Below are 56767 nucleotides of genomic sequence, written 5' to 3' on the forward strand. Positions count from 1 at the left end.
CTGCTGAAACTGGAGATCACCGAAGGCATCGTCATCCAGAACCTGGAAGACACCATCAGCAAAATGCGTCGCCTGAAAAAACTCGGTGTGAGTTTCGCCATGGACGATTTCGGCACCGGCTATTCATCGCTGACCTACCTCAAGCGCCTGCCGGTGGACACCCTGAAAATCGACCAGTCGTTCATCCGCGACGCAACCACCGACCCCAACGACGCCGAGATCATCCGCGCCATCGTCGCCATGGCCCGCAGCCTGGAACTGGAGGTGATTGCCGAAGGCGTGGAGACGCCGGAGCAACTGGCGTTCCTGCAGGGGCTGGGCTGCCATTTGTATCAGGGTTACCTGCACAGTCGGCCGGTGGCACTGGAGGCGTTGAAAAAAATGCTCAAATGACGGGCACAAAAAAAAGGGCGCCAGGGGCGCCCTTTTTTCTTGCTCGGCCTTATTGCAGAACCGGCTTCTGCGCTCCGTTGATCGGGATGCGCTTGGCTTTCGCCTCTTCCGGGATCACCCGCAACAGGTCGATGCTCAGCAGACCGTTGCTCAGATCGGCGGCCTTGATCTCGATGTGATCGGCCAGGCGGAAGGACAGCTTGAAAGCACGCTGGGCAATGCCTTGATGCAGGAAGGTCACGCCTTCGTTGGCATCACGCTTGCCGCCACTGATGGTCAGCACACCCTTCTCGACTTGCAGCTCCAGGTCTTCTTCCTGGAAACCGGCGGCCGCTACGACGATACGGTATTGATCGTCACCGTGTTTTTCCACGTTGTAGGGTGGGTAGGTGCTGCCTGGCTCGTTGCGCAGCGCGGTTTCGAACAGGTCATTGAAACGGTCGAAACCCACCGAGGAACGGAACAGTGGTGCCAGGGAAAATGCAGTACTCATGGTTCAAATCTCCTGAAAACAATCAGCAAGTTTTTGTGTCTCCGCGACCCGAATTCGGCATCGCGTAACCCTTAGATAGGGACCGCCAAAATGATTTCAAGAGAGTATTTGCAGATTTTTTTCAGGCTGCGGCGGCGACCGGCAAACCGAGCAAACGCGAGACCTGGTCCGGTTCTGTCTCGCGACGCAGCACGGTAAACAGCTCGGTGGCCTCGGGATAATTGCGCGTCAGCATCGCCAGCCATTGCTTCAAGCGACCCGGCGATTGGCGAGCGGTCATCTGCGCCTTGGCTTGCAACCAGAAGTCCTGAATCAGCGGCAGCAGCTCGGCCCAGGTCATCTCGACCACATCTCCACCGGCGCGCGCGGCAGCGATCTGTTTGGCCAGATCGGGGCGTGACACCAGACCGCGTCCGAGCATGATGTCCTCGACACCGCTGATCTCGCGGCAGCGGCGCCAGTCTTCGACGCTCCAGATATCACCGTTGGCGAACACCGGCACCTTGACCACGTCCTGCACCCGCGGAATCCACTCCCAATGCGCCGGCGGCTTGTAGCCATCAACCTTGGTCCGGGCATGCACCACGATGTGTTCGGCGCCGCCCTCGGCCAGCGCCGTGGCGCAGACCAGCGAACCGTCCGGGCTGTCGAAACCCAGGCGCATCTTCGCGGTAACCGGGATGTGCGCCGGCACGGCGCGACGCACATGCTCGACGATGGAGTTGAGCAGCTCCGGCTCCTTGAGCAGCACCGCCCCGCCCCGGGACTTGTTGACGGTCTTGGCCGGACAGCCGAAGTTCAGGTCGATGACTTGCGAGCCGAGTTCGCAGGCCAGCGCCGCGTTTTCCGCCAGGCACACCGGATCGGAACCCAACAATTGCACGCGCAGCGGCACGCCGGCACGGGTGCGGGCGCCGTTCAGCAGCTCCGGGCCGAACTTGTGGAAGTAGGCCGGGGTGAGCAACTGATCGTTGATCCGAATGAACTCGGTCACGCACCAGTCGATGCCGCCAACGCGGGTCAGCACGTCGCGCAGGATGTCGTCGACCAACCCCTCCATGGGCGCCAGGGCAATTTGCATGGGGAAAACACTACTCAGGAAGAAAAAACGTGCGGCAGTTTACTGGATTAAGCCGGTTAAACCCACGACCACCTGTAGGAGCTGCCGCAGGCTGCGATCTTTTGATTGTGATCTTTAAAAATCAAAGTCAAAAGATCGCAGCCTTCGGCAGCTCCTACGGGATCGGGTCAGGCCAGGGACAGGATCGCCGGGCCGTAACCCTCGATAAACTCCGCCGGCATGCGCTTGGGCTTGCCCGTGGACAGTTCGATGCAGACGAAGGTGGTCTGGGCGCGCAGCAGGGTGGCGTTGTCGCTCGGGCGGATCAGCTGGAAGTGCCGGGTCATTTTCAGGCGCTGGTCCCAATCGACGATCCAGGTCGCCAGTTGCAGTTCGTCGCCTTCGTAGGCCGCCGCCAGATAATCGATTTCGTGACGCACCACGGCCATCGCCCGATCCAGACGCCGGTACTCGACCAGATCCAGCCCCAGACGCTGCGAGTGGCGCCAGGCGCAGCGTTCGAGCCAGGTCACGTAAACCGCGTTGTTCGCGTGGCCCAGCCCGTCGATGTCCTCGGCGCCTACTTGCAGATCAATGGTGAACGGCGTTGCCCGATCCCAGCCCATGCCCCACTCCCGGTCAGATTATTCAACCGGGGCAGTGTAACGGATGTCAGGCCGATTGCCGCGCTTGAAGGCTGCGCCCTGCCAACAGTGATAACACGCCATCAACCACTCGAGGGTCGGCCAGCACGCGCTGGTGGCCGCCGCTTTCCAGGCGCAGCAGGCGACTGTCGAACCATGACTCGTGGATCAATTGCGATTCCTTGACCGAGACGAAGTTATCGTCCTCGGCATGCACGATCAGGCCCGGCATATCCAGTTGATAGTGCGCGACATCGAGGGTCGCGGCGCGCATGCCGACGTCCTGCTCGACCTGGCGGATGAACGCCGAGCGCGCCCGCGGTGGCATGCCGACGTAGCGGGCAAAACCGCGCAACACGCCGAGGATACGCGCGGGGGCTGCGATGCTGACCAGGGTTTCGGTGCGCAGGCCCAGTTGCACCGCGAGCATGGCACTGGCGCCGCCCATGGAGTGGCCGATGACGGCTTGAAGAGGAGGCAATTCGGCGGCCGCTTCGAGCATGGCGCGGGCGAACAGTACGACGTTGGCTTCACGCCCCGGCGAACGACCATGGGCCGGGCCATCCAGCGCGACAACGGTGTAACCGGCCTCGACCAGCGCCGTGATCAACGCCGCAAACTGGGTGGGCCGCCCTTCCCAACCGTGCATCAACAGCACCGCCGGTCCCTGCCCCCAGCGCAGCGCCGACAGGCCGAAGCGCAGCGTGATACGTTCTGAACTCGCCAGCAGCGGCAGCTCCCAATCACGCAGCGGCAACGTGCGCGGCGTCATGAACGCCTGACGCATTTTGTTCGCCACTCGTTGCGGTGCAATCCAGCCCAAGGTGCCATTAACGCCACGAACCCACTTCAACGTGTTCATCGCTCTCTCCTCAGGCGTGTTGCCTTCAGGTCAACGCACTGCCGATTTGGCAGCGCGCAGCAATCGATCGGATAAATCGCCCGGGCCCAGCGCACGTGCCAGCGCCAGACCACCCACCATCAACGCCACATCAGCCAACGCCTTGTCGGTGTCCTCGGGGCTGGACGCCAACTGCGCAATCATCAGTTCCAGGTGCTCGTTCAGCGCGATGCGGAAGGATTCCGGCAGACGCCCCAATTCGCCAATGGACGCCGGAATCGGACATGCGGCGTCACTGGAATCACGGTGCTTGCGTGACAGATAGAACGCAGCAACCAGGGCGCGACGCTCTTCACCGGTCAGCTCGGAGTCCATGTCGGCAATCAGGTCGCGTCGACGGCTGAGCAGTTGCTTGAACGCCTCTAGCATCATCGCGTCCTTGCTTTCGAAGTGCGCGTAGAAACCACCGACGGTCAGGCCGGCAGCGCCCATCACTTCGCCCACGCTGGGATCCGCCGGACCACGCTGCATCAGTGCGGCGCTGGCCGCCTTGAGGATGCGTTCGCGGGTTTGAGCTTTTTTATCGTTCATCGTTGCCTCCGAATATTACGACTAGAATATTATTCGCATAATAATATTCCGCAAGTCGAGGATATGACCGCTGGTCTGAAGCACAGTGTAAGGAAAAAGGAGAGTTGGCCAAACGCCAGACAAACAAAAGGGCCATTCAATAATTGAATGACCCTTATAAATCCCGCAGAGCGGGTAATCGTGGCGTCCCCTAGGGGACTCGAACCCCTGTTACCGCCGTGAAAGGGCGGTGTCCTAGGCCACTAGACGAAGGGGACACAAACCCTTCTATACAGCTGATCAGTGCTGAGATCTGATCTGATTCAAGGCCGGTGTGGCCAGACCTTGAACTGTAAAATTGGTGGAGCTAAGCGGGATCGAACCGCTGACCTCCTGCATGCCATGCAGGCGCTCTCCCAGCTGAGCTATAGCCCCGGATTTTTCGCCTCGCGGCGGAGTGACATCTTGCAACATCACTTCTGTAAAACTGGCGTCCCCTAGGGGACTCGAACCCCTGTTACCGCCGTGAAAGGGCGGTGTCCTAGGCCACTAGACGAAGGGGACGCAAACCCTTCTATACAACTGATCAACGCTGAGTGTTGATCGCTTCGGAGCCGGTGTGGCCAGGCTTCGAAGTGTAAATTGGTGGAGCTAGACGGGATCGAACCGTCGACCTCTTGCATGCCATGCAAGCGCTCTCCCAGCTGAGCTATAGCCCCTCATCGTTGATGTCATCGCTGAGGACGGGGCGAATCTTAAGGGCGTATCGAAAGCCTGTCAAACTTATTTTTGAAAAATTTCAAAGTTTTTTGTCGGCATAACAATCACTTACCGCCTCCCCCCGAAAATCCGGGAGGTTTACGCACACCGCGACCTGTAGGAGCTGGCGCAGCCTGCGATCTTTTGCTCTTGCTTCTTAAGAACAACGGCAAAAGATCGCAGGCTGCGCCAGCTCCTACAGGGAATCACAAGTGCTTAGGCGATAGCGCCCAGCAGCTTTTCCCACTCTTTGTTTTCTTTCTTCGACACGCCGCCCAACAGGTCAATCGCCTGGCGCAGACGGAAACGCGTCAGGTCCGGGCCGAGGATTTCCATTGCATCGAGCACCGACACCGAACTCGCCTGCCCGGTAATCGCGGCAAACATCAACGGCATCGCGTCACGCAGCTTCAGCTCAAGAGATTCGACCACCGCCTGAATCGTTGCGGTGATGCTGTCCTTCTCCCACTGACGCAGGCTTTCCAGCTTCCACAGGATCAATTGCATCAACTGACGCACCTGATCACCGGAAAGCTTTTTCGATTCGAACAGCTTGGCATCCGGGTTCACGCCACCGGCAAAGAAGAAGCCGCCCAGCGGTGCAACCTGGCTGAAGGTTTCCACGCGCCCCTGCACCAGCGGCGCGATCTTCATCATGTACTCGGAGTTGAACGCCCACTTCTGCACGCGCGCGGCGAACTCTTCCACCGGCAGGTCACGCAGCCACTGGCCGTTGAGCCACGACAGCTTCTCGATGTCGAAGATCGGCCCGCCGAGGGACACACGCTTGAGGTCGAAGTTGTCGACCATTTCCTGCAGCGAGAACTTCTCGCGCTCATCGGGCATCGACCAGCCCATGCGACCGAGGTAGTTGAGCATCGCCTCCGGCATGAAGCCCATGCGCTCGTAGAAGGTCACCGAGGTCGGGTTCTTGCGCTTGGATAGCTTGCTCTTGTCCGGGTTACGCAGCAGCGGCATGTAGCACAGCTCCGGCTGCTCCCAGCCGAAGTATTCGTACAGCAGAATCAGTTTCGGCGCCGATGGCAGCCATTCTTCGCCGCGCAGCACGTGGGTGATGCCCATCAGGTGGTCGTCGACCACGTTGGCGAGGAAGTACGTCGGCAAGCCGTCGGTCTTCATCAGCACTTGCATGTCCATGCGATCCCACGGGATCTCGACATCGCCACGCAGCATGTCCGGCACCACGCAGACGCCTTCGGTCGGCACTTTCATGCGGATCACGTGCGGTTCGCCGGCGGCCAGACGGGCGGCGACTTCTTCCTTCGACAGCAGCAGCGCGCGGCCGTCGTAGCGCGGGGTCTCGCCGCGCGCCATTTGTTCGGCGCGCATCTGGTCCAGTTCTTCTGCGGTGCAGAAGCATGGGAACGCATGGCCCATGTCGACCAGTTGCTGGCAATACTTCTGATAGATATCACCACGCTCGCTCTGCCGGTACGGGCCGTGCGGGCCGCCAACGTCCGGACCTTCGCTCCAGTCGATCCCCAGCCAGCGCAGGGCGTCGAAGATCTGCTGTTCGGACTCGCGGGTCGAGCGCAACTGGTCAGTGTCTTCGATGCGCAGGATGAACTCACCGCCATGCTGCTTGGCAAAGCAGTAGTTGAACAATGCGATGTAAGCGGTACCTACGTGGGGGTCCCCGGTAGGCGATGGCGCGATGCGAGTGCGGACGGTGGTCATGGCATGTCTCGAAAAGAATGAAAAGCAAAACAATCAAGCGGCGAATGGTAACAGGCGACACCCGCCCCGCTCCAGCGGGCAGGGCATTTAAGCCAAGTTTGCGTCTGTAACGCCCATAGACCGTGGTGACGGGCTGAATATCAGCCATCGGCATTTACCGTTTATCGGCGGTATGCCAGATTCAGCCGCAGATGACTTTCCTTACAATTCCTCGACTACAGTTTGCCTCATGCCTGCCCAACTCAAGCGTCGCCTGTTTATTTTCCTGCTCCTGGTGCTGTTGATTGCCGGGGGCTTCTTCGCCCATTGGTTTTTCAAGGGGCGCTTTTATGAAAGCACCGATAACGCCTATGTCCAGGGCGAGATCACCCGCGTCTCCAGCCAGTTGAGTGCGCGCATCGATGAAGTGCTGGTGCAGGACAACCAGCACGTGGAAAAAGGCCAGTTGCTGGTGCGCCTTGAACCCAATGATTTCCGCCTCGCCGTCGACCGCGCCAATGCCTCCCTCGCCACCCGCGAAGCCGAGCGTTTGCAGGCACAGAGCAAATTGACGCAGCAATCGAGCCTGATCGCCGCCAGTGACGCGCAAGTGGCGACCACCCAAGCCACGCTGGGCCGCTCGCAGATGGATTTATCGCGTGCTGAAACCCTGCGCAAACCCGGCTACGTTTCCGAAGAACGAGTGACCACCCTCTCCGCTGACGCGCATATCGCCCGTTCGCAAGTGGCCAAGGCCCAGGCCGATGCGCAGAGCCAGCGCCAGCAGGTCAACGCACTGACTGCCGAGATCAAACGCCTCGACGCGCAGATCGCCAACGCCCGCGCCGATCTAGCGCAAGCCGAGCTCAACCTGACCCGCAGCGAAATCCACGCGCCGATCAGCGGCATGGTCGGCCAGCGCGCCGCACGCAATGGCCAAGTGGTGCAGGCCGGCGCGTATCTGCTGTCGATCGTCCCGGACGAAGACATCTGGGTGCAGGCCAACTTCAAGGAAACCCAGATTGGCCACATGCAGCCCGGACAGAAAGCCGAGCTGACTTTCGATGCCTACAGCGACACGCCGATCGAAGCGCGGGTCGACAGTCTGTTCGCCGCCTCCGGTGCGCAGTTCAGCCTGCTGCCGCCGGACAACGCCACCGGCAACTTCACCAAAGTCGTGCAGCGGATTCCGGTGAAGCTGACCTTCAAGGCCGATAACCCGTTGCACGGCAAGATCCGCCCGGGCATGTCGGTCACCGCCACCGTGAATATCAAAGACGCCCCAGACAATGGCCGGTGATTCGCTGATCCGCCCGGTCGGCGAACCGACCCGGCGCGACTGGATCGCGGTGATGAGCGTGATGCTCGGCGCCTTTATGGCAGTGCTCGACATCCAGATCACCAACTCTTCGCTCAAGGACATTCAGGGCGCGCTCTCGGCGACGCTGGAAGAAGGCTCGTGGATTTCTACCTCGTATCTGGTCGCGGAAATCATCATGATTCCGCTGACCGCGTGGCTGGTGCAGTTGCTCTCGGCACGGCGCCTGGCGGTGTGGGTGTCGCTGGGGTTTCTGGTGTCATCGCTGCTGTGCTCGATGGCCTGGAGCCTTGAAAGCATGATCGTGTTTCGCGCCATGCAGGGCTTCACCGGCGGCGCGCTGATCCCGCTGGCGTTCACCCTGACCCTGATCAAACTTCCCGAACACCACCGCGCCAAAGGCATGGCGATGTTCGCCATGACCGCGACCTTCGCCCCGTCCATCGGCCCTACGCTTGGCGGCTGGCTCACGGAAAACTGGGGCTGGGAATACATCTTCTACATCAACATCCCGCCGGGGCTGATCATGATCGCCGGGCTGATGTACGGGCTGGAGAAGAAGGAAGCGCACTGGGAACTGCTGAAAAGCACTGACTACACCGGAATTCTCACACTGGGTGTCGGCCTCGGCTGCCTGCAGGTGTTTCTTGAAGAGGGCCATCGCAAGGACTGGCTCGAATCGAACCTGATCGTGACCCTCGGCAGCATCGCCCTCCTCAGCCTGATCACCTTCGTCATCGTGCAGATTTCGAAACCCAACCCGCTGATCAACCTCGGCATCCTGCGCAATCGCAACTTCGGCCTGTCGAGCATTTCCAGCCTCGGCATGGGCGTCGGGCTGTATGGCTCAATCTATCTGCTGCCGCTGTACCTGGCGCAGATCCAGAATTACAACGCCCTGCAGATCGGCGAAGTGATCATGTGGATGGGCGTGCCGCAGCTGTTCCTGATTCCGCTGGTGCCGAAGCTGATGAAGTTCGTTTCGCCGAAATGGCTGTGCACCCTGGGCTTCGGGCTGTTCGGTCTAGCGAGTTTTTCGTCGGGGGTGCTCAACCCGGACTTCGCCGGGCCGCAGTTCAATCAGATCCAGATCATCCGCGCGCTGGGTCAGCCGCTGATCATGGTCACAATTTCGTTGATCGCCACGGCGTACATCCTGCCGCAGGACGCGGGCTCGGCGTCGAGCCTGTTCAACATCCTGCGCAACCTCGGCGGCGCGATCGGCATCGCCCTGCTCGCCACGCTATTGGATGCACGGACCAAGACCTACTTCGATTATTTGCGTGAAGCGGTGGTGCCGACCAATCCGCAAGTGGCCGAGCGACTGGCATCGATGACCGACCGCTTTGGCAGTGACACGGCGGCGCTGGGCAAGCTGAGTGAGATAGTCCATCAGCAGGCACTGATCATGGCCTACAACGATGCGTTTCATTTTGTCGGGATTGCACTGGGGGTCAGCATGCTGGCGATCTTGTTGACCAAGAAATTGCCGCAAGGGTTGAAGGCTGGGGAAGCGCATTAAACTGAACACCACCCTACCTGTAGGAGCTGCCGAAGGCTGCGATCTTTTGCTTTTGATTGTAAAAAAACAAGATCAAAAGATCGCAGCCTTCGGCAGCTCCTACAGGTTTAGCATCAGGCTTCAGACAGCCAAAAGCCGCTCGCGCAACTTGGCAATCTCATCGCGCATCTGCGCCGCCGCTTCGAACTCCAGATCCCGCGCCAACTGGTACATCTTCTCTTCCAGTGCGCGAATGCGTTTGGTGATTTCGCTCGGCGAGCGCAGTTCGGCTTCGTACTTGGCGTTTTCTTCGGCAGCCTTGGCCATGCCCTTGCGCTTCTTGCTGCGTGAGCCGGGCACGGTGGCGCCTTCCATGATGTCGGCGACGTCCTTGAACACGCCCTTCGGGGTGATGCCGTTTTCCAGGTTGAAGGCGATCTGCTTGTCGCGACGACGCTCGGTCTCGCCGATCGCCCGCTCCATCGAGCCGGTGATGCGATCGGCGTAGAGAATCGCCCGGCCATTGAGGTTCCGCGCGGCCCGGCCGATGGTCTGGATCAGCGAGCGCTCGGAACGCAGGAAGCCTTCCTTGTCCGCGTCGAGAATTGCCACCAGCGACACTTCCGGCATGTCCAGACCTTCGCGCAGCAGGTTGATCCCCACCAGCACATCGAAGGTGCCCAGACGCAGGTCGCGGATGATTTCGACCCGCTCGACGGTGTCGATGTCCGAGTGCAGATAACGCACGCGCACGCCGTGGTCGGCGAGGTAATCGGTGAGGTCTTCGGCCATGCGTTTGGTCAGCGTGGTGACCAGCACCCGCTCCTCGACCGCCACGCGCTTGGTGATTTCCGAGAGCAAGTCATCGACCTGGGTCAGCGCCGGACGCACCTCGACTTGCGGGTCGACCAGACCGGTCGGACGCACCACTTGTTCGACCACGCGACCGGCATGCTCGGCCTCGTAGTTGCCCGGCGTCGCCGAGACGAAAATGGTCTGCGGGCTGACCCCTTCCCACTCGTCAAAGCGCATCGGCCGGTTGTCCAGCGCCGACGGCAGGCGGAAGCCGTATTCGACCAGGGTTTCTTTACGCGAACGGTCGCCCTTATACATCGCGCCGACTTGCGGCACGCTGACGTGGGACTCGTCGATCACCAGCAAGGCGTCGGCTGGCAGATAGTCGTACAGCGTCGGCGGCGCGGCACCGGCCGGACGTCCGGACAGGTAGCGCGAGTAGTTTTCGATGCCGTTGCAGTAACCCAGTTCGAGGATCATTTCCAGGTCGAAACGGGTGCGCTGTTCGAGTCGCTGGGCTTCGACCAGTTTGTTGTTGCTGCGCAGGTATTCGAGGCGTTCCTGCAATTCGACTTTGATGTGTTCGATGGCGTCGAGCAGGGTCTCGCGCGGCGTCACGTAGTGACTCTTCGGGTAGAAGGTGAAGCGCGGCATCTTGCGGATGACTTCGCCGGTCAGCGGGTCGAACGCGGAAATGCTCTCGACCTCGTCATCGAACAGTTCGATGCGGATCGCTTCCAGATCGGATTCCGCCGGATAGATGTCGATCACGTCGCCGCGTACCCGGAAAGTCGCGCGGGCAAAATCCATGTCGTTGCGGGTGTACTGCAGGTCGGCCAGACGCCGCAGCAAGGCGCGCTGATCGAGTTTGTCGCCGCGATCGACGTGCAGCACCATCTTCAGATAGGTTTCCGGGCTACCGAGACCGTAGATGCAAGACACCGTGGTGACGATGATCGCGTCCTTGCGCTCGAGCAACGCCTTGGTCGCCGACAGGCGCATCTGTTCGATGTGGTCGTTGATCGACGCGTCCTTCTCGATGAAGGTGTCGGACGACGGCACATAGGCTTCGGGCTGGTAGTAGTCGTAGTAGGAAACGAAATACTCGACCGCGTTGTTCGGGAAGAACGCCTTGAACTCGCCATACAGTTGCGCGGCGAGGGTCTTGTTCGGCGCCAGCACCAGCGTCGGGCGTTGTACCTGCGAGATGACGTTGGCGATGCTGAAGGTCTTGCCCGAGCCGGTCACACCGAGCAGCGTCTGGTGCGCCAGCCCGGCTTCGATGCCCTCGACCAATTGGCGGATCGCTTCTGGCTGATCGCCGGCGGGCTCGAAGCGGGTGACTAGCTGGAATTCGGACATACACACCTCTGGGATCGCGGCTCGCGCAGAAAACAGCCGAGCCGCGGGGATGACCGCAAACGACCGTTGTCGCCCAAGGAAAAACGAAGATTGTGCTCAATGTGGAGCCGATTGCCTCGCCTTTCAAGGCAAACGTCCTACATCCGGTAAAGTCTCTGACAGAGTCAATCGACTAACGGTCAAGAAATAATCGGAAAAACTTGCCGGAAAAGCTGAATCGCCTGTCGCCATTGCTCAGTGATGGCCTCTATACTAGCTCCCCGTTTGTGCACCGCTCTAGTGCATTCGGCTGGAGCGCGACACGTCCCTCCACTCTCCATTCAGAGCCGCCGTAATAATGAGCCTGTTCTCCGCTGTCGAAATGGCACCCCGCGATCCAATCCTGGGCCTCAACGAAGCATTCAACGCCGATACCCGGACCACCAAGGTCAACCTGGGTGTAGGTGTTTACTGCAACGAAGAGGGGCGAATTCCCCTGCTGCGCGCGGTGATCGAAGCCGAAACCATTCGCGCTGCTCAGCACGCCTCCCGTGGCTACCTGCCGATCGACGGCATCGCCGCCTACGACCAGGCGGTGCAAAAGCTGCTGTTCGGTAACGACTCGCCGCTGATCGCTGCCGGTCGCATCGTCACCACTCAAGCGGTCGGCGGTACCGGCGCGCTGAAAATCGGTGCCGACTTCCTCAAGCAACTGCTGCCGAACGCCGTCGTGGCGATCAGCGACCCGAGCTGGGAAAACCACCGCGCGCTGTTCGAAACCGCTGGCTTCCCGGTGCAGAACTACCGTTACTACGACGCCGCCACCCACGACGTGAATCGTGCCGGCATGCTCGACGACCTCAACGCCCTGCCGAACGGCTCGATCGTTGTGCTGCACGCCTGCTGCCACAACCCGACCGGCGTCGACCTGACCCCGGCCGACTGGAAAAACGTACTGGACGTGGTCAAGGCCAAAGGTCACGTGCCGTTCCTCGACATGGCTTACCAAGGTTTCGGCGACGGCATCGACGAAGACGCCGCAGCCGTGCGTCTGTTCGCTGAATCGGGCCTGACCTTCTTCGTTTCGAGCTCGTTCTCCAAGTCGTTCTCGCTGTACGGCGAGCGCGTTGGTGCATTGTCGATCGTCAGCGAGTCGAAAGAAGAAAGCGCGCGCGTGCTGTCGCAGGTCAAGCGTGTGATCCGCACCAACTACTCCAACCCGCCGACTCACGGTGCAAGCATCGTCGCCGCCGTGTTGAACAGCCCGGAACTGCGCGCCCAGTGGGAAGCGGAACTGGCAGAAATGCGCCTGCGCATTCGCGGCATGCGCGAGCAGATGGTTGCCCTGCTGGCCGAAAAAGCCCCGCAGCGTGACTTCAGCTTCGTCGGTCGTCAGCGCGGCATGTTCTCCTACTCCGGCCTGACCACCGAACAGGTGCACCGCCTGCGCAACGAGTTCGGCATCTACGCCCTGGACACCGGCCGCATCTGCGTCGCGGCACTGAACCAGAGCAACATCAAAGCGGTAACGGATGCGATCGTTCAGGTCATCTGATTTCGCCTGGCAATGAAAAACGGGAAGCCTTGGGGCTTCCCGTTTTTTATTTGTCCGAAGGAATGCAACATTCCCTCTAAACTGCACACAAATCTGAATTGTGGGAGCGAGCCTGCTCGCGAATGCGGTGGGTCAGTCGCCATTGTTGGTGGCTGACAGCATTCGCGAGCAGGCTCGCTCCCACAGGCTTCGTATACAACCAGGAATTTAATGAGAACCCAAATGAAAAACGACAACCTGCGCGCCGACCGTGACGACCTGGATGACTTCATCCCCCGCGCCACGGCCAAACGCGAAAAAAGTCTGGTGCTGCAAGTCGCCGCCGGGGTGTTTCTCGGCGGTCTCGCCCTGTGGCTGGTGCAACTGGCGGCCACCGCAGCGTACGCCAAATTGCTGCTCGGAACGATTACCTTCGGCAGTTAAGCCAGTTCGCTCGCGCGCTGACTCGCGGCATCGTCATACACGACGTACAGCGATTCGGCGATCTGGCTTTTGATCGCCTTGGTGCTTTCCAGGCCGAGCACGAAACCTTCGGCCTTGCCGCCAGCGCGATTGAGCTCCTCAGATGTGCCGGCCTGAGTGATTGCGTCGAAGAGTTTCTCGGCGTGGGGGCCAACACCCTTGGGCAGACTGATTTGCGCGATGCTCATGCGAGCACCTCGTTGTTGCGAATTGCAGGCTTCATGGCGCGTACCTTTTCGGCGAATGGCCGGCAGCGCGTGTGACCACTTCCGGGGCCCCATGGTAGACCGCCGATGGTTTTCTGGTAACCGCCAATCACTGACAAATCACCGTCCGTCCTGCCGACCGCAGAAAATTTACACTCGACGCTTGACTTCTCTTTTTGAATCAGTAACATACGCACCAATTCCGCAATAGCTCAGTTGGTAGAGCAAATGACTGTTAATCATTGGGTCCCTGGTTCGAGTCCAGGTTGTGGAGCCAAATAGCAAAGCCCCTGAATCGAAAGATTCAGGGGCTTTTTTGTGGGCGCTCGAAAAGTCAAAAGATCGCAGCCTGCGGCAGCTCCTGCATTTCGAATGCGCTCCCTGTAGGAGCTGCCGCAGGCTGCGATCTTTTGCTCTTCAAACCAAAAAGGCCGATCTGTCTCACAACAGATCGGCCTTTTCATCCAGTCAGCGATCAAACGTGTTCGCTGCTCTTCATCTGGGTCTTCGGCGCGCCATGCCCATGATCGTGATCATCAGGCTCGATCACCGGCACTTCCTTGCCATCGCAATCATGCAGCTTGCCGTCACTGAAGTAATCGCCCTCACGCAGCGCCGCCAGGTCGCGATAACGCAGGGTGCGCTCTTCCGCGGCGGCAAACACCGACTGCTGGTCCGAGTTGCCGGCAGTGAAGTGGTTGAAGGTCAGGTTCAGCACAATCGCCATGATCGCCGACGAGCTGATGCCCGAGTGGAAAATGGTCGCGAACCAGCTCGGGAAATGATCGTAGAAGTTCGGCGCGGCAATCGGGATCATGCCGAAGCCGATCGAGGTGGCGACGATGATCAGGTTGACGTTATTGCGGTAATCGACCTTCGACAGCGTGCGAATCCCGCTCGCCGCCACCGTACCGAACAGCACGATACCGGCGCCGCCCAGCACCGACGTCGGCACCGCGGCGATCACCCGGCCCATGAACGGCAGCAGACCGAGAATCACCAGGAAGATACCGCCTGTGGCCACCACAAAACGGCTCTTGATCCCGGTCACCGCCACCAGCCCGACGTTCTGCGCGAAGGCGCTCTGGGTGAACGAACCGAAGATCGGCGCAAACATGCTCGACAGCATGTCCGCGCGCAGACCGTTGCCCAGGCGTTTGGAGTCGACCTTGGTGCCGATGATCTCACCGACCGCCAGAATGTCCGCCGAGGTTTCCACCAGGGTCACCATGACCACGATGCACATCGACAGGATCGCGGCGAAGTGGAAGGTCGGCATGCCAAAGTGGAGCGGCGTCGGGAAGCCGAACATCGGCCCTTGGGTGACACTGGAGAAATCGGCCATGCCGAGGAACACCGCCACAACTGTGCCGATCACCATGGCCAACAGGATCGACAGACGCGAGATGGTCGAGCTGCCGACTTTGCTCAGCAGCAACACCAGCACCAGCGTCACGGCCGCCAGACCGATGTTCTGCATGCTGCCGAAGTCCGGCGCGTGGCTGTTGCCCCCCATGGCCCAACGTGCGGCCACCGGCATCAACGTCAGGCCAATGGTAGTGATCACGATGCCGGTGACCAGTGGAGGGAAAAACTTGGTGATTCGCGAGAACACCGGAGTGATCAGCAAGCCGATCAACGACGCGGCAATCACCGCGCCCAGCACCGACTGGAAGCCGCCCTCCCCGCCACTGCTGACGATCGCGACCATGGTCGCCACACCGGAGAACGACACGCCCTGCACCAGCGGCAACTGACAGCCAAAAAACGGTAGACCCAGGGTTTGCAGCAGTGTCGCCAGCCCCCCCGCAAACAATGAAGCAGCAATCAACAGACCAATGTCCGCCGGCGACAGCCCGGCCGCCTGGCCGATGATCAGTGGCACCGCAACGATACCGCCGTACATGGTCAGAACATGTTGCAGGCCGTAAGCCATATTCGCGCCGACCCCGAGATTTTCGTCCTCGGGCCGTTGGTGTGAAACATGGGGCGTTTTCATGTGGGGGTTCCCTGGTTTTTGTTATGCGCACACTGTATTCAATAGTCGGGACAAATGTCCATAGAGTTGTATACAACTTATCAGTCACATAATGGATAGGTAGCCACCCAAGCTTCTATCTCGCCACCTCCATCTCTCACAAATCCGGCAACACATCCCCTCCTGTCCCCGGTTTTTATCCCACTAGGCTGAAGTATTCATGGCGACCAGCGGTGCACCGGCGCTCTTTTTTATACATATAAAGTATGCATAATGAAGTCATTCGAAATTCAGTACGACAAAAGCAAGAACGCGGCCAACAAACTCAAGCACAGGGGAGTCAGCCTTGCCGAGACCGAGCCGGTCTTTCACGACGAACGCGCGCTGACGATCGAGGACAACGACCATGACGAACAGCGCTGGATCACCCTCGGCCTCGACGGCAGAGGGCGTTTGCTGGTGGTTGCGTACAGCTATCGCGAAGGCAACGTCGTACGAATCATTTCTGCACGTGTCGCCACACCGAGCGAACGTCGCGCTTATTTTCAGGAGGCATGAAGAACGATGAAAGACGAATACGACTTCTCGCAGGGCAAACGTGGTGCCTTGGCGCCCGCCAAGGGCAAGACCCGCATCACCATCATGCTCGATGACGCCGTCATCGAAGCCGCCCGTAGCGTGGCGGAAAACGAAGGCTTCGGTTATCAGACGGTGATCAACAACACCCTGCGCCATGCCCTGCTGGAGGCTGGCAGCAAAACGCAGGACGTCGAGCCGCCCCACTCCGGGCAATTCAAGAAAGGCATCACCGCCACCGACCTCAAGAGTCTGGAAAAAAAGCTGTCGGCGGCGGCCGGGGAAATCCGCCGGGTACTGGAGCCGGAGGCCAAGCCCTGAGATCAGGCCGGTACGAGCATCCGCGCCAGCGACTGGCGCACATGTAGCTGGTCAGGCAGGCGCAGATTGAACTCCTGCTCCAGCAGCGCAACCAGCTCATCGACATCCGCCACCTCGCGGCGCTCGCTGTCGGCGCCCATGTGGTGAATCGCGAAGCTGCCGTTGTTCAGGGTCCGCCGCCAGCCATCGCCAGTGCGCGCAACCATCAGCCGTTTGGCGAACGGTGAATCGGGATGGGTCGAGACGTACCAGTTGCCGAGGGTGTAATCGATGTCTTCCTGGCGCTGCAGATCAAACAGGTACATCGCGCGCCACTCGCCTGCGACATTGGCGCGCAGCATGTAGCCATCGGCCTGTTTCTCGATGCGATAGGACTCGTGCGGCGTCGGCTGTTCAGCCTCGGTATCGAGCAACAGCGGCGCGGTCGGCACCATACCGCCAAAGCCAACGTCGGTGATGTAGCGCTCGCCATCGATGATTACCAGGCTCAAGCGGTGGGTACGCGCCGTCCACGTACCTTCGGGTTGCGCCAGCACCACGCGCCCGGAAATGCCACGGGCCTCAAAGCCCAGTTCCTGCAACAACGCCAGAAACAGATTGTTCAGTTCGTAGCAGTAACCACCCCGGCCACCGTGAAGAACCTTTTGTTCGACCGACGCCAGATCGATCAGCACCGGCGCGCCAGTGATCGTCGACAGATTCTCGAAGGGAAACACGCCGGTATGGCGCAACTGCAACTGCCGCAGGGTTGCCAGCGTGGGGGCCGGTGGGGTGTCGAACCCCAATTGTTGCAGGTACAACGTCGGATTCGCCAGACGTGGCTCGCTCATTGCTCAGTCCTTTTGCATGTGGCCGCGCATTGCTGCGCCGATGGCCGACATGTATACGGGATCGCCCCCGGACTCCGACAATTGATTTCGCCAATCACCACTACCGCCGCTTGCGCGAACCGATGCGAATCCAGGTTGGGGCATGGTCGCTGGCGTGCGGTTCGTTGCGCACCCAGGCGTCGACCCCGGCCTCGTGCAGATACGGACTGAGTGCCGGGTTGAGCAGCAGATGATCGATGCGCAGACCGGAGTTGGTTTGCCAATGCTGGCGAAAATAATCCCAGAAGGTGTAGAGGCGATCGTCGGGATACAGATGGCGCAGCGAATCAGTCCAGCCCTGATCAAGCAAGCGTTGATAACACTCGCGGCTTTCGGGTTGCAACAGCGCATCCTTGAGCCAGGAGCGGGTGTTGTAGATGTCCATGTCAGTGGGCACCACGTTGTAATCACCGGCCAGCACCACCGGATGATCGCTGCTTTGCAGATCCTTTGCATAGCGGATCAAGCGTTCGAACCAGGCCAGTTTGTAGTCGAACTTCGGCCCTGGTTGCGGGTTGCCGTTGGGCAGGTACAGGCAGCCGACCAGCACCCCATGCACCGCCGCCTCCAGATAACGGCTGTGCTTGTCGTCCGGATCACCCGGCAGACCGCGGCGGCTCTCCAGCGGTTGCGCATCGCGGGCGAGGATCGCCACGCCGTTCCACGACGCCTGTCCGTGCCAGATCGCGCCGTAACCGGCGGCTTCCAGTTCCTCTGCGGGGAAGGCGCTATCGACTGATTTGAGTTCCTGCAGGCAAGCGATGTCCGGTTGCTCGCGCTTGAGCCATTCCAGCAGGTTCGGCAAGCGTGCGCGCAGGCCGTTGACGTTGAACGTGGCGATCCGCAGGTTTTTCATCGTTCAGGCTCCGGCGAACAAGGTGTGAAAATTGTGACCCTGTGCTAACGGCGGTGGTTGCATCGGATCAACTGGCTGCGGCGTAATAGGCGCTCGCCACTGCCCCGAACTGCCGAGACTCGACTCCATGCTCACCACGCTGCAAGGCCCGCGCGTCATCCTGCGTCCACTTCAGTACAGCGACGCCGACGCCCTGCTCCGCGCTGCCGCCGACGGCGAACTGTGGAACCTCACCGTCACCGTGGTGCCGTCGGCGAGCACCGTCGACAGCTACCTGAAAAAAGCCCTCGACGGCCGCGACGCCGGCAGCGTCATGCCGTTTGTTATTGTGTTGAAGGATAGCGGCGAAGTGATCGGCTCGACCCGGTTCTGGAAGATCGATCCGCTCAATCGCAAACTGGAAATCGGCAGCAGCTGGATTTCGGCACGCTGGCAGAAATCCTTCGTCAACACCGAAGCCAAATACCTGATGTTGCGCCACGCCTTCGAGGTGCTCGAATGCGTGCGGGTGCAGTTCACCACCGACGAGAACAACCAGAAGTCGCGCAACGCGATTCTGCGCCTCGGTGCGCAACAGGAAGGCATCGTGCGCCACGAGCGGATCATGCCGGACGGGCGCAAGCGCAACTCGGTACGCTTCAGCATCATCGATGACGAGTGGCCGCAGGTGCGTCAGGCGCTGGAGCAGAAACTGGCTGAGGATCGAGGCTGAGGCTCGACAACCGCTCGTCAGTCAATCGGCACCAACGGGTAAAAGAGTCAGACCAAAGTCAGGTAACCGACCCCTTCTGGAGACGTACCATGACTACACGCACACTCACCTCGTTGTTACTCGCCGGCCTGCTCGCCGCCACCTCGGCTGCCAGCTTCGCGGCGAACGACAGCTCTGGCACATCGAGTACCAACCCCGACGTCAACAAAAGTACGCCCAAGCCGCCGGACAACACCCCGGGCGCACCTGCCGGCAGTAACGGCGCGGGTAGCCCTGGTTCTGGCAACGGCACCGGCACTAACGGCGGCGCCATGGGTTCGGGCTCGGGGGCTGGCGGCGGCACGGGCGCGGCCGGTGGCGGAACCGGCGGTGCGGGCGGTGGCTCGGGCAGCTGAACGAACCGGCGTTACGGTTGGTGATAAGCCTGTGTGAGGGAGCCTGCTCCCTCACCCTTGTTCAAGCGTCGAAACTTCAGCGATCCGAACGCATCAACTCGGCAACCCCCGCCTCCAGCGACAACACCGCCGCGCGATTGCGTCCGGCATGTTTCGCCTGATAAAGCGCCGCGTCTGCACGCTGAATAAACACTTCCAGACTGTCATTGCCACTCGGGATGAACGAATAGCAGCCCAGACTCACCGTCAGATAACCGGTAGGCGAGCCACTGTGGGTGATGCGTTTATCCATCACGCTGCGGCGGATCTGCCCGGCGATCGCCAGTACGCCATTTATGTCGGTGTCCGGCAGCAACACCGCAAACTCCTCGCCACCGTAACGCACCGCCAGATCAGCCTTGCGCTGGCAGCAATTCTTCAACACCTGCGCTACCTGCGTCAGGCAATGATCGCCCGCCACATGGCCGTAGGCATCGTTGTAACGCTTGAAGAAATCGATATCGAGCATGATCAGGCCGACCGGACTCGACTGCCGGGCACCGCGGGCAAACTCAATCTCCAGCGAACGCTCGAACAGGCGCCGATTCGCCAGCCCCGTCAGGCTGTCGTGGGTCGCGATCTGCTCCAGTGCGCGCTGTGCCTTGCGCAAGTTTTTCTCGATACGCTCGCCATCACGCACCTGATGAATGAATACCCAACCGAACAGGCCGACGCCAAGAATCACCAGCGCCACAATCACGCTGGACTGAAAGGCCCGCTCGGACCAACCCTTGAGAATCGTGTCGCGCGACGACGCTGCCGCGACCACCAGTGGATACGAACCCAACTGACGGTAGCCATACAAGCGCACCACGCCGTCGACCACCGACTTGATCATCGCGGTACCGGCTGGAGCCTCGGGCAGCAACTTCTGATAAATCCTGCCTTGCGCCAGTGACGAACCGATCAGGCCTTCGTCGAACGGCCGCCGCGCCAGCAACGTGCCGTCCTTGAGCCCGAGAAACATGATGCCGTTGTCATCGAGGCTGAAGCTTTTGAAGAACCGGTCGAAGTACGCCATCTTGATCCCGGCCATCAGCACGCCCTGGAAATTGCCGGCACGGTCGTTGATGCGTTTGGAGATCGGGATGATCCACTCGCCATTTTCGCGGCTGCGAATCGCCGGGCCGATGTGCGCCACGGTGGAAACGTTCTGCTGGTGAAACCTGAAGTATTCGCGGTCGGCCACACCATTGCCACGGGGCAGATCGGTGAACGAGGTGATCACCCACTGGCCCTCGCGATCGAAGAGGAACATGCCGTGCAACTGCTCCAGTTGCTGCACCCGACGTGCAAAAGTTTTTTGCAGACGAGGTCGCTGCGCGGCACCGTAACCATCGTCCTCGACCCAATCGGCGAGACTGGTAAGCACCAGGTCGGCGGCCAGAAACGTGTCTTCGGCCTGCTGCGCCATGGCCCGGGTCAGGTTGGTGGAAGCGATCTGCGCATTGGCCAGATCCTGACGCCGTGTCTGCTCCAGTTGCAGATAGAGCAAGCCAGACAGGCACAGGCACACCGCAACGATGAATAGCGCTGCCGCCTTGCGAAGCGGCAGGCGTTTAAGCGTGCCGGGAGTCTGATGCGGGTCGTGAATGGGGATTGGCAAAAACGTGTCCTGGGCAGGTACGACAGGGGCCGCAGCCCGAAACCCTTGCTTTTCGTGAGCGTAGCCCACCGGGGTGTGCTCGGCAAACCCGCCGCGCCAACACACGCCCGCCCAGTTGTATCGGCGCGCGAGGGATTTGGATGACCTCCGCACGACGATTTATTTTCAGTTGTGGTTTTGCGGGTGATCGCCCTCGCGTATCTGCGCCGGGCACCGATGACGGTTATCGGGGTTTGTTGATTTCGCGCAGCAGATCCGCGACTGGCAGGTTCATGGTGTTTGAGTAGTAGGGTTTATAGCCGTACGCGGTGACGACGACTTTGCAGGGGATTTGTTGTTTGTTGGCGAGGAGGTGATTCAGTTCTGTTACTGAAAGATTTCTCTCAGAACTTCGGTTGCTGGAAGTTTCACTGAGGAATGCGCGGGTGAGATAGGAAAACTTGGCCTTGTAGTTTTCATTTTTTTCCGAGCGTATCAAGCCGGTGGCGGAAAACTGTATGGCTTTGCCTACCGAGAAATCATGATCATCTGCCAATGCGCAATGCAGCATGCCCGAAATCATTCCGACTCGTTCTCCGCGATCAAAAAGATCCAACACATCAACGTCCGACTGATACCGGATGACGTATAGCAACGACTTTTCTCTTTCCACAGACTCGAAGCTCAGGTTTGCGGGAGGCTTTGTGTGATCCTTCGCACAACCAGAGCAAATAGCGAGCAAGCCGCAAAGGAGTAACCTGTACATCATGGAAAATCCTTCGTGATTGAGTCAAAAAGCATATCGGCTGCAGATTTGCTCCCCGCGATACAGGCAGTGAACAACCCCAATGCATTTGCATGATTAGTGTCTACATTGACGTTCAATGAAGGGCCACAGGAGATAAGCCACTTTTCACCAATCCGTCGAAATTCACGTTCGGCGAGCCACTGGCAATCGGATTGGTGCCATGTCCCGGGAGTGGGCAGGCGGTTGGATCGGTGATGCGGGCGGCGGGTTTTCCGCTCATGAACAGCTCCTTGCAGTGTTGCGGGACATCCTTTTGGGGGCGCAAGCATGCGTGAATTTTCCGGGTGCTTCAAACCTTCAGGCAAAAAAAAGCGCCCGATCGGGGCGCCCTTTTCTGTTCGTGGGAACTGCTCACATCAACGCGAAGGCGGCACCCGAATATCCCCCGCCCGGCACTGGGTCTTCACGCCCTTGCCGCACTCGCCGAACTGCAGATCCTTGCCCATGCACACCCGCACTTCCGAGAGTTCCGGGCCGCTGCAGATCACCGCGATGCCATTGGCCGGGATCCCCGGGTTGGCCTTGCGGAACAGGTCGGCGATTTCCTGGGCTTCGAAGTAATACGAGGAGCTGAACGGTTGCAGCTCCTGCGGGATTTTCACCGCGCCAACCGCTTTGTCCGCTTCATCCAGATAACCCATCGCCCCCAGACCGCTGCAGGTGCCGTGTTTGGACCACTCGTGATCGAGCAATTTTTTGGTCGGGAACAGCGTAAGGCCCTTGGTGGTTTCCGCCGCCGACAACGTGGTCAGTGGCGGGCAGGATTCCGGCCAGCCGCCGTTGGCGTATTGCGGCCACAAGCCGTGCAGCACGAAGCCGTAGCCCTTGCCGGAGCATTGCACGTCATCTTTGTGGGTGAGGCAGAACGTTGGCGACCAGGACAGCGTCAGCAGGTAGTAATCGAACTGCCCCGCTACCGCTTCCGTTTGTACCTTGCTGGCGTTCGACTGACGCGCCGAACTCAGGCCGATGCTACCGGCCGTCAGCGCGATCAGCGCCAGAATTGTAAACAGCTTTTTCATGTACCCACTCCTTGGGACGCCTGCGTCCGTGGTTTTTGATGCTGACCAGACTTGGCCAGCGCTGATTTCGCCATGCTTGTGTTGCAAGCGCATGACGCAAGGCAAGGCCGTACGCCGTTGAACGGTCTACGATTAACAGGCAGACATCAAACCAAGGGATCCGAAATGAGTAAAGCAGACGAACTCGCCGCCAAACTCAAGCAAATCCGGCACACCCATGCGGATGCCGCGCTGGAGATCGATTGCTGGCCGGCGCAGGTCTACGATCTGTACCACCGCATCGAGGCCTGGCTGCAGCCAGTCACTGAAGTGGGCCTGAAAATCCGTCGCAACCCGACCCACGTTTGCGAAAGCTCACCCGATGGCGAAAGCCACGATTACGCGATCGACCAACTGGTGATTGAAGCCAACCAGCAAACCCTGACCTTTGATCCCATCGCCCGGTTTACCGAAGACGGCGCCGGCCGCGTGCAGATCACCCTGCCCGAGCGCAACACCTACCTGTTGCGCACCGTCGATGAACATCATGAAAGCCATTGGTGGTTGCAAACGGTAGAAACCGGGCAAGAACTGGATGCGATTGCGCTGACGGAGAACAATCTGTTGCAGGTGGTGCAGGAAGGGCTCGGCCTCTGACAGCGAGCTACCCATAGGGATCAGCGCCGGGAACGTGTTTAACTTCTCACTCCGATCCCTTTGAAGCCCGACAGACATGCCCATCAATAAAAAACTGCTCTTGCTCGGTTCATTGCTGGCGCTGAATTTTAGCGCTCAGGCCGCCGAGCAACCGTCACACCTCGACACCATCCAGCAACAAGGCCAGTTGCGCGTCTGCACCACTGGCGACTATAAGCCCTACACTTTCAAGCGCACCGACGGCGACTTCGAGGGCATCGACATCGCCATGGCGCGCTCGCTGGCCGATAGCCTCGGGGTGAAAGTCGAGTGGGTGCAAACCACTTGGAAAACCCTGATGCCGGACATGCAGGCCGGCAAGTGCGACATCGGCATGGGCGGGATTTCGGTGACGCTGGAGCGACAGAAAAAAGCCTACTTCAGCAACACCCTCGACAGCGACGGCAAGATCCCGCTGGTACGCTGCGCCGACCAGTCCAAATACCAGACCGTCGAGCAGATCAACCAGCCAAACGTGCGTCTGGTCGAACCGGCGGGCGGTACCAACGAAGCCTTCGTCCACGCCTTCCTGCCCAAGGCGCAACTGGCCTTGCACGACAACGTGACGATCTTCCAGCAACTGCTCGACAACAAGGCCGACGTGATGATCACCGACGCCTCCGAAGCGCTGTATCAGCAGAAGCTCAAACCGGGGTTGTGCGCGGTAAATCCGCACCAGTACATGCAGTACGGCGAGAAGGCGTACCTGCTGCCGCGTGATGACATCAGCTGGAAGCTGTACGTTGATCAGTGGCTGCATCTGAGCAAAGTGACTGGCAGTTATCAGAAGGTTATTGGTGAGTGGCTGGCGCTGCCGCAGTAATCTGCCAGGCACAAACATTTGTGGCGAGGGAGCTTGCTCCCGCTGGACTGCGCAGCAGGCCTTCTTTTGAGGGGCCGCTTCGCGCCCAGCGGGACCAAGCTCCCTCGCCACATTGATTTTCAGCCAGGAAATCTATCAGTCGTCATGCAACATCCCGGAACTGTACTGATTCAAGCTGCTGCCGATACTGTTGCCACCAAACTTGAGGGTCGTCGCATGACTGCCTCCCTCCGGCGACTGACAATCCGAAGAAAAACAACTGGTGGTGGTCAAACCCGCGCCCGAACAGGCACTCAACACCGATACCGCTGCAGCGATCAACAGCACTTTGATGACATTCAGGCGCATGGCACGATCCCCCTTGGGTTGAACACCGCAATCTTGTGCAACATCCTAGACATGCGTCGCGCACGGCAACATGAAACTTTGCTGATCGACAGCGCCGGTTCAGAATCGCTTATCCGCCGACAAGGACATCCCCATGCAATTCCTGCCCCTCACCAACGCCAGCCCCGCCATTCAGGCCCGTATCCGCACCCTGCGCAATCAACCGGATGTGCGCAAGTTCATGTACACCTCGCATGAAATCAGCGAACAGGAACATGCCAACTGGCTGGCTTCCTTGCAGGGCAACCCACGGCAACAAGTGTTTGTGGTGATCAAGGATGAGCAAGCGGTGGGCGTTGTTTCGTTGAATGCGATCAACGTTTTACACAAGAGCGCGGACTGGGCGTTTTACCTGGACGTCGGGTTACAGGGCAAGGGCTTGGGTAGTGTGGTCGAGTTCTGGATGCTCGATTACGCGTTTGATGTCGCCGGTCTGGAAAAGCTCAATTGCGAAGTGCTGGCGATGAACGCGGCGGTGGTGAAGATGCATCAGAAGTTCGGCTTCGAGATTGAAGGCGTTCGCCGGCAGAACATCTTGAGAGAGGGTGCGCGGATCGACGTTGTTCTGCTCGGTATCACCAAAAACGAATGGCAGAACAAGCGCCCTGCACTGGCGCCCGTGATCGAACGGCTCAACACCGTTTAAAGTCGCAAGGCCGTCACCTGGAGGTGACGGCCTTCGCTGCCAGTGAGCGTCAAGATTATGAGTAGGAGTCCAGCATCAAACCGCCCGCCACGCCTCCATCGGAATCTGCGCCATCGCCTCAAACGCCGGTTTGGCGAACCAGAAACCCTGCATCAGATAAATCCCGCAATCGGCCAAAAAGTCCCGTTCCTCCGGGTGCTCGATGCCCTCGGCAATCACCTCGATCCCCAGTTCAGTACACATGCCCACCACGCCCCGAACAATCGCCTGACGCACGCGATCACGGTGGATATCGCGGATCAGCGCCATGTCCAGTTTGATCAGGTCCGGCTGAAAGTCCGCCAGCAGGTTCAGGCCGGAATAACCGGCGCCAAAGTCATCGATGGCGGTCTTGAAGCCGAACTCGCGGTACTCGCGCAGGATGTTCATCAAGTGTTTGTTGCTCTCGACGTGCTCACCCTCGACCGCTTCGAAGATCAACCGATCGAGCGGGAACGCATGCGCGCGAGCCGCCTCCAGCGTGCTGCGAATGCACATGTCCGGACGATAAACGGCGTTGGGGAGGAAGTTGATCGAAAGAAAACCGGTGAGCCCCAACTGCGCGGCCGTGGAGATCGCCCGCACGCGGCACAGTTGATCGAAGCGATAGCGGTTCTGGTCATCGACCTGCTGCAAAACCGAAAGCGCACCCTCGCCCTGCACGCCCCGAACCAAGGCCTCGTGGGCGAAGGTCGATTGATCACGCACATCGACAATCGGCTGGAACGCGAAGGAGAACGCCATATCGGCCTCGCCTTTTTGCCGGCATCCTTGGCACCCCCCGCTGGGCTGGGGGAAAATTGGTGTATTGGTCATGACGCCCCCTGAGAGCGGGTTGCAACCATCCATGGCCCAGAAAAAAATCACTGCACGGACCGGGTGGCGCCGCTTGGCGGCCCCCGCTTATACAGGCTGACCGGTCAATTCCGGCCAAGTTCATTGCGAAATGCCATCAGGTGCGGAAATGCGCCGTCATGCGCTGCAGGTCCTGCCCCAGCGATGCCAGCTCAATGGTCGCGGCAGCACTTTCTTCGCTGGCGACGGCCGACTGATCGGCCACATCGCGCACACTGACGATGCTGCGATTGATCTCATCGGCCACCGCACTTTGCTGCTCGGCGGCGGCGGAAATCTGCAGGCTCATTTGCTGGATCGTGCCGATCGAATGGTTGATCTCGGTAATCGCCTGCTCGGCCTTCTGCGCCAGCACCACGGTGTCCAGCGTGCGCTCGCGGCTGGATGTCATCAGCGTAGATGCCGCTTGCGTGCCCTGCTGCAGAGTGACAATCAGCGCCTCGATTTCCTTGGTCGAATCCTGCGTGCGCTGTGCCAGCGATCGCACTTCATCTGCAACCACGGCAAAACCACGCCCCTGCTCCCCCGCACGCGCCGCTTCAATCGCCGCGTTCAGCGCCAGCAAGTTGGTCTGCTCGGCGACAGCCTTGATCACATCGATGACCTTGCCGATCTGCTCACTGTCCTGGGACAGCACGTTCATCGCCGCGCCCAACTCCTCGATCGCCACCGACAGTTCGCTGATCTGCATGGTGGCCTGCTTGACCACCGCACTGCCGTGACGTGCCTGCTGATCGGCCAGTGTCGCGGCGGCGGATGCGTCGGTGGTGTTGCGCGCCACCTCCTGCACGGTCGAGGCCATTTCGTGCATCGCCGTGGCGACCTGATCCACCTCGACTTTCTGCTGACGCACACCGGCGCTGGTCTGCTCGCTCATCGCCGAGAGCTTCTCGGCCGATGTCGAAATATGCGTCACGCCGTTGCCGATCCCCTGCACCAACGTGTTCAGACTTTGCGCCATGTCCTGCATCGCGTTTTGCAGATCGCCCAACTCATCCTTGCGGCTGGATTTGGCTTGCACCGTCAGATCGCCTTTGGCAATCCGTCGCGCCAGCTCCACCGTCAGCGCCAGCGGCCCGGTGATCTGCCGCGAGATCAGCACCGCAGCCAACAGACCGACCACCAGCGCCAGCACCGTCAGCACGGCAATCTGGATAAACGCACGCTGTTGATCGTCCCGCGCCAGATGCTGCTGCGTGTCCATCAGCCCGGTCATGATGCTGTCCATCGCCTGGCTCTGTTGATCCACCTGCTGGCGCAGGCTCTGCTTCTGCTCGAACAGCGCGGCGACCTGCACCAGCACCTCACGATAACGGCGCATCCCGGCCTGCGCCTCTTCAAGCTGACTCGACAGGGCCACCGGCAACCCGCTGCGCGCCTTGCTCATGTCTGCCAGGAACGCATCGATGGTGTCCAGCAGCACCTGCTTGTTGGCCTCACTCGGCACGGCGATATAACGCCGCAACATCAGCCGAAACATCGTCATGCCATTGCGCAGATCCGCCACCGTGCGCAAGTCCGCCACCCGTGCGCTATCGGCCGACGCCAACGCGCTGGCCGTGGTGCTCTCGAACATGCTGTTGAAGGTCTCGGCGTACTTGTCCGACATCGCTCCCAATGGTTTCAGCGCATCGCTGGTTGCCTTGTCCGCCTCAATCAAGCGCTTGACCTGCTGATCGTAAGCCAGCGTGGTGTCCTGCAAACGCTTCAAGGCCTGCTGGTTTTCTGCCCGCGTCAGGGTCTGCAACGCCTTGGCGATCAGCCCCTGCAACGCCGTCAGCTGCGACTGATAAGCCTCGGCATAAGCGACATCCGCCGCCGCTTCGTACTGCTTCTCCGACAGACGCATGTCCTGCGTCGCATTGTTGAGCGTGCCGATCAGACGCGTGGTGCCCAGGCGATCCACCAGCACATTGCTGCTGCTATAGCCAATGAAGGCCACCGCCCCCACCGCCAGCAAAAGAACGCCAAACCCGGCGCCCAACTTTCGGGAAACCTTGATGTTGCCCAGGAAACTCGATGCTTCTGCCATGTTCAGCCTCTAACGCCCTGACGTGATTCAGCGTCAGGCACAAAAAGTAGATCTCTGATAACCGGAGTTACCGTTCATATTCGGGGTCGTCGTCCTGGGCGAATACGGGCAGCTTCCACTGACCCGGCTGCAACAAACTGACGCGAAAAGCCGTACCGACGGCCCACGCACCAGCGGACAAATCCAAGACTGACGCTGGATTTATCGTTTCAGCAAAGGTGTTGGAACGGATGCTATAAATTTTGGGAAAAGTTGTACAACTTTATATTTTTGTATAATCGTTGAACTTTTTTGAGCACGTGATGACGCATTGCCATCATTTTTTGTGGCACATCGCTATTGCTGCGGATACAGGCTGAAAACCGCCATTTTCGGCGGTTGTTTTGCGCATCGACAGAACGCCCTCCGCGACCACGACCTCGTCGCTCGCCACGGAGGGCTGCGATCTACGCCTTGAGCTCGACGTTATCCAACGCCTGATTCACCGCCAACTCCCCCAACATCAACACCTGCGCAATGCCCTGCAGCGTCTTGCGGTGCGAGACATCCAGCAACGCGGCGAAGTCGTTGAGCATGGTCGTGGCGGAACCCAGGGATTCGCTGGCGTTGGCGAGCAGGGATTCAGTGTCGTAGGCCGGGTTGGCGAGGAACATCGGTTTGGATTGATCACCGCTGGCCATGATTTGGCTGGCCGGGGTGAGGTAGTGATCGAGGGCGCGCTCGGCGGCTTCGTGGAGTTTGCGGGAATCGAGGGATTCGTAGGGGGATGCGGGGTCGGATTCGGGTGGGTTGGGTGTTGGTTTGAACATGGATGGAGCCTCTAGTGCGAATACTAAAAGGAGCCATCACCCTCGCTACCAAACGATAGGTGGCGGCCATACGCGGGTTGGTAGACCGGTCGCACTAGAACCCGGCGCCCACGAATGAGCCCCACGCATGACCACCATGAAATCGAAGTCCCGGGAAGGACTGCACACGGTGACGCCATGAGTCTAGAAACGAAGCGGGCTACCAAACCCGGACACTGGTTTGCAGTGACATAGGGACGATAGAACCCACGAGCTAGACGCACAAGCCGGCGGATTCTGTCTTAGGTGTAGGGGATGGTGCAAGGCGTTGTAGGGCTAAGGTATTGCAGGCAACCACACTTTAAACAGACCGTATCTAAGACGTTTAAATTGAAGGCGCTGCCCAAGGCACGAGTCTAGGTAAGTCTGATAAAGTCAGCACCGGTTCATTCGTTGTCAGGGAGTCAAAAATGGCAAAGCCCGCCGCGCGTATCACCGATCCCACCAATTGTCCAATGCCCGGCACCGCCCCAAAAATATCATTTCTACATCCCTCGATATCCTTTCTGCGGACTTACAGCCACGCCAACTTTATTCACCACCAAACATTCGACGAATAAGCTGCCCGACCTTCAGATCATCCGTTTTCACGTCCCTTACAAACTCTGTGTAGATCGCCCACCCTCATCGGAAATTTTCTCAATAAAATCTGGAATCAATCTTTCACTAATCCCAGCCACTATTGCCAACAAAAGCAACTTCTTAACATCAGAGCTTAACAACTCAAAAAATACTCCAGCTTTACAAGCCAAGATAGCAACAACTCCGAAACAGCAACCTAAGCCAATGCGTACTACACCTTGCAAAACGATATGATGCAAAGGCTCGAAAGGAACAACCTTTATATCTTTTGAACGCTGCAAAACCGAAATCAATGCCCCAAGTAAGCCGCCAACCGCACCCACCAAAAATAACGGACTTAGTCCATCAAAACCAAAAACTTCCCACTTAAAATAAATAAAAGCGAAAACAAAAAAAAGTAACAACGAAAAAGCTATAACAGAATAGATCAACCTGGAACTGGCTTGCACCTCAATCACCTTCATTAAATATTGCTTTGCCGACTCATAGGCGCCACTTGTATCTGAAGAATTTTTACGCAACGCAACAACCAAACTTGACGCCAATTTAAAAACAAATAATTTCCGCTGACCATCCCCTAACATTAATCGCCCTAAAGCACTAAGCTCAGACAACTCAACAAAAATACCATCATCAAATTTTTTCCCATCCCTTACTTCATAAGCCACCTCTCCTTCCCTATCGATCCAGACGACAAAATCGTTTGACTTATCAATCACTCTGAATATTTCATCAGATGCATCTATATACTTTTCCAGTTCATCGAGCAGATAGCAAGCATCAGAGTCATCATGCTGCAAATCTCCTATTTTCTCACCGCTAAGCACTGCCGTAAAAATACGAACCTTATATCTGTCTAGTCTATTAGCGTGAACTCCTTTAAATTTATCCTTCGCCCTTTCAAGCAAAAAATTTAGCCGTGACATTAGGCGTCTTTCTACAAGCGAGACTCCTCTGGCAGCCCAGTTAATAATTGATTCATTCCTATAAACAATCGCTCTTGGACTGACATGATAAATATTCAAAATAAGCTCATCATTCAATCGATCACCAACTCTCATATCTCGATAATCCAAATCTGGACCAAGATAAAAGCTTCTAGACTTCTCAACCTGAGTCTCCTCCATAAAACCACAACCCTTATGCTTTGTACTTCATGATATAGAAACCGAATGAGATGGAAACAAAAAAACAACCACCTCAATAAAAAACCAAACCATTAAATTGGATGAACGCAACAAAGTTAACCAACAAAGCGACAAACTGGACGGATTAATTTGCCGCCGATCATTTACCGTCGAGCATCTAGCATTAAATAAATCCGTCGCTTTTTTTCATCCACGATGAATGATTGAGTCATTTATCGCGCCAACGACTCTGGAAATCCAATAAAGATCCGCATCTTGCAGAGCTTGCTGCTCCCCAGAAGACGTAGTAAGTACAATTGTATATATCGTCTTCTGCATAAGGAACCAAGCAAGACCTGCAAAAAACAAGACGACGGAAGCGGTATCTATACCTTTTTTATATCCGATAATCGCCCCGACAATCATCAGCAGTATGGGCCAAGTACGATTAGGATTTATTTGAGAGGTTTTCACTGCCGTGACTCCGCTCATCGCGAACGTCTTTTGCCCCGGAAGGATGAATCGGCTGTTGGTAACCTTTACTTCACGTTCGTCAAAAAAGACTTTTTCTTGCTGAGCGTCCATTGCTTCTCCCTGCACAGGCTTGGTTTTGTTGGTTTAGAAAATAGGGATTTAGCCATCAAATAGCCACCCTATGCTAGTCAGATGATTGAAAAAAGCACTCACAAATGTCGCAATCATCGCGGGAGAGCATCTGCAAGCCCGCCACTCTCAATCCTGATAAACTCCCCCACCTCCCAGCCCCACCCAATCCAGAACCGCCAATGTCCCCTATCTCCGCCACACCCGCCCCACTCTCCCGCCGCTTCTCCGTCGCTCCGATGATGGATTGGACTGATAGGCATTGCAGATACTTCCTACGCCTCCTGTCGAAGAACGCCCTGCTCTACACCGAGATGGTCACCACCGGCGCTCTCCTCAACGGCGATCACGAACGTTTCCTCCGTCACAATGAAGCCGAGCATCCGCTGGCATTGCAGTTGGGTGGCAGCGTTCCTCTGGATCTGGCCGCTTGCGCGCGCATGGCGCAGGAGCATGGTTACGACGAGGTGAATCTGAATGTGGGCTGCCCGAGTGATCGGGTGCAGAACAACATGATCGGTGCGTGCCTGATGGGGCATCCGCAGTTGGTGGCGGATTGTGTGAAGGCGATGCGCGATGCGGTGTCGATTCCGGTGACGGTGAAGCATCGGATCGGGATCAATGGGCGGGACAGTTACGCCGAGTTGTGTGATTTCGTCGGGACGGTGCGGGATGCCGGGTGTACCAGTTTTACCGTGCATGCGCGAATTGCGATTCTGGAGGGGTTGTCGCCGAAGGAAAATCGCGACATTCCGCCGTTGCGTTATGACGTGGCGGCCCAGTTGAAGGCGGATTTTCCGGAGCTGGAGATTGTGCTGAACGGCGGGATCAAAACGATGGAGGCCTGCCATGAGCATTTGCAGACCTTTGACGGTGTGATGCTTGGGCGCGAGGCTTATCACAATCCGTATTTGCTGGCGGAGGTCGATCAGCAGTTGTTCGGCAGCAGCGCGCCGGTGATCAGCCGGGCCGAGGCGCTGGCGCAGTTGCGGCCATATATTGCCGAGCATTTGCAGGCGGGCGGCGCGATGCATCACATCACCCGACATGTCCTGGGGCTGGGCACCGGGTTCCCGGGGGCGCGCAAGTTCCGCCAGTTGTTGTCGGTGGATATTCACAAGGCCAAGGATCCGCTGGCCTTGCTGGATCAGGCTGGCGAGTTGCTGCAAGGGCGTTGATGCCCTCCTTCCGTAAAACGCGCCAGGCGGGTTGATCCGCCTGGCGTGCGCATCACCCCGCCGCCGCTTCCGTCCAGTTCACCCAGCCAAACAACCACGTCGCCAGAATCAACAAGCCAAACGCGATCCGATACCAGGCGAACGCGGCGTAGCTGTGGTTGGCGATGAATTTGAGCAGGCCGCGCACGGCGATCATGGCGAAGATGAAGGCGATGACGAAACCGAGGGCGAACACCGGCAGGTCGCTGGCCTGGAACAGGTCGCGGTATTTGTAGCCGGAGTACACCGCGGCGCCGACCATGGTCGGCATGGCGAGGAAGAACGAGAACTCTGTGGCGGCTTTCCGGGACAAGCCGAACAATAAACCGCCGATGATGGTCGAGCCGGAGCGCGAAGTGCCGGGGATCATTGCCAGGCATTGCACGAAACCGATCTTCAACGCGTCTGACCAGCGCATGTCGTCGACGTGATCGACGCTCACGACATGGTTGCGCTGTTCGGCCCACAACATGACGATGCCGCCCACCACCAAGGCCATGGCCACAGTGATCGGGTTAAACAGGTATTGATGAATTTTGTCAGCGAACAGTACGCCGAGGACCACCGCCGGCAGAAAGGCAATCAGCAGGTTGAGGGTGAAACGTTGTGCATTGCGCTGGGTCGGCAGGCCTTTGACGATGTCGAAGATCTTCGGGCGAAACTCCCAGACCACGGCCAGAATCGCGCCCAGCTGAATAATGATGTTGAACGCCATCGCGCGTTCGCCGCCGAAGTCCAGCAGGTCGGCGACGATGATCTGGTGGCCGGTACTGGAGATCGGCAAGAACTCGGTCAGGCCCTCTACCGCGCCCAATATCAACACCTGGATAAAGGTCCAGAAATCCATTAATCCTCCGTCAGAGCGCTCTTGATGAGCGACCGGTCAACTGCATTCAGGAATTGAGTATCTGAAGTTAAACAATCGGTATAACGCGACACCCATTGCCTGATCAGGCGACGGAGAATATGTCTTATCAAAAGACACACTCAAGCCATGTTAATAAACGTCCGCCTACGAACTACACGAAAAATATTTAGGGCTATAGTAGAAAAAAGTTCGACTGGCCAATAAAGTGTGATCCAGCTCACATTGTCTCAGGATCGTCGACAGTGGCAATTGGACATGAATAAAGCCATCGCCATAGATTCAAAATAGTGGCACAATTCCACATCGCCATCATGTAACGACTAGTTCACAACCCCGAGAAAATCAACTAAAAGCTTGAAATGCTTAATTATTGTTAGAAAACTCGAGAGCCACGTCTAAAAATCGCGTGAATGTTACCAATTGTCAGTCACAGATGAGAACCGGTGCTTTAACATCCCGATGTCAGCACCTAATTCGAGTCAAAGCATGATGCTCTCAGGGAACTTGGCGACTAGAAGTCCGCGCCCGACAAACGACGCACCCGGTGTTCTTACTCTGGGTCGTACCCGTGGCGTGGCCGAACATTTCAGGACGCTGATCGCAAAGCACGTACGCACTGACATGGCACTTGAGGCCGGTTCGTACACTAGTTCCTATAACAATGAACTTTCTGGTTCGTATCGCGCCATCTTCATCGTTATCGACACTCCACAAGCCCTGGAAGACAATCTTGCGCTGATCGAGAGCCTGCGCAGCGACAACTTGAAGCCAATCATCTGCGCAGTCATTACCGGTCGCGGCGCCTTCAACAAGATCAAGTACTTCCTGGCCGGTGCCGACTTCTGTATCAAACTCAATACCCTTTCCGACGAGGGCGACGAGTTGCTCGGTGAGTTCTTCAACAGCGAAGAATGGCAGCGGGATATCAATCTGACGCTCGACCCGACGCGCATCTGCCTGCAGGGCGGCACCAGCCAGAAACTCGACATTTCGTTCGCCGAGATGAAGATCCTGGAAGCCTTTGCGCAGACCAGCAATCACATTCTCAGCCATGATGAAATCGCCAGCATCATGGGGCTCAATACCAATTTCTACGACCCGAGAGCGCTGGAAAAATCGATCAGCCGCTTGCGTGGAAAAATCAAGGACATGTATGGTACCAACGCGATTCAGAGCATCCGCGGCTACGGCTATCGCCTGATGCGGGGTCTGATATCGACTGCCTGACTCTCGGGCAGCCATCCTCTTTGCATAATCACGAAGGATCGTCATATGCAACCATACAGCTCAAGTTGTACTTCAAATCTACTAATAATCAAGCCATTGAATGAGCACGGCTACACCGAACCATAACAATAAACTTAACAACATAGCAGCAGAACGAGTGGAATTTATCGAGGCCATTTTGGGCCCAGACCCTGCCTGTCGGTTACTTCCAAGGAAGTTATTGCTCGCCTGCCGATTTACCTTTTCGCCCATTTTGGTGCAAATTTTAGGAGAGAGACATGGAAACTAGTACAACCCTCCCAAGAAAATATTTTGTCGTCGTGACCAACAGTACAACGTCGCAGCGTGAACTTGAGAGCATTCTGTCCAGCGAGCGCTTCAATTCGTTTGGCACGTCTCAGGCACAAATGTTTATTGAAGGTGCTACTTCGCCCTCTTCCGCTCCCATGCTGATGGAGTTCACTTACCCAAGGGGCACCCGGAAAAACGTTGCCCGCACGATTGAACACGACACCCAGCGCATATTGGCCACCCTCGAATCGGAATGGCTGTCCGCACAATCGGCGAAGCCGTTTCAAAGTGCAGAGAGCGACACCCGCACTGCCGCCATCGAAGACGCCGCCACCTGCAACGAAACCTGGCATCTGGATAACGATCAAGGCGCCCTGGTCAAGGAAGGCGTCGAGATCAGCCTGACCGGACTGGAAACCGCGCTGGTGCGCAAAATGCTCCATCACGAAGAACGTGTAGTCAGTCGTGATGACCTGATCCTCAGCATCGGCCGCGAGCCGGAGCAGTATCGGGGCCTGGAGATGTGCCTGAGTCGCCTGCAGGACAAGTTCAAAAACGCGAGTAATGGTGAGCGATTGTTCCGTGCCGTAAGAAACCGCGGTTATTGCCTCATTCAGGAAATCGTTGCGTAAATACCGCCGATATCCGCGAACAAAACAAACAGAAAACAGTGCGATTACAAAAACAACAAGAGCACTCTGTTTGGCTTCACCTCCCCTGGTAATAATAGCTCCCTGCCTCCACCCCTCCTACAGTAACAAACACAACATAATTTATTCACCCCCTGCTCTGCGACCTTTTCTAACACCCCTGTATTTGATTATTAAAAAGTTGGCACTGTGCCATCTTGTTAGAACTCGTCAGACACCCTCTCCGGCAATAACTTAGTCTATTGATTGACGACAGTTCGGCCTATCGACGTTGTTACCTCAGGACACTCGTCCAATAACAACAACAAGCCTATCTAGCAACTCGGACTTCAACTGTCGAAACCTGAATGGACGTATTTCTGGGGATATCTCATGGAACTTTCTCTACGGATCAATCGAAATAACGGCCTCAAGGGACTTACCTTCTGGGGCCAATGGGCATTGGCGCAGGCTTTCATTGTTGCGTTGTTATTCATACTGGCTGAACGGCACACAGGCACCGTCGAGTTCTATTACCGCATGTGCGCGACACTGGCGGTATTGGCCTCGGTACCGGCGTATACGTTCAGCGGCGTGTATCGCAAGCAGGACAACTACCTGACCGGTCTCGGACGTTTGTTCATGGGCTGGTCGATGACCATGGTGGCGCTGGCCGGCATCGCGTTCGTGTGCAAGGCCGACGAAGTGTTCTCCCGCGAGGTGACGCTGAGCTGGGCGGTCTACGGCTTCCTCGGTCAGGCGCTGATGTACGCGCCGCTGCATGCCTTTTCCAAGTACTACCAGCGTTCCCGCACCAGCGCGCAGAAGACGCTGATCGTCGGCACTGGCGAGCTGGCTCTGGGTCTGGCGAAGAAGATCAGTCAGGTGGAAAACCTGCCGCTGGTAGGTTTGGTCAGCAATGGCGCGACACCGAATCTGGATTCGGATGCACCGCGTGTGGTCGGTGATCAGGAAGATTTGCTCGAGCTGATCAAGGACCATGACATCCGCCGTTTGTACATCACCCTGCCGCTGGCCGAGGCTGCGAAAATCGAAGCGATGTACGTCGATTTGCTCGGCGCCAACGTCGACGTGGTCTGGGTGCCAGACTTGAACAGTCTGACCCTGCTCAACCACTCGGTGAAGGTCGTGGATGGTCTGCCGGCGATCTGCCTCAACGAAAGTCCGCTGACCAGCCGCCCTACCGCTGCGCTGAGCAAGAGCCTGGTGGAAAAAGGCGTGGCGCTGCTGGCGATCATCCTGCTGAGCCCGGTGCTGCTGTTCATCGCATTGGCGGTGAAGATCAACTCGCCGGGGCCGGTGTTCTTCAAGCAGGATCGCCACGGCTGGAACGGCAAGGTGATTCAGGTCTGGAAATTCCGCTCGATGCGCGTGCACGATGATCGCGAAGTGATTCAGGCCAGCCGTAATGACTCGCGTATTACCGCGGTCGGGCGCTTCATCCGCCGCACCTCGCTGGATGAGCTGCCGCAGTTGTTCAACGTGCTGCAGGGGCAAATGGCCCTGGTCGGCCCACGTCCTCACGCTGTAGCGCACAACCACTACTACTCGGGGAAAATCCTCGCGTACATGGCTCGCCATCGAATCAAACCGGGCATCACCGGGCTGGCGCAAATCAGCGGCTGCCGTGGCGAGACCGACACCATCGACAAGATGCAGCGGCGTGTGGAGATGGACCTGCATTACATCAACAACTGGTCGTTGTGGCTGGATCTGAAGATCCTGGTAAAGACGCCGTTTACGTTGTTGTCGAAAGATATTTATTAATGGGCTGGTGACAAGCCAGGCAATACCGCAAGGGGACGAAAGTCCCCTTTTTTGTGTGCGGTATTTGATGGTGGGTCAGGCGGTTGCGAGGGTGGCAGTGCCGACGCCTTCGCGGGCAAGCCCGCTCCCACAGGGTCCGGCGACGTTCACTCAAATCGGGCACACCACAAAATCACTGTGGGAGCTTGCCTGCAAGCGATAGCGGTGGGTCAGGCAACATGGATTTTGAATGGACTTACGCCTTCGCGAGCAGGCTCGCTCCCACAGGAATCGGGGTGTGGATCAAGATATTTGCTTCACCCTCGAACCACTGTGGGAGCGTGGCTTGCCCGCGAAAGCGGCGGGTCAGGCAGCACAGATGTTGAATGTGCCGACGCCTTCGCGGGCAAGCCCGCTCCCACAGGGTCCGGCGGCGCTCACTCAAATCGGGCACACCACAAAATCACTGTGGGAGCTTGCCTGCAAGCGATAGCGGTGGGTCAGGCAACATGGATTTTGAATGGACTTACGCCTTCGCGAGCAGGCTCGCTCCCACAGGGATCGGGGGCGTTCACTCAAATCGGGCACACCACAAAATCACTGTGGGAGCTTGCCTGCAAGCGATAGCGGTGGGTCAGGCAACATGGATTTTGAATGGACTGGCGCCTTCGCGAGCAGGCTCGCTCCCACAGGGATTGGGGGCGTTCACTCAAATCGGGCACACCACAAAATCACTGTGGGAGCTTGCCTGCAAGCGATAGCGGTGGGTCAGGCAGCACAGATGTTGAATGTGCCGACGCCTTCGCGGGCAAGCCCGCTCCCACAGGGTCCGGCGGCGCTCACTCAAATCGGGCACACCACAAAATCACTGTGGGAGCTTGCCTGCAAGCGATAGCGGTGGGTCAGGCAACATGGATTTTGAATGGACTTACGCCTTCGCGAGCAGGCTCGCTCCCACAGGGATCGGGGGCGTTCACTCAAATCGGGCACACCACAAAATCACTGTGGGAGCTTGCCTGCAAGCGATAGCGGTGGGTCAGGCAACATGGATTTTGAATGGACTGGCGCCTTCGCGAGCAGGCTCGCTCCCACAGGGATTGGGGGCGTTCACTCAAATCGGGCACACCACAAAATCACTGTGGGAGCTTGCCTGCAAGCGATAGCGGTGGGTCAGGCAGCACAGATGTTGAATGTGCCGACGCCTTCGCGGGCAAGCCCGCTCCCACAGGTCTCAAGGGAGTTCTCGGGTTTACTCGGTAATCTTCGAGAAGTTGCGGTAGAACATGTCACCCTCGCGGCTATCGGTCATCGAGTGCAGCTGGAAGCTGCGATTGAGCCTGGCGCCGCCGTCACGGGTCAGGGGGGCCCAGACCAGGTTGGCGCGGCGCATGGTCGACATGCTCATCATTTCGTCGAACGGGATCGACAGGTAGATGCCCTTGTCGAAACTACCCTCCCCGTACTCGGCGCTGCCAGCCGTGGTGATCGTGGCCCAGGCGCCGAAGCGCACGCCGTTGAAAAACTCGCGGGAGATGTCCAGCGTACCGCCCCAGTCGCCGGCCAGATAACGACCGACGCTGACTGCAGCCAGCGTGTCGTACGGCAAGTCGGTGTAGCCGGTGATGTGCCCGGTCCAGACCGAGTAGTCGCGCAGGCCGAAACCCTGGTCGAACTCGCGCTGGCGCACATAGTTCAGATCCGCCCCCACCGACCAGCGCTCACCGGTCGGCCGGAACAGCACCTCACCGCCGACGCCGGCAAACATCGACTCCAGATAGCCGCCGTAGACCATGCCATACAGGTCCTTGTCCAACTGCTCGGCATGGCTGACCTGGAACAACGGCATGGTCACTTCCGAGGTGGTCAGGTACTGACGCAAGTCGGTACGTACCCGTGGCAGGCCGCTCGGTGCATCGTAGGTGAACTTGTCGAAGTTGTTCACCAGGTTGGCACTGAGCAGTCCGTTCCACCAGGTGTTGCGGTTGAAGCGGTACTCGGCGTCCGCGTCGGCACTGAATTGATAGAGCAAACCATCCGGGCCGCCAACGTTCTGCTTGAAGCCCAGCCCAACGCCATAATTGAAGTGCTGCGGCGCTTCGCTGTAGAGGGTTTTCTCGTTGTGCGGCATCGCCGGGTTGATCTCGGTGGTGCGGTGCAGCGACTCCAGCGGCTCCTCGTTGTTGATCACTTCGCGGAAGGTCTGACGCGGCACGCTGGTCTCTTCCAGCGCCAGGTCGTAGCGCTTGTTGACCACGGTGAACCAGTTGATGTCGTCGTTCACACTGTTATCGAGAATCCGGCTCGCGCGGCCAACAGCCTTGGACGAATGGAAGTAGCGCTGCTGCTCGCCGTAGACGATCAGCTCGGAATCACGCTGACTGATGCGCTCGACCTTGTACCCGGCATTCTGCTGCAGGCGCTGCGATACGTTGGCCCAGTTGACCTGTTCCATCGGCGTGGTCGGTATCTTCGCCGGCAGTGGTTCCGGCGTCGGGTCGTAGATCTTGGCCGGCGCCTTGCGGCTGACGAAATTGGTGTGGAAGGTGATGCCGAACATCGCCGTGTTGCCACGTTCCCAGGCCGCGCTGACGTCCACCGAATCGGCCACCTTGAACACCGCGCCGAAGTTGATCGGCGAGTCCTGCTTGATCACGTTGTCCTTCGGCTCGTGCTTGTAGTCGTTGCCTTCGTATTCGAGTTTCAGGTTGAGTCGATCCCACGGCGTCTGATAGCTCACACCACCGAAGAACGACGGTCGGCCGCGAAAGTACGAGCCGGAGTTGACGTCACCGGTACCCTCAAGGGCCGGTCGGGTGTCAAAGCGATCACTGACGTAGCCCAGCGGATTGTCGAGATCACCGCGATTCCCGAGATAACCCCAGGCAATACCGGCGCTGAAATCGAAATTGTCGAAGCGTTTGTTGGCGACGAAAAATTCACTGGAGAACAAGCCCGTACCACCGATGTCTCGGAAGCCCAGCGCGACTTCCGGCGCCCAGTGGCTTTCCTGCCACAGCCGGACTTTGGCGTCGACCGCCTTGTCCTTGTAGCTCTGGCTGCCACTCAGCGCCTCGGAGCCGTACGGCCGGTTGGTGATCGCGGTGTAGCGGAACGAGCCTTCGAGCCAGTCCAGTGGCTGCAACGACACGCTGTAGCGGCTGTAAGGCTCGGTGCGGTTGGCGTTGACGCTCAGCTCTCCGGCCGGGGCCATGCGTGCAGTCGGGGTCTGCAACAGACCGGTGCCGCCGAAATCATTTTGGGTAATACGCGGCTCGGCATGCACCAGACCGCACGGCAATAACAACACAGCTGCAAAACGTAACTTCAACGAACCACCTCAGCCAGCTGCGTGGCAATCAATTCGGCCAACTGCTGATTCAGTTCAGGAACAGGCGGATCCAGATCATCGTTTTTCACCGGCACCAGAATCTTGCTGCCGGCCACGGGGAACTGCCCGCTCTCGCGATTCCAGTGCGCGATACCCACGCGCCGCACCGCACCATTGGGCTGGATCAGCCACAGGTAATCGGCCTCGGCATCGTCCAGCGGCGTACAGCTTTCCAGGTATTCGCGCGCCTCCAGCAAGGGCTGATAAGGCAGGTGACAGGTTTCGGCAACCGCGCCCAACACTTGCACCTCGTCGACCCGTTTCGGGTAGATCAGGCGATCGCCATCGTCGAGCCGAATGTTGCGCGCGAAACCGACTTCTACCGCGACCGGATCGAGGTCCGCGACCTGACGCCCGGTGACCGGCATTTGCCGCACCTGCTCAGCCAGGCGCAGCGCCAGCGCCGCACGACTCGGTCGGTCAAACAACGAAGCCATGCGCTGCAACACATCGAGATCGAACAACACCCCGGCCTTGAGCCGCGCCTGCTGTTCCAGCAACGACTGGCGCAGCAACACGCCGGCCAGCCAGTAACCTTCGGCATTCGGCACCGCCACGCTGATCACGTCGAGCAAGCGCCCGCCCGGAGGCAATTCCACCGGCCCCGGGTTGGCGACATCGCCGCTGACCGTGACCGTCGCCTGACTGACGCCGCTGAGCAACAGCAAACCCGCCGATAACATCCGTAGGCGCTTCACGGCAGATGCCTGCGATCAGGGGTCAGTTGCACGATGCGCACGCGCAGTTGCGTGGTCAGTTGCTGCTCGCTCTGCAGGATGAATCCGTCCAGCGGATCGACCCAGTAATGGTTGGTCGCGCGCAGCCCGATCGCCGGGACGTCGATACGTTCGTCGACACGCAGCACGGTGTATTCCTTGTCGAGAATTTGCAGGGTTTGCGTGGATCGGCGAGAGAACCGGCTGTTGACGATCAAGCCGACTTCCTGGCCCTTGTACAGGTCGATCCAGCGCTGACTGGTGAACCCGTCGGCGACTTGATGCAGGCCGCGTTTGAACGGCGCGTTGTCGGCCAGCCGCGTACCGTCCAGGTCGCCCTCGACGCCGAGGCCGATGGTGCGCACGGCGAGACCATCACGCAGCAGCAACACCTGTTTGCCGGAGGCGACCCAGAACTGCAGGTCTTCACGCTCGCGCACCAGCGCCAGCACCCCGGAGCCGGACGGCGTGGTCAGTTTGACTTGCGGATACTTGACCTCGGCCACCTGGGCCGCGCTCACGTCCAGCTCGTCCGGGCCGATCACCGCCGACTTGAGGTTGCGCACCGAAGCGGTCATCAGCGGGTTACAGCCACACAACATCAAGGCCGCCATCAGGCAGACGCCAACTTTCAAGGTTTTCACGGTCGGCCTTATTTGCTGTTGTTACTGAATTCGCTCCAGTTCTTCGCAGCGGAAGCCCCGGTCCCGACAATCGATGCCGACGGCACCAGTTGGCTGATGAAGCGGTTCCAGCGCGTGACGTTGGCCGGGCCGACGTACACCACGTCCTGTGGACGCACTTCAAAGTGCGAAGCGAGTGCCATGGCGGTCGGCGACTGGGCTTCCAGTTGATAGATCTTCGCCGGCTCGACATCGAGGTTTTCCACCCCGCGAATCACGTACACCGCGTTGCCGTTGGAGGTGGTCTGGCTCAGACCGCCGACCGAACCGAGCACGTCGGAGAGGTTCATCGTCGCGGTCTTGAAACTCAGCGCACGGGGCTGATTGACTTCGCCCATGACGTAGATGCGCTTGTTGTCGTTGTACGGCAGGTACAGCTGATCGCCGCCCTTGAGGAAGACGTGCTGCAACTCGGAATCCTGCTGGTTGAGCGAGTCGAGATTGAGCGGATACACCCGGCCATTGCGGGTCAGCAGCAGGCCCGACAGGTCGGCGTTATTGGTGTCGATGCCGGCAGTACCGAGGGCTTCGACCACGCTCAGCGGGTTGGTGGAAATCGGTTGTGGCCCGGCCTTGGCCACGGCGCCGGAAACCACCACTTTCTGACTGGCAAAACGCAGCACCGCGACATCCACCTGCGGCTCGGCGATGAACGCCGACAGCCGGGTTTCGATGTCCGAGCGCAGCTGTTGAATAGTCTTGCCGGCCGCCTGCACTTCCTTGATGAACGGGTAGTACAGCGTGCCATCGGAGCGCACCAGTCGACCGTTGGCGTCGATCTGCTGTTGTGCCCCCGATGGCGCGGTCAGCTCCGGATGATCCCAGACCGTGATGTACAGCACATCGTTGCTGCCGATGCGGTATTCCGCAGGCGTTGCCAACAGTTCCGCCGGCACCGTCTCACGCTTCTGCGTGGCACGGGTCATCGAGATCAACTTGGGCGTGATCGGGATCAACTCGACCCGACTGCTTTCGCTGGCGCCCTGGCGCGTGATGTCGCCGGTGCTCAGGTACTGGCCGGGGGAAAACATGCAACCTTGCAAAGCGATACTTGCCAACAGCAAAAGAGAAAAACTACGAGTCATAATGGCACTACGCTATTCAAGGGCGAATCTAAAAATAAAGTCACCCGACTTGCGTCGGGCGACCCTGTACTGCACTAACAAATGTTCCTGTTAGTTGTGCGTGCCGGTGGTGCCGGTAGTACCGGTGGTGCCAGTGGTACCGCCGTTGGCACTTCCGCCGCTGTTGGACGCTGCGACTGCACTGGCAACCATTGCAGTACTGGCAGCAGGCGCTGTAGAAGCCGCAACACTGCCAGATACATTGGTTACCGCAGTTAGCGGCGCTTCAGCAGCGGACGCCCAGTTGCTCAACATCGTCAACAGGGCAATCGCCATCACTTTTTTCATATCAACTCCTTTCTAACATTCGACCTGTTAAAAACCGGCCTGAGTTAGCGGTGGTAGCGTTCAAGTCCGCGAAAAGCGCGAACAAGATCCGTCGTTCTTTCACAGTCTTACCCAACTGATAAAAGTCGAACGGCAGGTTTATATCTACGGACTTGCAAAAGGCATTTCCAGCGTATTTTCCCGACGATATCTAACAGCTGACCGAAACTAACATTCAGTATTAGAACGACATCATTCGAGATAACCGCGCGGATGATTCGATTGCCAGCGCCAGGTATCGGTGACCATGTCCTGCAGACTGCGCGTGGCTTTCCAGCCGAGTTCTTTTTGCGCTTTCGAGGCGTCGGCCCAGCTCTCGGCGATGTCCCCGCTGCGCCGTGGCATCACCCGGTACGGCACGGGTCGCCCGCTGGCCTGTTCGAAGGCATGCAGCACTTGCATCACGCTGTAGCCGTCACCGGTGCCGAGGTTCCAGGTATGAATGCCCGGACGGTCGGCAATCGATTGCAAGGCTTTGAGATGGCCATCGGCGAGGTCGACGACGTGGATGTAATCGCGCACCCCGGTGCCGTCGATCGTCGGGTAATCGTCGCCGAAAATCGACAGTTCCTGCAGGCTGCCGACTGCGACTTGGCTGATGTATGGCAGCAGGTTATTGGGAATGCCGCTGGGGTCTTCGCCCATATGCCCGCTGTGATGCGCGCCGATCGGGTTGAAGTAACGCAGCAAGGCGATGCTCCAGCGCGGTTCGGCCTGACTCAGGTCGCGCAGCACGTTCTCGACGATCAGCTTGGATTGACCATAGGGATTGGTCGGAATGCCGGTGGGGAAATCCTCGCGTATCGGCATCTGCTCAGGCTCGCCGTACACCGTGGCCGACGAACTGAACACCAGCCGGAACACCCCCGCTGCGGCCATCGACTGACACAGCGTGATGCTGCCGCCGACGTTGTTTTCGTAGTAATCCAGCGGCTTGCGCACGCTCTCGCCGACGGCTTTGAGCCCGGCAAAATGCAGCACCGCGTCGATCGCATGCTCGCGGAAAATCCGGTCGAGCAACGCCCGGTCGCAGACATCGCCGCGAATCATCAACGCGCTTTTGCCGCAGATACCTTCTATCGCGTGCAATGCCGCATCGCTGCTGTTGCAAAGATTATCCAGTACAACAACTTCATAACCTGCTTCAAGCAGCGCAAGTGTGGTGTGCGAGCCGATATAGCCAGCGCCACCCGTTACCAGAATCTTCATAGCGCGGTCCGTCATTGGATAAGTGACAAGTAGCCTGTCAAGTCCCTTTCATTGATTCTGTGGCGCACCACACAAATAAGGACGACAACAGCCTTAAACAAAATTAGTTCAACCACTGGCAATAAATATTTTTGCAGGTCAAACTGTATTGCCCGGTACTTATTAGCACCCCAAGTACACTCATCACTATCAACAGATACCGACTAAAAATAACTAACAACGTCATTACCGACATCTCATAACATTGTCATGTTTTACCCCCTGCGCTAATTGCCATTAACAACCTGACTCAGGTATTAAAGTACTCGTTCAATAATCATTGAAACTTGTGCGCTTTGATAAGTGCGCGCACCCGTTGCCTGTGTTCCATGACTGTCCAGGATACTTTTATGATTCGTAAATGTTTGTTCCCCGCTGCCGGTTACGGCACGCGTTTCTTGCCGGCGACCAAAGCCATGCCGAAAGAAATGCTGCCGATCGTCAACAAGCCGTTGATCGAATACGCCGTTGAAGAAGCACGGGACGCCGGCCTGCAACACATGGCCATCGTCACCGGTCGGGGCAAGCGTGCGCTGGAAGACCACTTCGACATCAGCTACGAACTCGAACACCAGATCCGCGGCACCGAGAAAGAGAAGTTCCTCGCCGGCACCCGCGAGCTGATCGACACCTGCACCTTCTCCTACACCCGTCAGGTGGAAATGAAGGGCCTCGGTCACGCGATTCTCAGCGGCCGCCCGTTGATCGGCGATGAACCTTTCGCCGTGGTGCTGGCCGATGACCTGTGCCTGAACCTGGAAGGTGACGGCGTGCTGTCGCAGATGATCCAGCTGTACAAGAAATTCCGCTGCTCGATCGTCGCCATCCAGGAAGTCCCGGCCGACCAGACCCACAAATACGGGGTGATCGCCGGCGAGCTGATTTCCGAGGGCATCTACCGGGTCAATAACATGGTGGAAAAACCGGCGCCGCAGGACGCGCCGTCGAACCTGGCGATCATCGGCCGCTACATCCTGACGCCGGACATCTTCGACCTGATCGCCGACACCCAACCGGGCAAGGGCGGCGAGATCCAGATCACCGACGCGCTGATGAAACAGGCGCAGAACGGTTGCGTGCTGGCTTACAAGTTCAAGGGCCTGCGCTTTGACTGCGGCGACGCCGAGGGTTACCTGCAGGCGACCAACTTCTGCTACGACAACGTCTACCTCAAGGGCCGCTGAGACGGTCCCCGCCCACTTCTCTTTTCAGGAGGCAACCCATGAACATGGCACAGCATGCAGCAGAGATTGAACGGGAGGTGGGCAACCTCGGCACGGTGAGCTGGCTGTCACACCATCAGCCGTTGCCCAGCGCCAACGAGTCGTGGCTGGGCAGTATTTTGCTGGTGGAACGCATCGGCATGTTTCCCTCGTCCGGCGACATTCGCCGCACGCTGGCGGATCCCTATCCCCTGCTCGCCCATCTGAAAAGACTGTATGCCGAGCAGGCGCTGGAAATGGACGATCGTGATGGGCTGAAGGTGATCTTCAGCGACTGGCGCTTCCGCGTACGCCTGTGCTGCAACGAACCGGCGATCATCATCAATGTCGAGACCCGGTGTGCCACGCAACTGATGCCGCAGAAGACCGCGGAGCTCCTGAGCCAGATAGACCAATTCCAATAAGCGCTCCCCCTGTAGGAGCTGCCGAAGGCTGCGATCTTTTGATCTTGTTTTTAAGATCAAAAGATCGCAGCCTTCGGCAGCTCCTACAGGGATTTGGTGGGGTCGCAACTGTCTGTGTTGATGCCACTGACAATCCAGCGGTAGAAGTAATCAGCAATCACCTTCCCGCCCGTGGCCGGCTGCGGATGAATCTTGTCCGGGCCGATCATCGCCGCCGCATAGCGTTTGACGTCAGGGCCGAACGCGCATTGCAGATTGGCAAAGCCCAGCTGCTGCTCGTGCGCCCACGGCTGCAAGACCTGTGCATACGCCGACATCGGATAGGTGCTGGAACGCGTGGTGTCCTGACGCATGATCAGGTTGATGCTCGCCGCCGGTTGGATCTCGCGGATCATCGCCACCAGGCCCTGAACGTTGTGCAGGTACTGTTCGGGTTTGACCCCGAAGCCTTGATCGTTGCCACCGAGCATGATCAGGTAAACGTCGGCGGGGATCTTCGACACGGCGGCTTTCCACTGCACCTGCCATTGCGGATCGTTGTGATAAAAGTCCGCAGAGGCCGCGCCGGAGGCTGCCAGTTTCGAAACCCGCACGCCGCTCTGTTCGTTGCTCATCCACAAGCCAAACAAGGTCGGTGCGCCCTTCACCACTTCCAGTTTGAATGACCAGTCTGGCGCTGAAGAGAGACCTGCGAGCGGTACTTCCTGTACGCCCGAACCCTTGAGCGTCAATGGCTGCCAGTCCTCCGAGGGTGTCCAGCGGTAGCGCAGCTCACTGGCTTCGCCGTTGCCCAGATAGAGCAATTTCGCCTGGGTGACTTGGGTGTCGATGGCGGGTGTCGGGCTGGCATCGATTTGCAGCCAGGCGCCGGGCTTGCCGGTCACCGTGCGGCTGTCGGGGCTGGCTTGGCCGAGGCCGGACACTTGCCAGCCACCACCGAAGTATTTTTCGCTGCTGCGGGTGTATTTGAAATGCGTGCCGCCCAGCGCCGCGCCATGGTTGAAACCGACGTAACCGGGGCCGGCAAAACCCACTTCGCCGGCCACGCGCTGCACCAGTTTGTTCAGGTAGAAATCCTGCCCGGCGCTGTAGCTGTCGCCGATCACCGAGACCGACAAGACCTTCCCGGCCTTGCCTTCGCGCCACTGCGCAAAGCGCTCGCGGGCATCGCCCACTTCCACCACCGACGCCGCGACGGGCTGAGCGTCATTTACTGCCAACATGCATTATTTCCTTCAGTCTGGAATGGCCCCTTCGCGAGCAGGCTCGCTCCCACATTGGATCGACGTCATACGCCAATCCCCTGTAGGAGCTGTCGAGTGAAACGAGGCTGCGATCTTTTTGACATCAACATCAAAAGATCGCAGCGTGCCGCAGCTCCTACAGGGAATGGTGTACGACATTAAATCCGTTGGGTCTGCACCACCGGAGTAACGCTCGCCACCGTTTTTTTCTTCGCCGCACGCTCGCCGAGAAACAGCACCGAAGTGACATTGAAGCGACTGAAAATCATCGACAGCACCACCGGCCCCAACAGACCAAACAGCAGCCCACTGAGCACCAGAATGCTTTCGTCTTTCACCCCCAGCCGCCCCATGACAAACCGCGAAGTCGCCGCGAACAGCACATGGAACAGAAAGATCGCGTAAGAGTAGCCGCCCAGCCAGGTCAGCCACTTCGAGCGCATGTCACTCGACAGCAAAGCAATGCAGGACACACACCCCACGGTCAGACCGATCAGGCTGCGGCGGTCGACGATCAACTCACGATCAATCGCCGCCACGTACAGCAGCGTCAGCGAGATCAGCACAAACACCAGCGGCCCGATCACCTTGAACCGTTGCTTCAACGCCTCGACATTTTCCTGACCGATCATCCCCGCCACAAAAAACGGCAGCAGGTAAATCGCGCCATTGATGCCGAACGCATCGAGCTTGAACGGCGGCAACAGAAACACTGCCGCGGCGAAGGCGAACAGCAGATACAAGCGCGTCATCGAGCGCAGCATCCCGCGCCATTCCAGCAGGCCGACGAACATGAAAATGATGAACACCGCCTGCAGGAACCAGAAGTGATTGACCGGCACCCAGAACGATAACAACGCGTCGATCATCCCGACGTCCTTGTTCACCCCCGGCCCCACCGCCTGCAACACCGAGAACGGCACGCCGACACAAAACAGCGGCACGATCAGCCGTCGCACCTTGCCGCTGAAGAATGCGGAAAAGTCATTGCCGCGAATTTTGTAGATCGAATAGATGTAGCCGGAAATGAAGGTGAACAGCGGCATGCGCACGTACACCATCGAGTCGGCGATCACCCGGAACGGCGAGCCGAGATCGATCTTCAGGCCTCCGCCCAACGGGCCAATGACGTGATAGAGCACCAGCAGCAGGCACGCCAGACCCCGCAGGGTTTCGATCTCCAGCGATTTTTTCTTGCTCGACATAAACACCTGCCTCAATTCAGAACTCGTGATTCAACCCGCACCGGTTTGTTCGCGCGCAACATCAGGCCCAGACCGACAAACAACACCGGCACCACCATGGAAAAGTGCCGGGCGAAGGAGCCGAAGTCCGGCTCGAACAAACCCTGCACCAGCAGGAACGCCAGCGGAATCGCGATCAGTTCCTTGGGTTTGGTCTCGATCGGCGCGCCTTTGTAGTCGGTGGAGGTGATGACTTTGAACAGCAGCAACGCGGTCATGATCATCAGCGCGACGAAGATCACCTGGCCCGGCCCGGACAACAGAATCAGCTCCACCGGGAACGACAGCCGGAAGAAGATGATCATCGAGTCCAGCGCCTGCGAGACGAAGTCACTGCCGCTGAGCCACGAAACGATCAGCGATTTCGAACCCTCCTCCCCCGCCGTGCGCAACTCGTTGTTGCTGGCGCGAATCGATGACACTGGAAAGCCCAGGGCCAGCTGGATCGCCATGGCCACTGCCAGATAAAACAGGAACAGCATCAGGAAGAAGGTGAAGCGCGACACGTACTTCTTCATCACGCAGACGCCGACCCACGACAGCGAAAACAGAATCCAGTAAGGCCGGATCAGCACGCCGTAGATCACCGCTGAGAGGAAAAAGCCGCCGCGATATTTGCGCGTCAGCGAGCTGAACAAAATGCTCAGCACCGCTACCGAAACGATGATTTCCTTGGTCAGGTTTTCCAGAAAAAACGAACGCACAATCCCCCACAGACACAGGGTGCCGAAGATCGCGAGCGGCATGCGCCGGAACACCACCACCGGAATCGCCGTGAGGAAGAAATTGCAGAACATCCCGTAGGCCCAGGCGTTGGTCAGGTTGATCCCGGTGGGCCGCAGCAGGAAGGCCGAACACTCGTAGGAGGAGCGATCCGGCGAGAACGGGTTCCAGAAATTGCAGTTGTCGGCGCGGGCGTAGGACGACCATAGGGTCATGGCATCCGGGCCCGGAGCGCGCGGGATCAGCAGCGGCATCGCCACCGACAGGAACAATCCGGTGAACAGAATCAGGAACGACAGCGAGGAATCGAGTCTGCGGCCGCGAAACTCGATGCACGGCAACTTCAACCCCATGCCAGCGCCCCTTTGGCACGGGTCGCCCGAGTCAACACGGCGATCACCCCGAGCTGGACGATGATCGCGAAGACATTGCCCCACGCCGCGCCATAAATCGAATAGTGCTTGATCAGCAGGTAGCTGACCGGCACCGACACCAGCAGGCAGATCGCCGCGCTGGCGAATGACACCCGACTGTTTTTCGAAGCGATAAGACCGCCCCAGACGATGTCGCCGATGGCCCGCAGGGCAAAGGAAAAGATCAGCACGCCAAGGATCGCGTTATCCGGACGCGGCACGCTGCTGGCGACATAATCGAGCACCACGTTGAAGAACAGATAGATCAACACCGCCACCGCCGCCGACACCACCAACGAGCGCATCACCCATTTGTTGACGAACAATTGCTTGACCGTAAATGCCTGCTGATCCGCCTGAAAGCGCTTGGCCAACACCGGAATACCGACCACTGCCACCACTGCGTATGACAAGGCCTGCAAGGTGTTGGCCGCCGACCACGCGTACACGTATTTACCGAGGCTGGCGTAGGGTTCGAGGTCGGCAATCAGAAAGCGCTCGGCGTACTGACTCAGCGCGATCAAACCCGTACCAAAATAGAACGGCAGCCCGGCCTTCCACACGGTCGCGGTCGTCAGTGCTTCGCTGACCCGGCCCTTGTGCACGTTCACCACAATCAGGTAACCGGCAATGATCACCAACACGTTGGCGGCTACCCACAACCACAGCACACTGGCGATGCCGGAGACCCAGTCGAGCATCATCCCGCCCACGGCCAGCAGCGCCCAGAGGCCGGTCTTGATAAAGAACAGCAGCGCGCCCGCCGTGGCTTTCTGCGCGGAAAACACGAACGAATTGATCTCGAACGACAGGTGTTCGGTGAGCAACACCAGCGTCACGCAGAGGATCAGCGCGGTGCTCGCCTCGACCTGCTGAAACAGCGAGTAAATCCCCACTGTCAGCAGCGACAGCAGCAGCCCCACCGCCAGGTACAGCAGCAGGACTTTGTCGACCACCCGCCGCGAGCTGCCGCCGACGCTGATCAGCCGGTTGATCTCGGAACTGAAACCAACGCTGTAGAACTTCGAAGCGATCAGCGACGCGGCGACCACCACGCCATAAAACCCCAGCGCTTCGTAGCCCAGGTAATGGGTGATGGCCAACACCAGCAGAAACTTCGCGCCCAAGGCTCCGCCGCGCAGCAGCAAGCGAAATATCATCGAACGACGCCTTTGATGATCTCGTCCATCATCACCGTCTTGGCTTCGATTTCGCGGCAAGTGTCGGTCAGGCGCTTGCCGAAATTCGACAGGGCATTCGGCGCATAAACGGTGTCGATGATCTGGTCGACATTGATGTCGCCGCCATTGATCACCCAGTCTTCCACGCCCATGTCCTGATAGGCGCCAAAGCCTTTGCGCTCATAGCTGATGTGGTACGCCGGGACACCGGACAGCAACGATTCGATGGCGCCGTGCAGGCGCACCGAGATCACCAGGTCCGGCTGATATTTGGCAATCGTCGCCTTCAACGACAGCAGGTCCTCGCTGATGCCCAGTTCGCGATAGAACGCACCGTCATCGTTGCCGCGAACGGCGCTCTGCACCGCGCAGACGACTTTGCTTTTGTTCTTCAGGCGCTGCAGCAGCAACTTCAGGTTGGCGACGTAGGCGACCTTCTTTTCCTTGCTCCACTCCGGTGGCTTGCGCAGCACCACGCACACGGTGGCCGGCGACGCGGCACAGCGGGTGAACTTCGGTTGCTGAAGGATCTTGCTGGCCAGTGACTGCACCGCCAGATCCGGCGCGCGATAGACGTTTTCGCAGGCATCGAACATTGCCGAGGAGCGGTTATCGCGCACGAACACCGCGTCAGCGCTGGCGTAGTGATCGACGATCTTGCGGCTCTCGCCATGGAACGGGCCGATGCTTTGCGGCAGGTACACCGACGGCACTTTGCTGAGGATCGCCGTTTCCAGTTGCTTGGCGTGGCCGAGTTTGAGCTTGATGTGTTCGAAGGCACTTTTCGAGCGCATGTAGCCGCCACCGACGCCGACGATCAGATCAGTCTTGCGCAGCAGATCCGCCAGCCCGGCATACGACTGATTGAGAAACACTGCCTGCTTGACCCGCCCCAGGCCCTTGGCCGCCATCACCGGCGCGTCGAAACGCGGGTGCGGCAGGTAGGCGAAAGACTGCGGGTCGGATGCCACGACATTGATCGCGGTGTCTTCGCCAAAGTTGCGCTGCACCAACGCGATGGCCAGATCGACGAGCAGGCCGTCACCGGAGTTGGAGGCACTGTAGCCATGCAAAATCGTTACGTTCATAAGCTGAGTTCTACTTAATAGGTGGGAGCGCAATACACGTCGTAGGTCTGGCGGATCATCAGCGCGGCGCTGAAACGCTCGCGCACGATGTTCCGGCCTTCGCTGCCGAGGTCGAGCAACCGCGGCTTCTGGATTCGCGCCAGCACGTCGGCCAGCGCCTGATGATCACCGGTGGGAAAGACGTAGCCGGACACTTCATGGGTGACCAGTTCGGGCAGCGACGTGCAGTTGCTGGCGATCACCGGCAAACCCATGGCCATGCCTTCCAGCGGCACCATGGCAAAACCTTCCCAGCGGCTCGGAACGATCAGCGCGTCGGCCTGTTGATACAGCGCCTGCACTTCAGCCGGCGTGACCCACGGCAGGTACTCGACCGCGTCCATCTCGGGGCACTCGACCGTGTCCTCGTTGACCGCACTGCCGACCACTGTGAGTTTCAGATCACGGCGCTGCACCTTGGCGAAGGCCTTGAGCAACACGTCGAAACCTTTCTGGTAGTCGAGGCGACCGACGAACAGCAGATGAATCGGCGCGGGGCTCTCGGTCTTCGGTGTTTCGTCACGCTGGTGGATGCCGTTGTAGATCAGCTTCATGCGCGAGCGCTGAATGCCGAACCGCGCAGCCTTGTCCATCTCGTAGCGGCTGACGCAGATGATCACGTCGGTGACTCTCTGCAGGACCCGCTCGATCCATGCGTAGATCTTCTGCTTGGTCGGCGAGCTTTCCATCAGGAACGAAAAGGCGTGCGGGCAGTAGACGATTTTCGGCTTGCGCCACGGTCGCAGAAGCACACAGACCACGCGGCCGATTACCCCGGAAAAGGTGCTGTGCAAATGCACCACATCGGGTTTTTCCTTGAGCATCACTCGGGTCAGTTGCCAGGCAAATCGCAGCAGCGAACGCACATCCCGCCCGCTGCGTTCGAACGTGCGAATCTGCTGTGCATCGATGCCGTGCAGCTCTTGTTTCTGGTCGAGCGGCACCAGATAGACCAGCTCGTAATTCGAATCCTGGCCTTCGGGCGACGCCGAGATGGTGCGGATAACGGTGGCGACCCCACCTTTTATCGTTTCAGCCACGTGCAGTATTTTCTTCACAACCCACCCACTTTCATGCCTGTTGGAACGTCCCTGAATCTCAGGATTTGTCCGACGCGTATTCGTAGTTGTAATAGCCATAGCTGCCATTGCCGTAGTAGCTGGCAGCGCGCTTCTCGACGCCGTTGAACACTGCGCCCTTGAGCTCGATGCCGTTCTGCGCGAAGCGGCGAATGGTCGCTTCAATTTCCTTGGCCGGGTTTACCGCAAACCGCGTGACGATCAGGCTGATCCCGGCTTCACGCCCGACAATCGCCGCGTCCGTCACTGCGAGCAGTGGCGGCGTATCGATGATCACCACGTCGTAGCGCTGACTCAGTTCGGCGAGCAGGTCGCGGAAGTTGGCATGCATCAGCAACTCGGAGGGATTCGGCGGAACCTGACCACGGCTGATGAAGTGCAGGTTGTCGATTTCCACCGTGTTGATCGCCTGCTCGATGCTGCAGCGCTTGACCAGCAGATCCGACAGGCCATTGGCGATCGGCACATTCAGCGTCTTGTGCAGATGGCCCTTGCGCATGTCGGCGTCGATCAGCAACACGCGCTGACCGCTCTGCGCCATGACCGCGGCGAGGTTGGAGGAGACGAAGGTCTTGCCGACCTGCGGGCTGGGGCCGGAGATCATGATGCGGTTGTTGGTCGAGTCCAGCGCGGCAAAGTGCAGACAGGTGCGCAGGCTGCGGATCGACTCGATGGACAGGTCGGTCGGGTTGCGCAGCGCCAGCAGATAGGCCGGTGTTTCGGCGGTGATTTTGGCCCGGCCCTTTTTCGTGTCCTCGTCGCGCTGCAAGGCGCTGTAGGGAATCGAGGCGTACACCGGCAGCCCGAGCTGTTCGATGGCTTCCGGCCCTTCCAGACCTTTGCTCAACGATTTGCGCAACAGCACCAGGGCTACGCCGACAAAGGCGCCGAGGAACGTTGCGATCAGCACGATCAGGGCTTTTTTCGGTTTGACCGGGCTGCTCAGGTCAACATCCGCCGGGTCGATCAAACGCACGTTGCCCACCGCACCGGCGCGGACGATGTCCAGCTCCTGGGATTTGTTCAGCAACTGCGTATAGATCTGCGAGGCGACTTCCACATCGCGGGTCAGGTTGAGCAGCTCCTGCTGCGTGGCCGGCAGATCGCCGACCTTGCCTTCCAGCGACTTCTGCTGCTGGGCCAACTCACCAATCTGCGACATCAAGGCGCGATACGCCGGATGCTGCTTGGTGAACTTGCGATCCATTTCCGCCTGCTGCATTTTCAGCTCGGAAATCCGCGTTTCCAGCGCCACGGACTGACCGAGCACCGACTGGGTTTCCAGGGAAATGTTCACCGTCTTGCCGTGGGTCTGATACGCGTTGAGCGCATCGCTGGCCTTGGCCAGATCACGCTTGACCTGCGGCAACTGACTTTGCAGGAACGCCAGGCTCTGCGCTGCTTCCGCCGAGGTGCGGCGCACGTTCTGATCCACGTAGAGCGCGGCGATCTTGTTGAGGATCTTCACCGCCTCGGCGGCATCGGCACTGGCCAGCGCCAGACGGATAATCCCCGACTCTTTACCTTGCTCGGAGATATCCAGCGCATCCTGGTAACCCTGAATGGTCACGATCCGTGGATTGCGCACCACTTCAAAGCGCGTGCCCGGGTTGGCTTGCAGGCGCTCGATCAAACCTTCGACGCCGTCCTGGGCGAAGGCTTCGCCGGCGACGCCCTCGACCAGCAGGTTGTCGTTGTCATCGAGCAACTGAAAGCGCTGTTGTTCACCAGCCACCAGGGTGAGCTTCTTGCCCAACAACTCTTTGGGCAGATTGAGCCGGGTAAATTCCAGACGCTCGCCACCCCAGGCGTAGCTGTTGAAGCCAAAACGCGGCGGCGCCACGCTGAACTCGGTTTCGCCGCGATAACGCCGGGCGAGAAAACCGCCGACCACCGGGAAGGTGTTGGGCGTGACGTCGATATCCAGGCGCAGGTCGTCGACGGTTTTGCCGATCACCGCCCGGGACTTGATGATGCCGATTTCGGTCACCGACGGCGATTGCCCGCCGAGCATGCTGCTGAGGTCGGAAAAGCCGAGCATGTCGTTCTTTTTCGGTTCGACCTGCACCAGCGCGTTCGCCAGGTACACCGGCGTCGCCAATACCGCATAGGCAACGCCGGCGGCCATGAATGCACCGGTGAATGCACCGATCAACCATTTCTGGTCGATTAAACTGCCAAATATGCCGAGAAGATCAATACTGTCTTGATCGTTATCACGGTTGGCGATTACTGACGGTAACTGCATAAGTCTTTCTTACCATTCACTGATCTGAAGAATGTTCATCAATGTCCGAGGCGCTGCGCCCACGAGCTAACAGCATCTTCAATCAATGCATGGGCATGAATAAAAGCGGCCTTACCTTGACGATACGGATCCTGTATTTCTCGTTCGCTCTGCCACTTGCCGAGAAGAAATACTTTGCCTCGGGCGTGCGAGGCAATCTTCAGCACCTGATTCACATGTTGTTTTTCCATGACCAGAATCAGGTCTGATTCATTGACGATATCGGCGGTCAATTGCCGGGCCCGGAAACCCTCGGCGCTGTGCCCGTGGTCTTCCAGCACCTGGCGCGCCGAGGCTTCCATGCCTTCGCCGACCCGCGCAGAGAGACCTGCGGAAGTCACCGAAATGGTTGAGGGGGTCAGCGCGTTACGCAGCAGAAGTTCTGCTGTCGGACTTCGGCAAATATTGCCAACGCACACGACGAGGATCTTTTTGAACAAGGTTTACATTCCTGTGTAATATCATTCTGCCAACATCTAGAGCGGATCTTAATGAACCCACTAGATCATTCTGCACTCAGAAATAGATTCGCCCTGTTAGTACCAGCGTATTAAGTACCACAGGGTCAAAAGCCGCCAAAACACAATTAACGGACTAAAAATAACTGTGATTTTCAGGTCTTGTTTTCCTGACAAAAAATAACATCGGCGCACTTAGTGCCATTGTCAGTTTCGAAACAGTTATCTCGAGATATCTTTTCGCCGTTGTCACTTCTCACCCGGAGAACCGACATGAAATCAGCCCATCTCAAACCCCTGAGCGCCCTGACCCTGTTACTGCTGGCGGCAACCGGCCAGAGCCAAGCCAATGAACTGTTCCCGGCATTGCCCGCCAATAAAACCATCGGGGTTCAGGTCAAGGTCCAGACCTTCTCCGCAGCCGACGCCGAGCGCGTCAAAGCCACCGGCTTCAGTTTCGTGCGCTTTGGCGTATGGACTGACAGCCTGCCCAGCGCGGCCTACCA

At 58.5% G+C, this 56767-nt stretch carries 54 protein-coding genes, 5 tRNA genes and 2 pseudogenes (2 of these 61 cut by a window edge); 20 read left to right on the plus strand and 41 right to left on the minus strand.

What is annotated here, in order from left to right:
• A protein-coding gene (locus LOY52_RS17490) for a PAS domain S-box protein (RefSeq protein ID WP_258675261.1) crosses the window boundary here: on the plus strand, window positions 1-393 show its final stretch. 2886 nt of this gene lie to the left of the window's left edge; 393 of the gene's 3279 nt are visible here — the last part of the coding sequence; the start codon falls outside the window, past its left edge; it ends in the stop codon at window positions 391-393.
• 49 nt (window positions 394-442) lie between these two features.
• On the opposite strand, the gene LOY52_RS17495 is transcribed toward LOY52_RS17490, so the two are convergent.
• The 10 genes from LOY52_RS17495 to gltX form a co-directional block, all read right to left on the minus strand.
• Complete coding sequence (locus LOY52_RS17495) at window positions 443-886, minus strand: Hsp20 family protein (protein WP_007969230.1); 444 nt, start codon at window positions 884-886, stop codon at window positions 443-445.
• 121 nt (window positions 887-1007) lie between these two features.
• Window positions 1008-1967, minus strand: coding sequence for a tRNA-dihydrouridine synthase (locus LOY52_RS17500; protein ID WP_258675262.1), 960 nt, complete (start codon window positions 1965-1967; stop codon window positions 1008-1010).
• Between the two features lie 167 nt (window positions 1968-2134).
• Window positions 2135-2572, minus strand: coding sequence for a thioesterase family protein (locus LOY52_RS17505; RefSeq protein ID WP_095668811.1), 438 nt, complete (start codon window positions 2570-2572; stop codon window positions 2135-2137).
• 46 nt (window positions 2573-2618) lie between these two features.
• Window positions 2619-3452 (minus strand): alpha/beta fold hydrolase, encoded by an 834-nt coding sequence (locus tag LOY52_RS17510; RefSeq protein ID WP_047600195.1) that lies wholly within the window; start codon window positions 3450-3452, stop codon window positions 2619-2621.
• A gap of 30 nt (window positions 3453-3482) precedes the next feature.
• On the minus strand, window positions 3483-4022 hold the full coding sequence (locus LOY52_RS17515) for a TetR/AcrR family transcriptional regulator (RefSeq protein ID WP_007969225.1): 540 nt from the start codon (window positions 4020-4022) through the stop codon (window positions 3483-3485).
• Window positions 4023-4203: 181 nt separating this feature from the next.
• A tRNA-Glu gene (locus tag LOY52_RS17520) sits at window positions 4204-4279 on the minus strand.
• Window positions 4280-4360: 81 nt separating this feature from the next.
• Window positions 4361-4436: transfer RNA gene (locus tag LOY52_RS17525), tRNA-Ala, on the minus strand.
• Window positions 4437-4489: 53 nt separating this feature from the next.
• Window positions 4490-4565 (minus strand) — tRNA-Glu (locus LOY52_RS17530).
• Window positions 4566-4644: 79 nt separating this feature from the next.
• Window positions 4645-4720, minus strand: a tRNA-Ala gene (locus LOY52_RS17535).
• A 256-nt stretch (window positions 4721-4976) separates the two neighbouring features.
• Window positions 4977-6458, minus strand: a complete 1482-nt coding sequence (gene gltX / locus LOY52_RS17540; protein ID WP_003226448.1) for a glutamate--tRNA ligase — start codon at window positions 6456-6458, stop codon at window positions 4977-4979.
• 229 nt (window positions 6459-6687) lie between these two features.
• Between gltX and LOY52_RS17545 the strand changes: the two genes are divergently transcribed.
• Both LOY52_RS17545 and LOY52_RS17550 read left to right on the plus strand, forming a co-directional pair.
• A complete protein-coding gene (locus LOY52_RS17545; protein ID WP_139055558.1) occupies window positions 6688-7737 on the plus strand; it encodes an HlyD family secretion protein in 1050 nt (349 codons plus the stop codon).
• 49 nt (window positions 7738-7786) lie between these two features.
• Entirely contained in the window at window positions 7787-9277 is a 1491-nt protein-coding gene (locus LOY52_RS17550; protein ID WP_258679896.1) for an MDR family MFS transporter, read from the plus strand.
• Window positions 9278-9397: 120 nt separating this feature from the next.
• Here the strand turns inward: LOY52_RS17550 and uvrB are convergent, their stop codons facing one another.
• A complete protein-coding gene (gene uvrB, locus LOY52_RS17555) occupies window positions 9398-11413 on the minus strand; it encodes an excinuclease ABC subunit UvrB (protein WP_007969222.1) in 2016 nt (671 codons plus the stop codon).
• A 337-nt stretch (window positions 11414-11750) separates the two neighbouring features.
• Between uvrB and LOY52_RS17560 the strand changes: the two genes are divergently transcribed.
• On the plus strand, window positions 11751-12947 hold the full coding sequence (locus LOY52_RS17560) for an amino acid aminotransferase (protein ID WP_027611521.1): 1197 nt from the start codon (window positions 11751-11753) through the stop codon (window positions 12945-12947).
• 222 nt (window positions 12948-13169) lie between these two features.
• Window positions 13170-13370, plus strand: coding sequence for a hypothetical protein (locus LOY52_RS17565; protein ID WP_258675265.1), 201 nt, complete (start codon window positions 13170-13172; stop codon window positions 13368-13370).
• On the opposite strand, the gene LOY52_RS17570 is transcribed toward LOY52_RS17565, so the two are convergent.
• A complete protein-coding gene (locus LOY52_RS17570) occupies window positions 13367-13597 on the minus strand; it encodes a hypothetical protein (protein ID WP_258675267.1) in 231 nt (76 codons plus the stop codon). The two genes, LOY52_RS17565 and LOY52_RS17570, sit on opposite strands and share 4 nt — an antisense overlap.
• Before the next feature lie 219 nt (window positions 13598-13816).
• Between LOY52_RS17570 and LOY52_RS17575 the strand changes: the two genes are divergently transcribed.
• Window positions 13817-13892, plus strand: a tRNA-Asn gene (locus LOY52_RS17575).
• 198 nt (window positions 13893-14090) lie between these two features.
• Here LOY52_RS17575 and LOY52_RS17580 read toward each other — a convergent pair.
• On the minus strand, window positions 14091-15614 hold the full coding sequence (locus LOY52_RS17580; protein ID WP_258675269.1) for a nucleobase:cation symporter-2 family protein: 1524 nt from the start codon (window positions 15612-15614) through the stop codon (window positions 14091-14093).
• A gap of 252 nt (window positions 15615-15866) precedes the next feature.
• On the opposite strand from LOY52_RS17580, the gene LOY52_RS17585 reads away from it, so the two are divergent.
• Together LOY52_RS17585 and LOY52_RS17590 are read left to right on the plus strand one after the other, a co-directional pair.
• Window positions 15867-16151 carry a BrnT family toxin gene (locus tag LOY52_RS17585; RefSeq protein WP_258675272.1) on the plus strand — a complete coding sequence of 95 codons (285 nt, stop codon included), beginning with the start codon at window positions 15867-15869 and terminating at the stop codon, window positions 16149-16151.
• 6 nt (window positions 16152-16157) lie between these two features.
• On the plus strand, window positions 16158-16490 hold the full coding sequence (locus LOY52_RS17590) for a BrnA antitoxin family protein (protein WP_258675274.1): 333 nt from the start codon (window positions 16158-16160) through the stop codon (window positions 16488-16490).
• A 2-nt stretch (window positions 16491-16492) separates the two neighbouring features.
• On the opposite strand, the gene LOY52_RS17595 is transcribed toward LOY52_RS17590, so the two are convergent.
• Window positions 16493-17320 carry an arylamine N-acetyltransferase gene (locus LOY52_RS17595; protein ID WP_258675277.1) on the minus strand — a complete coding sequence of 276 codons (828 nt, stop codon included), beginning with the start codon at window positions 17318-17320 and terminating at the stop codon, window positions 16493-16495.
• A 100-nt stretch (window positions 17321-17420) separates the two neighbouring features.
• A complete protein-coding gene (xth, locus tag LOY52_RS17600) occupies window positions 17421-18215 on the minus strand; it encodes an exodeoxyribonuclease III (RefSeq protein ID WP_258675285.1) in 795 nt (264 codons plus the stop codon).
• A 127-nt stretch (window positions 18216-18342) separates the two neighbouring features.
• On the opposite strand from xth, the gene LOY52_RS17605 reads away from it, so the two are divergent.
• Entirely contained in the window at window positions 18343-18927 is a 585-nt protein-coding gene (locus tag LOY52_RS17605) for a GNAT family N-acetyltransferase (RefSeq protein ID WP_258675287.1), read from the plus strand.
• Between the two features lie 89 nt (window positions 18928-19016).
• Window positions 19017-19322: a hypothetical protein gene (locus LOY52_RS17610; protein WP_003226473.1), complete on the plus strand. Its 306-nt coding sequence runs from the start codon at window positions 19017-19019 to the stop codon at window positions 19320-19322.
• 76 nt (window positions 19323-19398) lie between these two features.
• Here the strand turns inward: LOY52_RS17610 and LOY52_RS17615 are convergent, their stop codons facing one another.
• The 4 genes and pseudogenes from LOY52_RS17615 to LOY52_RS17630 all read right to left on the minus strand — a co-directional run bounded on the left by LOY52_RS17615 (window position 19399) and on the right by LOY52_RS17630 (window position 22776).
• Window positions 19399-20967 carry a sensor domain-containing diguanylate cyclase gene (locus LOY52_RS17615; RefSeq protein ID WP_202370429.1) on the minus strand — a complete coding sequence of 523 codons (1569 nt, stop codon included), beginning with the start codon at window positions 20965-20967 and terminating at the stop codon, window positions 19399-19401.
• Between the two features lie 223 nt (window positions 20968-21190).
• Window positions 21191-21715, minus strand: coding sequence for a hypothetical protein (locus LOY52_RS17620; RefSeq protein ID WP_258675288.1), 525 nt, complete (start codon window positions 21713-21715; stop codon window positions 21191-21193).
• Window positions 21716-21863: 148 nt separating this feature from the next.
• Window positions 21864-21974 (minus strand): annotated as a pseudogene (locus LOY52_RS17625) (PAAR domain-containing protein); the annotation flags it as partial.
• Window positions 21975-22110: 136 nt separating this feature from the next.
• Window positions 22111-22776, minus strand: a complete 666-nt coding sequence (locus LOY52_RS17630) for a ribonuclease T2 (RefSeq protein WP_258675290.1) — start codon at window positions 22774-22776, stop codon at window positions 22111-22113.
• Window positions 22777-22941: 165 nt separating this feature from the next.
• On the opposite strand from LOY52_RS17630, the gene LOY52_RS17635 reads away from it, so the two are divergent.
• Together LOY52_RS17635 and LOY52_RS17640 are read left to right on the plus strand one after the other, a co-directional pair.
• Entirely contained in the window at window positions 22942-23412 is a 471-nt protein-coding gene (locus LOY52_RS17635; RefSeq protein WP_258675291.1) for a hypothetical protein, read from the plus strand.
• A 76-nt stretch (window positions 23413-23488) separates the two neighbouring features.
• Window positions 23489-24274 (plus strand): transporter substrate-binding domain-containing protein, encoded by a 786-nt coding sequence (locus LOY52_RS17640; RefSeq protein ID WP_258675293.1) that lies wholly within the window; start codon window positions 23489-23491, stop codon window positions 24272-24274.
• Window positions 24275-24409: 135 nt separating this feature from the next.
• Here LOY52_RS17640 and LOY52_RS17645 read toward each other — a convergent pair whose 3' ends face one another.
• A complete protein-coding gene (locus tag LOY52_RS17645; protein WP_202370436.1) occupies window positions 24410-24622 on the minus strand; it encodes a hypothetical protein in 213 nt (70 codons plus the stop codon).
• Between the two features lie 133 nt (window positions 24623-24755).
• Here LOY52_RS17645 and pseH point away from each other — a divergent pair, with 133 nt between their 5' ends.
• The gene (gene pseH, locus LOY52_RS17650) at window positions 24756-25307 is read left to right on the plus strand and encodes a UDP-4-amino-4,6-dideoxy-N-acetyl-beta-L-altrosamine N-acetyltransferase (RefSeq protein WP_258675302.1); all 552 of its coding nucleotides are present in this window, start codon (window positions 24756-24758) and stop codon (window positions 25305-25307) included.
• A 75-nt stretch (window positions 25308-25382) separates the two neighbouring features.
• Here pseH and LOY52_RS17655 read toward each other — a convergent pair whose 3' ends face one another.
• From LOY52_RS17655 to LOY52_RS17675, 6 genes and pseudogenes are all read right to left on the minus strand, one after another.
• Complete coding sequence (locus tag LOY52_RS17655) at window positions 25383-26162, minus strand: EAL domain-containing protein (protein ID WP_408980405.1); 780 nt, start codon at window positions 26160-26162, stop codon at window positions 25383-25385.
• A gap of 136 nt (window positions 26163-26298) precedes the next feature.
• Window positions 26299-27171 (minus strand): methyl-accepting chemotaxis protein, encoded by an 873-nt coding sequence (locus LOY52_RS27470; RefSeq protein ID WP_408980441.1) that lies wholly within the window; start codon window positions 27169-27171, stop codon window positions 26299-26301.
• Window positions 27172-27204: 33 nt separating this feature from the next.
• Window positions 27205-28233 (minus strand): annotated as a pseudogene (locus LOY52_RS27475) (methyl-accepting chemotaxis protein); the annotation flags it as partial.
• A gap of 446 nt (window positions 28234-28679) precedes the next feature.
• Window positions 28680-29042 (minus strand): DUF6124 family protein, encoded by a 363-nt coding sequence (locus tag LOY52_RS17665; RefSeq protein ID WP_258675308.1) that lies wholly within the window; start codon window positions 29040-29042, stop codon window positions 28680-28682.
• A 635-nt stretch (window positions 29043-29677) separates the two neighbouring features.
• Window positions 29678-30790, minus strand: coding sequence for a hypothetical protein (locus LOY52_RS17670; protein WP_150369179.1), 1113 nt, complete (start codon window positions 30788-30790; stop codon window positions 29678-29680).
• A gap of 207 nt (window positions 30791-30997) precedes the next feature.
• Entirely contained in the window at window positions 30998-31375 is a 378-nt protein-coding gene (locus LOY52_RS17675) for a DUF6232 family protein (RefSeq protein WP_258675312.1), read from the minus strand.
• A gap of 200 nt (window positions 31376-31575) precedes the next feature.
• On the opposite strand from LOY52_RS17675, the gene dusA reads away from it, so the two are divergent.
• Window positions 31576-32571: a tRNA dihydrouridine(20/20a) synthase DusA gene (gene dusA / locus LOY52_RS17680; RefSeq protein ID WP_123588481.1), complete on the plus strand. Its 996-nt coding sequence runs from the start codon at window positions 31576-31578 to the stop codon at window positions 32569-32571.
• Window positions 32572-32623: 52 nt separating this feature from the next.
• Here the strand turns inward: dusA and LOY52_RS17685 are convergent, their stop codons facing one another.
• A complete protein-coding gene (locus LOY52_RS17685; RefSeq protein ID WP_258675314.1) occupies window positions 32624-33457 on the minus strand; it encodes an undecaprenyl-diphosphate phosphatase in 834 nt (277 codons plus the stop codon).
• A 507-nt stretch (window positions 33458-33964) separates the two neighbouring features.
• On the opposite strand from LOY52_RS17685, the gene LOY52_RS17690 reads away from it, so the two are divergent.
• From LOY52_RS17690 to LOY52_RS17700, 3 genes are all read left to right on the plus strand, one after another.
• On the plus strand, window positions 33965-34705 hold the full coding sequence (locus LOY52_RS17690) for a winged helix-turn-helix domain-containing protein (RefSeq protein ID WP_258675323.1): 741 nt from the start codon (window positions 33965-33967) through the stop codon (window positions 34703-34705).
• A 278-nt stretch (window positions 34706-34983) separates the two neighbouring features.
• The gene (locus tag LOY52_RS17695; protein WP_096796999.1) at window positions 34984-35628 is read left to right on the plus strand and encodes a helix-turn-helix domain-containing protein; all 645 of its coding nucleotides are present in this window, start codon (window positions 34984-34986) and stop codon (window positions 35626-35628) included.
• 390 nt (window positions 35629-36018) lie between these two features.
• Window positions 36019-37413, plus strand: a complete 1395-nt coding sequence (locus LOY52_RS17700; protein WP_258675327.1) for an undecaprenyl-phosphate glucose phosphotransferase — start codon at window positions 36019-36021, stop codon at window positions 37411-37413.
• Between the two features lie 1228 nt (window positions 37414-38641).
• Here the strand turns inward: LOY52_RS17700 and LOY52_RS17705 are convergent.
• The 6 genes from LOY52_RS17705 to galE form a co-directional block, all read right to left on the minus strand.
• A complete protein-coding gene (locus tag LOY52_RS17705; RefSeq protein ID WP_258675329.1) occupies window positions 38642-40720 on the minus strand; it encodes a YjbH domain-containing protein in 2079 nt (692 codons plus the stop codon).
• Entirely contained in the window at window positions 40717-41478 is a 762-nt protein-coding gene (locus LOY52_RS17710; RefSeq protein ID WP_408980406.1) for a capsule biosynthesis GfcC family protein, read from the minus strand. The genes LOY52_RS17705 and LOY52_RS17710 overlap by 4 nt, the downstream gene beginning before the upstream one ends.
• Complete coding sequence (locus tag LOY52_RS17715) at window positions 41475-42140, minus strand: YjbF family lipoprotein (protein WP_258675332.1); 666 nt, start codon at window positions 42138-42140, stop codon at window positions 41475-41477. The genes LOY52_RS17710 and LOY52_RS17715 overlap by 4 nt, the downstream gene beginning before the upstream one ends.
• Window positions 42141-42148: 8 nt before the next feature.
• Complete coding sequence (locus tag LOY52_RS17720) at window positions 42149-43210, minus strand: polysaccharide biosynthesis/export family protein (RefSeq protein ID WP_150369267.1); 1062 nt, start codon at window positions 43208-43210, stop codon at window positions 42149-42151.
• A 144-nt stretch (window positions 43211-43354) separates the two neighbouring features.
• Window positions 43355-43591: a hypothetical protein gene (locus tag LOY52_RS17725; protein ID WP_003226528.1), complete on the minus strand. Its 237-nt coding sequence runs from the start codon at window positions 43589-43591 to the stop codon at window positions 43355-43357.
• Between the two features lie 231 nt (window positions 43592-43822).
• Window positions 43823-44839, minus strand: coding sequence for a UDP-glucose 4-epimerase GalE (galE, locus tag LOY52_RS17730; RefSeq protein ID WP_027611482.1), 1017 nt, complete (start codon window positions 44837-44839; stop codon window positions 43823-43825).
• Window positions 44840-45228: 389 nt separating this feature from the next.
• On the opposite strand from galE, the gene galU reads away from it, so the two are divergent.
• Window positions 45229-46062, plus strand: a complete 834-nt coding sequence (gene galU, locus LOY52_RS17735; RefSeq protein WP_027611481.1) for a UTP--glucose-1-phosphate uridylyltransferase GalU — start codon at window positions 45229-45231, stop codon at window positions 46060-46062.
• A 38-nt stretch (window positions 46063-46100) separates the two neighbouring features.
• On the plus strand, window positions 46101-46505 hold the full coding sequence (locus LOY52_RS17740; protein ID WP_258675340.1) for a mannose-1-phosphate guanylyltransferase: 405 nt from the start codon (window positions 46101-46103) through the stop codon (window positions 46503-46505).
• 83 nt (window positions 46506-46588) lie between these two features.
• On the opposite strand, the gene LOY52_RS17745 is transcribed toward LOY52_RS17740, so the two are convergent.
• From LOY52_RS17745 to LOY52_RS17780, 8 genes are all read right to left on the minus strand, one after another.
• A complete protein-coding gene (locus tag LOY52_RS17745; RefSeq protein ID WP_258675343.1) occupies window positions 46589-47728 on the minus strand; it encodes a GDSL-type esterase/lipase family protein in 1140 nt (379 codons plus the stop codon).
• 179 nt (window positions 47729-47907) lie between these two features.
• The gene (locus LOY52_RS17750; RefSeq protein ID WP_258675349.1) at window positions 47908-48954 is read right to left on the minus strand and encodes an acyltransferase family protein; all 1047 of its coding nucleotides are present in this window, start codon (window positions 48952-48954) and stop codon (window positions 47908-47910) included.
• An 11-nt stretch (window positions 48955-48965) separates the two neighbouring features.
• Window positions 48966-50069, minus strand: coding sequence for a hypothetical protein (locus LOY52_RS17755; protein WP_115986932.1), 1104 nt, complete (start codon window positions 50067-50069; stop codon window positions 48966-48968).
• Window positions 50060-51289 carry a polysaccharide biosynthesis C-terminal domain-containing protein gene (locus LOY52_RS17760; protein ID WP_258675350.1) on the minus strand — a complete coding sequence of 410 codons (1230 nt, stop codon included), beginning with the start codon at window positions 51287-51289 and terminating at the stop codon, window positions 50060-50062. Before LOY52_RS17760 ends, LOY52_RS17755 begins: the two co-directional genes overlap by 10 nt.
• Window positions 51286-52398 carry a polysaccharide pyruvyl transferase family protein gene (locus LOY52_RS17765; RefSeq protein ID WP_258675351.1) on the minus strand — a complete coding sequence of 371 codons (1113 nt, stop codon included), beginning with the start codon at window positions 52396-52398 and terminating at the stop codon, window positions 51286-51288. The genes LOY52_RS17760 and LOY52_RS17765 overlap by 4 nt, the downstream gene beginning before the upstream one ends.
• A 14-nt stretch (window positions 52399-52412) precedes the next feature.
• Window positions 52413-53495 carry a glycosyltransferase gene (locus tag LOY52_RS17770; protein WP_309474931.1) on the minus strand — a complete coding sequence of 361 codons (1083 nt, stop codon included), beginning with the start codon at window positions 53493-53495 and terminating at the stop codon, window positions 52413-52415.
• A 40-nt stretch (window positions 53496-53535) separates the two neighbouring features.
• Window positions 53536-55764: a polysaccharide biosynthesis tyrosine autokinase gene (locus LOY52_RS17775; protein WP_258675353.1), complete on the minus strand. Its 2229-nt coding sequence runs from the start codon at window positions 55762-55764 to the stop codon at window positions 53536-53538.
• A gap of 38 nt (window positions 55765-55802) precedes the next feature.
• Entirely contained in the window at window positions 55803-56243 is a 441-nt protein-coding gene (locus LOY52_RS17780; RefSeq protein ID WP_007968224.1) for a low molecular weight protein-tyrosine-phosphatase, read from the minus strand.
• A gap of 291 nt (window positions 56244-56534) precedes the next feature.
• Here LOY52_RS17780 and LOY52_RS17785 point away from each other — a divergent pair, with 291 nt between their 5' ends.
• Window positions 56535-56767, plus strand: the 5' end (the start) of a protein-coding gene (locus LOY52_RS17785; protein ID WP_115989291.1) for a glycosyl hydrolase family 5. 718 nt of this gene lie beyond the right edge of the window; the window shows 233 of its 951 coding nt (coding positions 1-233); the start codon lies at window positions 56535-56537; its stop codon lies off the right edge, out of view.

Source organism: Pseudomonas sp. B21-051, assembly GCF_024748795.1.
In the GTDB taxonomy this organism is placed as follows: Bacteria; Pseudomonadota; Gammaproteobacteria; order Pseudomonadales; family Pseudomonadaceae; genus Aquipseudomonas; species Aquipseudomonas putida_A.

Coding starts and splice junctions, on each gene's coding strand:
- LOY52_RS17755 (WP_115986932.1), bottom strand. CDS start 50,069: ATGGGGTTGAAGTTGCCGTGCATCGAGTTTCGCGGCCGCAGACTCGAT.
- LOY52_RS17655 (WP_408980405.1), bottom strand. CDS start 26,162: ATGACCAATACACCAATTTTCCCCCAGCCCAGCGGGGGGTGCCAAGGA.
- LOY52_RS17670 (WP_150369179.1), bottom strand. CDS start 30,790: ATGGAGGAGACTCAGGTTGAGAAGTCTAGAAGCTTTTATCTTGGTCCA.
- galU (WP_027611481.1), top strand. CDS start 45,229: ATGATTCGTAAATGTTTGTTCCCCGCTGCCGGTTACGGCACGCGTTTC.
- LOY52_RS17720 (WP_150369267.1), bottom strand. CDS start 43,210: ATGTTTTCCCCCGGCCAGTACCTGAGCACCGGCGACATCACGCGCCAG.
- LOY52_RS17620 (WP_258675288.1), bottom strand. CDS start 21,715: ATGATGTACAGGTTACTCCTTTGCGGCTTGCTCGCTATTTGCTCTGGT.
- dusA (WP_123588481.1), top strand. CDS start 31,576: ATGTCCCCTATCTCCGCCACACCCGCCCCACTCTCCCGCCGCTTCTCC.
- LOY52_RS17675 (WP_258675312.1), bottom strand. CDS start 31,375: ATGGACGCTCAGCAAGAAAAAGTCTTTTTTGACGAACGTGAAGTAAAG.
- gltX (WP_003226448.1), bottom strand. CDS start 6,458: ATGACCACCGTCCGCACTCGCATCGCGCCATCGCCTACCGGGGACCCC.
- LOY52_RS17595 (WP_258675277.1), bottom strand. CDS start 17,320: ATGAGCGAGCCACGTCTGGCGAATCCGACGTTGTACCTGCAACAATTG.
- LOY52_RS17640 (WP_258675293.1), top strand. CDS start 23,489: ATGCCCATCAATAAAAAACTGCTCTTGCTCGGTTCATTGCTGGCGCTG.
- LOY52_RS17610 (WP_003226473.1), top strand. CDS start 19,017: ATGACTACACGCACACTCACCTCGTTGTTACTCGCCGGCCTGCTCGCC.
- LOY52_RS17580 (WP_258675269.1), bottom strand. CDS start 15,614: ATGAAAACGCCCCATGTTTCACACCAACGGCCCGAGGACGAAAATCTC.
- LOY52_RS17500 (WP_258675262.1), bottom strand. CDS start 1,967: ATGCAAATTGCCCTGGCGCCCATGGAGGGGTTGGTCGACGACATCCTG.
- LOY52_RS17560 (WP_027611521.1), top strand. CDS start 11,751: ATGAGCCTGTTCTCCGCTGTCGAAATGGCACCCCGCGATCCAATCCTG.
- LOY52_RS17565 (WP_258675265.1), top strand. CDS start 13,170: ATGAAAAACGACAACCTGCGCGCCGACCGTGACGACCTGGATGACTTC.
- LOY52_RS17745 (WP_258675343.1), bottom strand. CDS start 47,728: ATGTTGGCAGTAAATGACGCTCAGCCCGTCGCGGCGTCGGTGGTGGAA.
- LOY52_RS17635 (WP_258675291.1), top strand. CDS start 22,942: ATGAGTAAAGCAGACGAACTCGCCGCCAAACTCAAGCAAATCCGGCAC.
- LOY52_RS17740 (WP_258675340.1), top strand. CDS start 46,101: ATGAACATGGCACAGCATGCAGCAGAGATTGAACGGGAGGTGGGCAAC.
- LOY52_RS17645 (WP_202370436.1), bottom strand. CDS start 24,622: ATGCGCCTGAATGTCATCAAAGTGCTGTTGATCGCTGCAGCGGTATCG.
- LOY52_RS17725 (WP_003226528.1), bottom strand. CDS start 43,591: ATGAAAAAAGTGATGGCGATTGCCCTGTTGACGATGTTGAGCAACTGG.
- LOY52_RS17590 (WP_258675274.1), top strand. CDS start 16,158: ATGAAAGACGAATACGACTTCTCGCAGGGCAAACGTGGTGCCTTGGCG.
- uvrB (WP_007969222.1), bottom strand. CDS start 11,413: ATGTCCGAATTCCAGCTAGTCACCCGCTTCGAGCCCGCCGGCGATCAG.
- LOY52_RS17630 (WP_258675290.1), bottom strand. CDS start 22,776: ATGAAAAAGCTGTTTACAATTCTGGCGCTGATCGCGCTGACGGCCGGT.
- LOY52_RS17515 (WP_007969225.1), bottom strand. CDS start 4,022: ATGAACGATAAAAAAGCTCAAACCCGCGAACGCATCCTCAAGGCGGCC.
- LOY52_RS17570 (WP_258675267.1), bottom strand. CDS start 13,597: ATGAGCATCGCGCAAATCAGTCTGCCCAAGGGTGTTGGCCCCCACGCC.
- LOY52_RS17505 (WP_095668811.1), bottom strand. CDS start 2,572: ATGGGCTGGGATCGGGCAACGCCGTTCACCATTGATCTGCAAGTAGGC.
- LOY52_RS17510 (WP_047600195.1), bottom strand. CDS start 3,452: ATGAACACGTTGAAGTGGGTTCGTGGCGTTAATGGCACCTTGGGCTGG.
- LOY52_RS17750 (WP_258675349.1), bottom strand. CDS start 48,954: ATGTCGAGCAAGAAAAAATCGCTGGAGATCGAAACCCTGCGGGGTCTG.
- LOY52_RS17605 (WP_258675287.1), top strand. CDS start 18,343: ATGCTCACCACGCTGCAAGGCCCGCGCGTCATCCTGCGTCCACTTCAG.
- LOY52_RS17585 (WP_258675272.1), top strand. CDS start 15,867: ATGAAGTCATTCGAAATTCAGTACGACAAAAGCAAGAACGCGGCCAAC.
- LOY52_RS17545 (WP_139055558.1), top strand. CDS start 6,688: ATGCCTGCCCAACTCAAGCGTCGCCTGTTTATTTTCCTGCTCCTGGTG.
- LOY52_RS17685 (WP_258675314.1), bottom strand. CDS start 33,457: ATGGATTTCTGGACCTTTATCCAGGTGTTGATATTGGGCGCGGTAGAG.
- LOY52_RS17700 (WP_258675327.1), top strand. CDS start 36,019: ATGGAACTTTCTCTACGGATCAATCGAAATAACGGCCTCAAGGGACTT.
- xth (WP_258675285.1), bottom strand. CDS start 18,215: ATGAAAAACCTGCGGATCGCCACGTTCAACGTCAACGGCCTGCGCGCA.
- LOY52_RS17765 (WP_258675351.1), bottom strand. CDS start 52,398: ATGAACGTAACGATTTTGCATGGCTACAGTGCCTCCAACTCCGGTGAC.
- LOY52_RS17775 (WP_258675353.1), bottom strand. CDS start 55,764: ATGCAGTTACCGTCAGTAATCGCCAACCGTGATAACGATCAAGACAGT.
- LOY52_RS17690 (WP_258675323.1), top strand. CDS start 33,965: ATGATGCTCTCAGGGAACTTGGCGACTAGAAGTCCGCGCCCGACAAAC.
- LOY52_RS17760 (WP_258675350.1), bottom strand. CDS start 51,289: ATGATATTTCGCTTGCTGCTGCGCGGCGGAGCCTTGGGCGCGAAGTTT.
- LOY52_RS17695 (WP_096796999.1), top strand. CDS start 34,984: ATGGAAACTAGTACAACCCTCCCAAGAAAATATTTTGTCGTCGTGACC.
- LOY52_RS27470 (WP_408980441.1), bottom strand. CDS start 27,171: ATGCAGGACATGGCGCAAAGTCTGAACACGTTGGTGCAGGGGATCGGC.
- galE (WP_027611482.1), bottom strand. CDS start 44,839: ATGAAGATTCTGGTAACGGGTGGCGCTGGCTATATCGGCTCGCACACC.
- LOY52_RS17665 (WP_258675308.1), bottom strand. CDS start 29,042: ATGTTCAAACCAACACCCAACCCACCCGAATCCGACCCCGCATCCCCC.
- pseH (WP_258675302.1), top strand. CDS start 24,756: ATGCAATTCCTGCCCCTCACCAACGCCAGCCCCGCCATTCAGGCCCGT.
- LOY52_RS17495 (WP_007969230.1), bottom strand. CDS start 886: ATGAGTACTGCATTTTCCCTGGCACCACTGTTCCGTTCCTCGGTGGGT.